The sequence below is a fragment of the Shewanella sp. SM29 genome, assembly GCF_025654245.1.
Classification (GTDB): Bacteria; Pseudomonadota; Gammaproteobacteria; order Enterobacterales; family Shewanellaceae; genus Shewanella; species Shewanella oncorhynchi.
Genome location: NZ_JAKKRN010000006.1, coordinates 1 through 57,671, shown reverse-complemented (window position 1 = coordinate 57,671; position 57,671 = coordinate 1). Strand labels below are relative to the sequence as shown.

The 57,671-nt window shown below is 45.7% G+C and carries 47 protein-coding genes and 2 rRNA genes (1 of these 49 running past the window's edge); 31 read left to right on the top strand and 18 right to left on the bottom strand.

All coding sequences use genetic code 11. From position 1 onward, the window contains the following. The 4 genes in view from L5L77_RS05820 to L5L77_RS05805 are tightly spaced (at most 1 nt apart) and all read left to right on the top strand, a layout consistent with a single transcriptional unit that may run on beyond the window. Nucleotides 1–1,102, top strand: the 3' portion of a protein-coding gene (locus L5L77_RS05820; RefSeq protein WP_263222287.1) for a metal transporter. 122 nt of this gene lie to the left of the window's left edge; only the last 1,102 of its 1,224 coding nucleotides appear in the window; its start codon lies off the left edge, out of view; it ends in the stop codon at nucleotides 1,100–1,102. Continuing rightward, nucleotides 1,099–2,127 carry a membrane fusion-like protein gene (locus L5L77_RS05815; protein WP_263222284.1) on the top strand — a complete coding sequence of 343 codons (1,029 nt, stop codon included), beginning with the start codon at nucleotides 1,099–1,101 and terminating at the stop codon, nucleotides 2,125–2,127. Before L5L77_RS05820 ends, L5L77_RS05815 begins: the two co-directional genes overlap by 4 nt. A 1-nt stretch (nucleotide 2,128) precedes the next feature. Continuing rightward, a complete protein-coding gene (locus L5L77_RS05810) occupies nucleotides 2,129–5,182 on the top strand; it encodes an efflux RND transporter permease subunit (RefSeq protein ID WP_263222281.1) in 3,054 nt (1,017 codons plus the stop codon). Beyond that, nucleotides 5,179–5,484, top strand: a complete 306-nt coding sequence (locus L5L77_RS05805; RefSeq protein WP_006079422.1) for a DUF3240 family protein — start codon at nucleotides 5,179–5,181, stop codon at nucleotides 5,482–5,484. The genes L5L77_RS05810 and L5L77_RS05805 overlap by 4 nt, the downstream gene beginning before the upstream one ends. Nucleotides 5,485–5,557: 73 nt before the next feature. Here the strand turns inward: L5L77_RS05805 and L5L77_RS05800 are convergent, their stop codons facing one another. The 3 genes from L5L77_RS05800 to L5L77_RS05790 all read right to left on the bottom strand — a co-directional run bounded on the left by L5L77_RS05800 (nucleotide 5,558) and on the right by L5L77_RS05790 (nucleotide 9,174). Then, a complete protein-coding gene (locus L5L77_RS05800) occupies nucleotides 5,558–6,193 on the bottom strand; it encodes a paraquat-inducible protein A (protein ID WP_263162606.1) in 636 nt (211 codons plus the stop codon). 113 nt (nucleotides 6,194–6,306) lie between these two features. Continuing rightward, nucleotides 6,307–7,497, bottom strand: coding sequence for an HD-GYP domain-containing protein (locus L5L77_RS05795; protein ID WP_263162609.1), 1,191 nt, complete (start codon nucleotides 7,495–7,497; stop codon nucleotides 6,307–6,309). A gap of 306 nt (nucleotides 7,498–7,803) precedes the next feature. Next, a complete protein-coding gene (locus L5L77_RS05790; RefSeq protein WP_263162612.1) occupies nucleotides 7,804–9,174 on the bottom strand; it encodes an ATP-binding cassette domain-containing protein in 1,371 nt (456 codons plus the stop codon). 515 nt (nucleotides 9,175–9,689) lie between these two features. Between L5L77_RS05790 and L5L77_RS05785 the strand changes: the two genes are divergently transcribed. Beyond that, nucleotides 9,690–11,048 carry an isochorismate synthase MenF gene (locus L5L77_RS05785; protein ID WP_263162614.1) on the top strand — a complete coding sequence of 453 codons (1,359 nt, stop codon included), beginning with the start codon at nucleotides 9,690–9,692 and terminating at the stop codon, nucleotides 11,046–11,048. 21 nt (nucleotides 11,049–11,069) lie between these two features. Here L5L77_RS05785 and L5L77_RS05780 read toward each other — a convergent pair whose 3' ends face one another. Continuing rightward, nucleotides 11,070–11,807 (bottom strand): substrate-binding periplasmic protein, encoded by a 738-nt coding sequence (locus L5L77_RS05780; RefSeq protein WP_263222280.1) that lies wholly within the window; start codon nucleotides 11,805–11,807, stop codon nucleotides 11,070–11,072. Between the two features lie 218 nt (nucleotides 11,808–12,025). Here L5L77_RS05780 and L5L77_RS05775 point away from each other — a divergent pair, with 218 nt between their 5' ends. Together L5L77_RS05775 and L5L77_RS05770 are read left to right on the top strand one after the other, a co-directional pair. After that, nucleotides 12,026–12,685, top strand: a complete 660-nt coding sequence (locus L5L77_RS05775) for a 7-cyano-7-deazaguanine/7-aminomethyl-7-deazaguanine transporter (RefSeq protein WP_219251451.1) — start codon at nucleotides 12,026–12,028, stop codon at nucleotides 12,683–12,685. 100 nt (nucleotides 12,686–12,785) lie between these two features. Further along, nucleotides 12,786–13,244, top strand: coding sequence for a GNAT family N-acetyltransferase (locus L5L77_RS05770; protein WP_219251452.1), 459 nt, complete (start codon nucleotides 12,786–12,788; stop codon nucleotides 13,242–13,244). Nucleotides 13,245–13,582: 338 nt separating this feature from the next. Here the strand turns inward: L5L77_RS05770 and L5L77_RS05765 are convergent, their stop codons facing one another. Next, nucleotides 13,583–15,736, bottom strand: a complete 2,154-nt coding sequence (locus tag L5L77_RS05765) for a cache domain-containing protein (RefSeq protein ID WP_263222278.1) — start codon at nucleotides 15,734–15,736, stop codon at nucleotides 13,583–13,585. A 1-nt stretch (nucleotide 15,737) separates the two neighbouring features. Next, nucleotides 15,738–17,120: a sigma-54-dependent transcriptional regulator gene (locus L5L77_RS05760; protein ID WP_263222276.1), complete on the bottom strand. Its 1,383-nt coding sequence runs from the start codon at nucleotides 17,118–17,120 to the stop codon at nucleotides 15,738–15,740. A gap of 284 nt (nucleotides 17,121–17,404) precedes the next feature. On the opposite strand from L5L77_RS05760, the gene L5L77_RS05755 reads away from it, so the two are divergent. The 8 genes from L5L77_RS05755 to mutM all read left to right on the top strand — a co-directional run bounded on the left by L5L77_RS05755 (nucleotide 17,405) and on the right by mutM (nucleotide 24,466). After that, nucleotides 17,405–18,229, top strand: coding sequence for a substrate-binding domain-containing protein (locus L5L77_RS05755; protein ID WP_263222273.1), 825 nt, complete (start codon nucleotides 17,405–17,407; stop codon nucleotides 18,227–18,229). Beyond that, nucleotides 18,226–18,933, top strand: a complete 708-nt coding sequence (locus L5L77_RS05750; RefSeq protein ID WP_105250740.1) for an ABC transporter permease — start codon at nucleotides 18,226–18,228, stop codon at nucleotides 18,931–18,933. The genes L5L77_RS05755 and L5L77_RS05750 overlap by 4 nt, the downstream gene beginning before the upstream one ends. A 3-nt stretch (nucleotides 18,934–18,936) precedes the next feature. Further along, a complete protein-coding gene (locus tag L5L77_RS05745; protein ID WP_263186442.1) occupies nucleotides 18,937–19,647 on the top strand; it encodes an energy-coupling factor ABC transporter ATP-binding protein in 711 nt (236 codons plus the stop codon). Then, the gene (mobA, locus tag L5L77_RS05740; RefSeq protein WP_113940167.1) at nucleotides 19,631–20,221 is read left to right on the top strand and encodes a molybdenum cofactor guanylyltransferase MobA; all 591 of its coding nucleotides are present in this window, start codon (nucleotides 19,631–19,633) and stop codon (nucleotides 20,219–20,221) included. Before L5L77_RS05745 ends, mobA begins: the two co-directional genes overlap by 17 nt. A gap of 36 nt (nucleotides 20,222–20,257) precedes the next feature. Further along, a complete protein-coding gene (locus L5L77_RS05735; protein WP_263186443.1) occupies nucleotides 20,258–22,069 on the top strand; it encodes a bifunctional molybdopterin-guanine dinucleotide biosynthesis adaptor protein MobB/molybdopterin molybdotransferase MoeA in 1,812 nt (603 codons plus the stop codon). Between the two features lie 16 nt (nucleotides 22,070–22,085). Then, complete coding sequence (moaA, locus tag L5L77_RS05730) at nucleotides 22,086–23,069, top strand: GTP 3',8-cyclase MoaA (protein WP_263192735.1); 984 nt, start codon at nucleotides 22,086–22,088, stop codon at nucleotides 23,067–23,069. A 90-nt stretch (nucleotides 23,070–23,159) separates the two neighbouring features. Continuing rightward, nucleotides 23,160–23,615, top strand: coding sequence for a hypothetical protein (locus L5L77_RS05725; RefSeq protein WP_263192734.1), 456 nt, complete (start codon nucleotides 23,160–23,162; stop codon nucleotides 23,613–23,615). Nucleotides 23,616–23,650: 35 nt separating this feature from the next. Continuing rightward, nucleotides 23,651–24,466, top strand: coding sequence for a bifunctional DNA-formamidopyrimidine glycosylase/DNA-(apurinic or apyrimidinic site) lyase (gene mutM / locus L5L77_RS05720; protein WP_263192732.1), 816 nt, complete (start codon nucleotides 23,651–23,653; stop codon nucleotides 24,464–24,466). 72 nt (nucleotides 24,467–24,538) lie between these two features. On the opposite strand, the gene L5L77_RS05715 is transcribed toward mutM, so the two are convergent. After that, on the bottom strand, nucleotides 24,539–26,014 hold the full coding sequence (locus tag L5L77_RS05715) for a capsule assembly Wzi family protein (RefSeq protein WP_263192730.1): 1,476 nt from the start codon (nucleotides 26,012–26,014) through the stop codon (nucleotides 24,539–24,541). A 90-nt stretch (nucleotides 26,015–26,104) separates the two neighbouring features. Beyond that, nucleotides 26,105–26,596, bottom strand: a complete 492-nt coding sequence (coaD, locus tag L5L77_RS05710; RefSeq protein WP_105250747.1) for a pantetheine-phosphate adenylyltransferase — start codon at nucleotides 26,594–26,596, stop codon at nucleotides 26,105–26,107. A 282-nt stretch (nucleotides 26,597–26,878) separates the two neighbouring features. On the opposite strand from coaD, the gene L5L77_RS05705 reads away from it, so the two are divergent. After that, the gene (locus L5L77_RS05705) at nucleotides 26,879–27,949 is read left to right on the top strand and encodes a glycosyltransferase (protein ID WP_263186444.1); all 1,071 of its coding nucleotides are present in this window, start codon (nucleotides 26,879–26,881) and stop codon (nucleotides 27,947–27,949) included. A gap of 356 nt (nucleotides 27,950–28,305) precedes the next feature. Then, the gene (locus L5L77_RS05700; protein WP_263186445.1) at nucleotides 28,306–29,478 is read left to right on the top strand and encodes a glycosyltransferase family 4 protein; all 1,173 of its coding nucleotides are present in this window, start codon (nucleotides 28,306–28,308) and stop codon (nucleotides 29,476–29,478) included. Nucleotides 29,479–29,526: 48 nt separating this feature from the next. Here L5L77_RS05700 and L5L77_RS05695 read toward each other — a convergent pair whose 3' ends face one another. From L5L77_RS05695 to L5L77_RS05685, 3 genes are all read right to left on the bottom strand, one after another. Further along, the gene (locus L5L77_RS05695; protein WP_411569158.1) at nucleotides 29,527–30,609 is read right to left on the bottom strand and encodes a CDP-glycerol--glycerophosphate glycerophosphotransferase; all 1,083 of its coding nucleotides are present in this window, start codon (nucleotides 30,607–30,609) and stop codon (nucleotides 29,527–29,529) included. 24 nt (nucleotides 30,610–30,633) lie between these two features. Next, nucleotides 30,634–31,719 carry a glycosyltransferase gene (locus tag L5L77_RS05690; RefSeq protein WP_263186447.1) on the bottom strand — a complete coding sequence of 362 codons (1,086 nt, stop codon included), beginning with the start codon at nucleotides 31,717–31,719 and terminating at the stop codon, nucleotides 30,634–30,636. A 90-nt stretch (nucleotides 31,720–31,809) separates the two neighbouring features. Beyond that, nucleotides 31,810–32,853, bottom strand: a complete 1,044-nt coding sequence (locus L5L77_RS05685; protein ID WP_263186448.1) for a glycosyltransferase family 9 protein — start codon at nucleotides 32,851–32,853, stop codon at nucleotides 31,810–31,812. A gap of 98 nt (nucleotides 32,854–32,951) precedes the next feature. Between L5L77_RS05685 and L5L77_RS05680 the strand changes: the two genes are divergently transcribed. Continuing rightward, nucleotides 32,952–33,707 carry a 3-deoxy-D-manno-octulosonic acid kinase gene (locus L5L77_RS05680; protein WP_168826112.1) on the top strand — a complete coding sequence of 252 codons (756 nt, stop codon included), beginning with the start codon at nucleotides 32,952–32,954 and terminating at the stop codon, nucleotides 33,705–33,707. A 26-nt stretch (nucleotides 33,708–33,733) separates the two neighbouring features. Here the strand turns inward: L5L77_RS05680 and waaA are convergent, their stop codons facing one another. Beyond that, a complete protein-coding gene (waaA, locus tag L5L77_RS05675) occupies nucleotides 33,734–34,999 on the bottom strand; it encodes a lipid IV(A) 3-deoxy-D-manno-octulosonic acid transferase (protein ID WP_263186449.1) in 1,266 nt (421 codons plus the stop codon). A gap of 200 nt (nucleotides 35,000–35,199) precedes the next feature. On the opposite strand from waaA, the gene L5L77_RS05670 reads away from it, so the two are divergent. From L5L77_RS05670 to glpG, 5 genes are all read left to right on the top strand, one after another. Further along, nucleotides 35,200–35,847 carry a TetR/AcrR family transcriptional regulator gene (locus L5L77_RS05670; protein WP_263186450.1) on the top strand — a complete coding sequence of 216 codons (648 nt, stop codon included), beginning with the start codon at nucleotides 35,200–35,202 and terminating at the stop codon, nucleotides 35,845–35,847. Nucleotides 35,848–36,133: 286 nt separating this feature from the next. Beyond that, complete coding sequence (locus tag L5L77_RS05665) at nucleotides 36,134–37,327, top strand: glycine C-acetyltransferase (RefSeq protein WP_105250756.1); 1,194 nt, start codon at nucleotides 36,134–36,136, stop codon at nucleotides 37,325–37,327. Between the two features lie 11 nt (nucleotides 37,328–37,338). Beyond that, nucleotides 37,339–38,364: an L-threonine 3-dehydrogenase gene (gene tdh, locus L5L77_RS05660; protein WP_012090660.1), complete on the top strand. Its 1,026-nt coding sequence runs from the start codon at nucleotides 37,339–37,341 to the stop codon at nucleotides 38,362–38,364. Between the two features lie 101 nt (nucleotides 38,365–38,465). Further along, a complete protein-coding gene (glpE, locus tag L5L77_RS05655) occupies nucleotides 38,466–38,771 on the top strand; it encodes a thiosulfate sulfurtransferase GlpE (protein ID WP_006084745.1) in 306 nt (101 codons plus the stop codon). Beyond that, a complete protein-coding gene (gene glpG / locus L5L77_RS05650) occupies nucleotides 38,768–39,613 on the top strand; it encodes a rhomboid family intramembrane serine protease GlpG (protein ID WP_263186451.1) in 846 nt (281 codons plus the stop codon). The genes glpE and glpG overlap by 4 nt, the downstream gene beginning before the upstream one ends. 75 nt (nucleotides 39,614–39,688) lie before the next feature. On the opposite strand, the gene elbB is transcribed toward glpG, so the two are convergent. Then, nucleotides 39,689–40,351: an isoprenoid biosynthesis glyoxalase ElbB gene (elbB, locus tag L5L77_RS05645; protein ID WP_113940152.1), complete on the bottom strand. Its 663-nt coding sequence runs from the start codon at nucleotides 40,349–40,351 to the stop codon at nucleotides 39,689–39,691. Nucleotides 40,352–40,738: 387 nt separating this feature from the next. Between elbB and polA the strand changes: the two genes are divergently transcribed. Beyond that, nucleotides 40,739–43,507 carry a DNA polymerase I gene (gene polA, locus L5L77_RS05640; protein ID WP_263186452.1) on the top strand — a complete coding sequence of 923 codons (2,769 nt, stop codon included), beginning with the start codon at nucleotides 40,739–40,741 and terminating at the stop codon, nucleotides 43,505–43,507. 1,022 nt (nucleotides 43,508–44,529) lie between these two features. Here polA and yihA read toward each other — a convergent pair. After that, nucleotides 44,530–45,189 (bottom strand): ribosome biogenesis GTP-binding protein YihA/YsxC, encoded by a 660-nt coding sequence (gene yihA / locus L5L77_RS05635; RefSeq protein WP_006079362.1) that lies wholly within the window; start codon nucleotides 45,187–45,189, stop codon nucleotides 44,530–44,532. A 167-nt stretch (nucleotides 45,190–45,356) separates the two neighbouring features. On the opposite strand from yihA, the gene L5L77_RS05630 reads away from it, so the two are divergent. The 5 genes from L5L77_RS05630 (at nucleotide 45,357) to hemN (ending at nucleotide 50,265) form a co-directional block, all read left to right on the top strand. After that, nucleotides 45,357–45,980: a c-type cytochrome gene (locus tag L5L77_RS05630; protein ID WP_105250761.1), complete on the top strand. Its 624-nt coding sequence runs from the start codon at nucleotides 45,357–45,359 to the stop codon at nucleotides 45,978–45,980. Between the two features lie 816 nt (nucleotides 45,981–46,796). Next, complete coding sequence (locus L5L77_RS05625; protein ID WP_105250762.1) at nucleotides 46,797–47,435, top strand: class I SAM-dependent methyltransferase; 639 nt, start codon at nucleotides 46,797–46,799, stop codon at nucleotides 47,433–47,435. 90 nt (nucleotides 47,436–47,525) lie between these two features. After that, a complete protein-coding gene (gene yihI / locus L5L77_RS05620) occupies nucleotides 47,526–48,086 on the top strand; it encodes a Der GTPase-activating protein YihI (protein WP_105250763.1) in 561 nt (186 codons plus the stop codon). 73 nt (nucleotides 48,087–48,159) lie between these two features. Next, nucleotides 48,160–48,627, top strand: coding sequence for a DUF2489 domain-containing protein (locus L5L77_RS05615; RefSeq protein WP_212599427.1), 468 nt, complete (start codon nucleotides 48,160–48,162; stop codon nucleotides 48,625–48,627). A gap of 261 nt (nucleotides 48,628–48,888) precedes the next feature. Continuing rightward, complete coding sequence (hemN, locus tag L5L77_RS05610; protein WP_263182235.1) at nucleotides 48,889–50,265, top strand: oxygen-independent coproporphyrinogen III oxidase; 1,377 nt, start codon at nucleotides 48,889–48,891, stop codon at nucleotides 50,263–50,265. Between the two features lie 96 nt (nucleotides 50,266–50,361). On the opposite strand, the gene add is transcribed toward hemN, so the two are convergent. Further along, complete coding sequence (gene add, locus L5L77_RS05605) at nucleotides 50,362–51,357, bottom strand: adenosine deaminase (RefSeq protein ID WP_219235140.1); 996 nt, start codon at nucleotides 51,355–51,357, stop codon at nucleotides 50,362–50,364. Nucleotides 51,358–51,567: 210 nt separating this feature from the next. Between add and L5L77_RS05600 the strand changes: the two genes are divergently transcribed. Together L5L77_RS05600 and L5L77_RS05595 are read left to right on the top strand one after the other, a co-directional pair. After that, entirely contained in the window at nucleotides 51,568–53,379 is a 1,812-nt protein-coding gene (locus tag L5L77_RS05600; RefSeq protein ID WP_263186453.1) for a DUF885 domain-containing protein, read from the top strand. A gap of 95 nt (nucleotides 53,380–53,474) precedes the next feature. Further along, a complete protein-coding gene (locus tag L5L77_RS05595) occupies nucleotides 53,475–54,458 on the top strand; it encodes an alpha/beta fold hydrolase (protein WP_198573810.1) in 984 nt (327 codons plus the stop codon). On the opposite strand, the gene L5L77_RS05590 is transcribed toward L5L77_RS05595, so the two are convergent. The 3 genes from L5L77_RS05590 to L5L77_RS05580 form a co-directional block, all read right to left on the bottom strand. Then, a complete protein-coding gene (locus L5L77_RS05590) occupies nucleotides 54,415–56,865 on the bottom strand; it encodes a GGDEF domain-containing phosphodiesterase (protein ID WP_263141238.1) in 2,451 nt (816 codons plus the stop codon). The two genes, L5L77_RS05595 and L5L77_RS05590, sit on opposite strands and share 44 nt — an antisense overlap. Before the next feature lie 299 nt (nucleotides 56,866–57,164). Continuing rightward, nucleotides 57,165–57,280: ribosomal RNA gene (gene rrf, locus L5L77_RS05585) — 5S ribosomal RNA — on the bottom strand. Between the two features lie 188 nt (nucleotides 57,281–57,468). Continuing rightward, nucleotides 57,469–57,671: ribosomal RNA gene (locus tag L5L77_RS05580) — 23S ribosomal RNA — on the bottom strand; the annotation flags it as partial.

The following is a 57,671-nucleotide window of genomic DNA, read 5'->3' as shown; positions in this document are numbered from 1 at the left end:
ACATTCTCTATCTCAATCGGGCGGCCAGTTACCGCAATCACAAATAAGCTTAAGCAGCTCATCTTGGCTCAATGGCCTGCCGAGCATTAGCCTGAGTCACTTAGGTAGCCTAGATAATGGTAACAGCTACGAGCAGGAACTCTCACTCAATTTGCCAATAAAATCCCCTGCTATGCACAGCAGCGATAAGCAAATTAAGCAACTCACCCAAGGCATTCAGGTGCAACAAGTCGCGCTGCAAGGCCTGTATTTATCGGGATTATTGCGACAAAGCCTGTGGGAACATCGTCTTGCCGCAGTGAAACTGGCCCACTTAGATCGCAAGAGCCAATTACTCGACAAGCTTCATAGTCAGCAAAAGCAACTCACAGATGCGGGCGAACTGCCGATTGCCCACATACTCTTGTTAGAGCGCGAACTGGTAGATATTGCACTGGAGCGGGTCGACCTTAACCAGCAACAGGCCGAGGCGCGTGCCCTCTATCAACAACTCACCGGACAAGAGCAAATACCGCAGAACATAGCCGAAACCGCGCGGCCACTTTCTGCCAACAACCAACCCAATGACATGCTCGCGCAGCATCCATTATGGCAACTATTGAGCCTGCAGAAGCAGCAACAGCTGTTGATCATCCAGAGTCAGCAAGCAGGGAATAACGATCCTTGGGCAGTCTCACTCACGGCCAAAAATACCGCCGATAATCAAGTCGATGATCAACAGCTTGGCATCGCCGTTTCTGTGCCACTGACCTTAGGTTCAGCCCTATCGCAAACCGAATTATCCCAATGGCAACAAGCCAATACCGAGCACACGCTCAACCTCGACCGTACCTATATCGAGCTGACAACTCAGCTTAAAAAGCTAGAGCAACAGCAACAAAATCTGCTCGACCAACAGACATTGCTAACCCAAGCTCTGCACCTTAGCCGCACCATCACAGAGGAGTTGGCCAAGGTTAAAGACCAAAACCAAGTTAGCTACGAAGTCTGGCTGCGCCGCTATATGGATGCCCTCGATACCGAATCCCGCTTGGCATTGAACCAAGTCGCGCAGCAACAACTGCACTCCCAACAACTGCAAGCCGTAGGAATTTCATTATGATGGCCAAGTACAGCGCATGCCTTTTCTGTCTATCCGCCAGTGTTGCCACTTTAGTGCAGGCTGAATCCCTAACCATTAGTTCCCTCGGTAATCTAGACCTGAGCTACGTGCAACCACAGAAAGTCGCCAGCTATGAGGGCAGCCCGTTGCCCGCGCAGGTTGAAATCCTCCCAGGTAACGATTATTGGATCAGCACGCCGGAGAATATCCAGCAGATAAGCTTCCTCGTCGGCCAAGGCCAGCTGGTTACTAAGGGCCAAGCGATAGTCAAACTGACTGGGCCGGAAGTGTTCCACTACCTCACCCAAGTCGAAGCCGCCAGCAGCTTATACCAACTGGCAAAGAGCCGTTATGAGCGCAATAAACCCTTAGTAAACAATGGCAGTATCAGCGCCGAAAAGTGGCGTGAGATCAGCCAAGACTACTTCAGCACTCACCTCGAATACGAGCACATGCAGCATTTTATGGAGATAGTCAAAAGCACAGATGCCGCCACAGACTCCCTAGTGGTCGGCACGCCAGTGGCGGGGATCGTTAAACTCAATCAAGTGAATGGGCCTTATATGGCGGGTTCACAGTTATTTTCACTGGTGCCCAACGACAGCATTCGCGTCAAGGTCAGCGTGCCTATGAGTCAGTCGCACTCACTTTCGGCGGTGAATATCAATCAGTGTCATATCGCCATTGAGTCCGTGTCGGCCATAGCCGAAGGTGCCTTTGTGACCGCTTGGTCATCACCCGTACCGCAGGAGTGTAACTTACTGTTAGGACAACAGATCACTGTGATACCCGAGTATCAAAAGGCGGTGTATTTATTGCCTAAAAATAGCGTATTCAGTTGGGAGCAAGACAGCCAAGTCTTCACTAAAACTGCAGACACGCTCACCTCGATTACAATCGATATTCTTGGCTCAACCCCAGAGCAATATATCGTTGAAAGCGATCAAGATCTGAGCCAAATCCAAGTGTTATCCCAGTCAGTTGCTGCAGTCAAAGGCATAATGCTTGGCTTAGGAGGCGAATAAGATGTTGACCTCAGTCATCCGCTTTTCGCTTACGCAGCGCTTATTTGTGCTGATTGTGGCGCTGATCATCATGTTAGCGGGAGCGCGAGCCTGGTTTTCCATTCCCTTGGATGCCTTTCCCGATATTTCGCCCACCCAAGTGAAGATTATCCTCAAGGCGCCCGGCATGACGCCGGAGGAAATCGAAGCGCAAATTACCGTGCCGATTGAAACCGAACTGTTAGGCATTCCCCATCAATCGATTCTGCGCTCTACCACTAAATACGCCATCAGCGATATCACCCTAGATTTCGACGAAGGCACAGATATCTATTGGGCGCGCCAGCAAGTGAGCGAACGCATCGCCGCCGTGTGGGACAGTTTCCCTGAAGGTGTGACCGGCGGCGTAGCGCCAATGAGTACGCCACTCAGTGAAATATTTATGTTTTCACTCGAAAATCCCAATCTTTCGCTGATGGAAAGACGCCAATTACTCGAATGGGAAATCCGCCCGCTGCTGCGTACCGTTGCGGGTGTCGCCGATGTGAATATCCTCGGAGGCTATGCCAAAAGCTTTAGTGTGACCCCTAAACCTGCGGCGATGGCAGCTGCGGGCGTGAGCTTTGCGGCGCTGCAACAGGCGATCGTTGAGAATAATCACAACGAAGGTGCGGGCAAGCTCACCATTGGCACAGATACCATCATAGTGCGCGCCGAAGGTCGCATCGATGACATCGACGAGCTCAAACAATTGGTGATCAAGGCCGATGATGCCAGAGTGTATCGACTGCAGGATTTGGCCGATATTCAAATTGGTCACTTAGCCCGTTATGGCGCAGTCACTAAAGACGGTAACGAAACCGCCGAAGCCTTAATCATCGCCCTCAAAGACGCCAATACCGCACAAGTGGTCAAAAACATTAAGGAAAAGCTCGAGCAAATCAGCCTAACCTTGCCAGAAGGCAGCCAGATAAATACCTTTTACGACCGCGCTAATCTGATCAATACCGCGATAGAGACTATCTCCAATGCCTTGTTCGAAGCCGTAGTGCTAGTGATCATCTTGCTGGCGCTATTTTTAGGTAACGTGCGCGCCGCATTGGTCGTGTCACTCTCGCTGCCTCTTGCCGCGTTGATGACGTTTTTGATGATGGATTACTTTAATCTTTCCGCAAACTTAATGAGCCTAGGCGGGCTAGTTATCGCCATCGGCATGTTGGTGGATTCATCTGTGGTCGTAGTCGAAAACATGGTGAACCTCATCGCCACTAAGCAGAGATTACCGCGGCTGCATTTGATTTTTCGCGCGACCAAGGACGTTGCCATTCCCGTGGTGTCGGGCACTGTGATCGTCATGATAGTGTTCTCGCCCTTGCTGACCTTGAGCGGGCTTGAAGGCAAACTCTTCACCCCAGTTGCGGTCACTATCGTGTTTGCCATGCTGTCGGCGCTGGTGTTGTCCTTAACTGTTATTCCGGTTATCGCCTCTTACCTCGTCAACGAAAAAGCCGCCAAGGAACCTAAGGCGATTGAAAAGCTTAAACAGCTTTATCTGGGCAGCCTCAAGGGCACGTTTATCCATCAAAAACGCTTTATAGTGATCGCCTTTAGCTTGCTTATCGTCAGCTTAGGCTTGTTCGGGTTAGTGGGAAAAACCTTTATGCCGACCTTAGATGAGGGCGACATTATTCTGCAGCTGGAGAAGTCTCCATCGATTTCACTCGAGGCTTCGATTGCCATCGACAAGCAAATTCAGCAAACCTTGCTGGCTAAAGTTCCTGAAATCAAACAGATGGTGGCGCGTACTGGCGCGGATGAAATCGGCTTAGATCCCATGGGACTCAATGAAACCGATGTGTTCTTAGAACTTTTGCCCCGCAGCGAATGGCGCTTTGCCAATAAAGAAGCGCTTATCGATGCGATCCGCACTGTGTTATTGGACTATCCCGGCGTTAATTTTAACTTCACTCAACCGATACAAATGCGCGTATCAGAAATGCTCACCGGCAGCATTGGCGACGTAGCGATCAAGGTCTTTGGTAACGATATCGACACCTTAGGTCAGCTCACGAGCCAAATCCAACAGCTGGTTAATGCCACCAGCGGCAGCGTCGATGTGAAAATGGCGATGATCGAAGGCAGTCCTTTTATCAACCTCACCTTAGATAACGAGCTCGCCCGAGGCTTTGGCATGAGCACCATGGAGTTTGCTCGCTACCTGAAAAGCCAGCTCGAAGGCGTGATCGTGACCGAAGTGCTGCAAGGTAAGAAGCGCACACCCGTGCTGATTGCTAACAATCAGAGCCACTTAAGCAGCATTAATGAGCTTAAAAATCAGTTACTGGTGATGCCAGATCACTCCTTAAAACGCCTAAGTGATGTCGCCACCTTAAGCTATAAGCAAGGCCCCATCCTTATCGAGCGTGAGCAAGGGAATCGCTTTTCAGTGATAACCACCAACGTGCAGGGTCGCGATATCGTGAGTTTTGTAGAAGAGCTCAACGCTAAAATTGCGCAGGAAATCAAACTTCCGAGCGGTTATAGCGTGAGTTTTGGTGGCGAGTTTGAAAACCAACAGCGAGCCACCAGCAATTTACTACTAGTGATACCCATTGCTATCGCACTGATCACTTTGATTTTATTCACGACATTTGGCTCGCTTGCCAAAGCGGGCTTAATCCTCGCTAACGTTCCCTTCGCTATGATGGGCGGCATAGTTAGCCTGTATTTGTCAGGAGAATATTTATCAGTGCCCGCCTCGGTTGGCTTTATCGCCCTACTCGGCGTCGCTGTGCTCAATGGCGTGGTGATGGTCAGCTATTACGAACAAACCAAGCACATGTTCAGCAACCTGCGCGAACGGGTAGAACAAGGTGCGGCGCGGCGTTTACGCCCTATTTTGATGACGGCGACTACGGCGATGTTTGGTCTTATGCCACTGGTGTTTGCCTCGGGCCCTGGGGCTGAAATTCAAAAACCTTTAGCGATTGTGGTGATTGGCGGTCTGCTCACTTCAACCATTACCACACTGTATTTACTGCCAATTCTGTATTTTTGGCTGGAGAAACGTAAATGAGCACAGAACAACTGTTAGTACTGATCGCCCAAAATGATATTAAGGACGACATAGTCGATACCTTGATAGAGTTGGAGTTTCTGTCGGGTTTTAGCCTAGGGAATATTTGTGGTTTTAGCCGTGAACACAGCCATTTTAATATCAAGGAACAAGTGGAAGGTTATCGGGAGTTTTGTAAATTCGAAATCATGCACCCCGCTGCGCAACAAGCGGCGCTGCTCGCGGCGCTGGCGTTGGTCTGCAAACATAATCCCTGTCGCTATTGGATTATGCCCATCTATCAAAATGGTACTCTGTCTTAATCTAGATTGATGTTGATCTCACTGAGCAAGGCATACTCACTTTGTCACTAAAGTCAGTATGCCTTTAAAATAGCTAAAGAATTGGCGTTGGGCGACGCACTAAAAACCCACTCAGGATCGATAAAATGCAGTAAGCGGTAAAGAAATAAAAACCGTTTTCAAATTGCGCCTGAGTTTTTAACATTTCCCCCATGCCGCCAGAAGCATTTCCCGCCATAAACGTAATGATCAGCGCCACCACAAACACATCGACCATCGACCACTTGGCGAGCGCATTAACGAGGGCATTAATCCGCAGTTTCAGCCCAATCGAGCTAACACATTGCTGTGCCAACATTAAGCTCAACTTCAAGGCTGGCACCACCACGCTGAATAACATGACTAATCCCGCGACGAGTCCATTACCAGAGTGATAAAGCTCGGTCACTGTTCCCCAAATACTACGAGTCTTCTGCAACACTTGGACTTCACCTTTAAGGCTATTAAACCCAAGCAAACCACTGACCATGCTTAACATACCGCGGGCACTGCCACGCCCAGAGTCCTCATCAAAGCTTTGGGCAACTTGCTCTATGCCTTGTTCCGCCAGCTTGGCCTTATCGATACTGCCGCTGATACTCAAAATAGGTTGAGTCACCCCAGGGATTAACAAAGCCAAGGATAAGATAATGATAAAAATAGGAAATAGAGATTTCATAGCACTGTTCATAGCATTGCTCGACCAGAGAAATACTTTCAGTTTACGGTTTTTAGCTCAGGCTCTGCAATCATTCACACCAGCCATCGACTCAGATGACCGGCATTTAAGGTAGGATTTGAGGATTAATAGAAAGGAGTCGGATCGATATCTAATGTACTCGGTGACACACCGCGTTCAATATAAAGTTCAGATTTTAATAAATCCACCATAGCGACATCAGTGTAACGTTTTACTTTTAAAGAATAAAAACACTTTACGATTGGATGTAGCGCATCCCTATCTTTCGAGGCCCAAACAATACCAACACGACCATCCGACAATTCAACTAAGGAACCCACAGGGTAAACACCAATACAACGAATAAACTCATAGACCAATTCTTGATCCAAATGGAATGGCGTCAGACTGAGTAAAATTTTAAAGGCCGCGGCAGGGCTCATAGCCTCTTTATAACATCGCGTCGCTGTTAAAGCATCGAAGATATCGACTATACAACTCATACGGCCATGGCGGGGGATTTCATCACCCTTCAAACCCCTTGGATAACCTCTGCCATCTAATTTTTCATGGTGCATTAAGCAGATATCTTTACTGATCTGCGACAGACCAGTAGTTTCGTTCATAATTTCAAGCGCATACACTTGATGCAGCTTCATATGTTCGAACTCTTCCGGCGTCAGTTTGCCCGGCTTGTGCAGCACTTTATTGTCGACTTTAATCTTGCCAATATCATGCAAAATACCCCCGACCGCCATTTCCCGTAGCATGACACGATCTAGCTTTAAGTATTTACCAAAGGTAACCAGTAGAAAGGCGACATTCACTGAATGTTCAAGTAGATAGGCATCTTTTGAACGGAGTGCAGACATACATTTAAGCGCATCAGCATCCAACATCACTGACTCTATCATGGTATCGGCTAACGCTTCGAAGGGGGCAACTTCGATGGCTTTACCTTCGAAGGTCTCAGATAAGACTTTACGAATGAGGTCTTTCGCCTCGGTAAGCATGACTTTAGCTTGAGCTTGTTGCTTATCGCGGCTAATGAGTGCTTTTTTATTGTCGGTTTGATTATCGTTAGTGATTTTTTTCTTTAACCCACAATGTTCAGCCGAACGCTCGGCGTCTACCCAAACAAATTTAATACCGCTTTTGGCCAGTTTTAAAATCGCATCCTTGTGTTTAATTTGTCCTGCATTTGCAATAGCAAGTTGACCTTTATCATTTTTGTCTATGGCACTGACAAACATACCTAATGTCAATTGCGACACAGGTAATTTGATAAGTTCAACTGATTCTGCCGACTCACTCATATCTACAACCCCAAGGATGATGTGCCTGAATAAAATATCAACTTAACCATACGACATTAAAGCGACTTACGCTCAAATGTTCTGTTGTTATTTTTGATTATTATAGAACAGACGTGAGGGGCATTCTAAGACGAGGATTAGAAAATCACCATAGACTTTCTTGGTAAATAAAGGGGCTTAAACAAGATACGATGAAATCAGAGCTTAAGGTGTAGATTAGACCCATTTCAATCTCTCATTATTTCAACAAATGCCTAAGGGCTAGGCATTCAAAACCTGCGCCCCTCACGCGCGAAAAGCTCACAACTACCCCACATAACGCTCAGCCATTTCAGTTGACTCTTCCACCAATAAACCATTACGTAAACTCAGTTGCCGTGACACTGCACTGTGTTCAATGCTTCTGTGAGTACTGAGCAAAATAGCGCAACCTTGGGAGCTTAACCGCTTTAGCAAGTACCACACTTTGCCATAGTAATGCTTATCCATCCCCGCCAATGGATCGTCCAAAAGCAGCACCTTAGGGCGTAGACAGGCGAGTGACGCTAAGGCAATCAAGTGCTGTTGGCCGTAGGATAATTTGTGGGGCGACAGATGGGCTAAGCTAAATAAATCCAACTCGTCCAACATTTGCACCGCTCGCTCTTTGGGGAGTTCAAAGCGCCTAAGGCTAAACTGCATTTCGGCTAGCACGTTAGACTCGAATAATTGTCGACTCGGCCTTTGCATCAACAGTCCCAATTCAGTGCCATAAATCCCCAATTTAGGCCTTCGCCCTAGCACTTTAAGGGGAAGACGCTGCCTTAAACTGTGCACGCCCGCTATGGTTTTCAATAGACTCGTTTTACCAGAGCCGTTGTCGCCCACTAAGGTCACTATCTCCCCCGCCTGTAATTGGAATCCTTGCGGACACGCAAATAACATGGGACAAGCATCGAACCCAAAATCAAAGGCTTCGGCGCTGACCAAGACTTTGCCTAAATGCTCAAATTTAGCTTGATGTCGCCACGCAGGCGCTTCAATTTGTGGCGCATCGCTCACTGTATAGATGCCTTCGGACAACTTGCCAGCCTCTAACTGCCAATAATGCTGAATAATCTCGGCGAATGCCGAGGCGTTATGCTCAACTAATACTAGCGCCATACCATCTTGGATAAGATTACGAAGCACGACCAGCAGCTCACTCACACCGTGATCATCGAGTTGTGCCCAAGGTTCATCGAGCAGCAGTAAATGCGGCTCTGACACTAGTTGGGCGGCGATCATTAAGCGATATTTTTGACCGAGGGAAAGCGTGCTGACTTGGGTATCGAGGCGCAGATACAAGCCCACGCGCCGCAGTGCTAATTGCACTTTAGGTAGCATTTGCTCGGCGGGAATACCGAGGGTTTCTAAGGCGAAAGCCACCTCGGCACCAACGGTTTGCCTTAGTAGCTGAGTTTGTGGGTCTTGCATTACCAGACCCGTAACCAATTGAGGATAACGCCAGATATCACCTTCATGCGGGCGATTTAACACGCCCGCCAGTAGATTTAGCAGACTCGATTTTCCTGATCCCGTAGGACCGCTCACGCAATGGCATTGGCCGGTACCAATCGCCAAGTTAATTTCCTGCAATACCGTCGGTAACTGGCTGCCATAGTTGAAGCTAACGCCTTCGAGATCTAAGAGTTTCATGCTATATCTGCCTATAAAGATCTAACGAACAGCCTATGACAAGGCTTCACCCTAGTCGTCTTTTCATTCCCACGGCGAGTCATACGTTAATAGACATCTAACTTGTCACGTAGAAAATTTAAGATGTGCCAGCTATTGTGGACCGCGATTATTCTGTCTCAACCGAAAAACGTTTAAAAACCAACCTAGATCGACTAATTACGACAAAGGGAAAGTACATTTAACGACTAAGAGACAAAATGTCCACCGAGGGTGACTTGCCCGACAAAAAGACCCACTCAAGTCACATTTTTTATCAGCGTAAAATGAGACTATGGCGAAAGTCACACGATAGGGCCTTACATCTTGACACACTCGACCGTGGCCTTTAATTTGAGCGAAAGATTCTTATTTACAGACTAAAATCACTACAGGTAAATGGCTTGTAAAAGAGGATATTAACCTGAGTCGAATTTACTGACGCTGACAGAGTGACCTTCAGCTTTCGCCTTCATCCGTTATCTTTGGAGTTCTATTTGCCCGTTCATGCCCTGTCTGAAGACCTTAAGTCTCTCATCGACAAACTCATTCAATTAAAGCAAGTTCCACCGACGGAACCGATAGTGCAGTTGTCACTAAACACTGTCGCTATGCCTTTAATTTCATGGTTGGCATCGCAGACGCAATTTCCGCGCATCTACTGGCATGGGCGCGACAGAATCGAAGAAGTCGCGGCGATAGGGGCGTGCAAAGACTTTAGATTTGAAACCGGAATCAATGATCAGCAACTGGCCATGGCCTACCAAGAGCAGCGAGCCTTATCGACGAATCAGAATATTCGCTACTATGGCGGTGTTGCCTTCGATCGCACTATAGAGTCTTGGCCTGAGTTCGGTAATAGCCGCTTTATCCTGCCGCGCATTGAATTTAGACGCAGTGGGAACAAATTTAGCCTATTAGTGAATCTTAATTTTGCTGATAATGATCACCATAGCGAGATAGATAAGGCCATCGGCGCTATCGAAGCCGTCATGCCTGCTAAGCCACTCTCGCCACCTAAAAAGATCGTTCCACTTGGGCGCAGTGACAAACCTGATTTTGAACGTTGGAAGACATTAGTCGAGCAAGTGGTAGATCCTAAGTTCAATCAAGATACCCCAAAAGTCGTGTTATCCCGCTTAACGCAACTTGAAGTCAACGAACCTATCGATCCTTGGATGGTGTTGGCTTGCTGGCAGGGCCGTAATCCCAATAGTTTCCAGTTTGGCTTTCAATTTAGCCCAGATCGCACTTTTATCTCTTGCTCACCAGAGCGTTTATTCCGCCGCCGTCAGCAGGAGCTATTTACCGAGGCACTTGCTGGTACAACGGTACGCGGTCTCAATCAAGAAGAAGATGTTGCGCTGGCGAACGCTTTATTAGAAGACAACAAAAATAGCGTTGAAAACCAACTTGTTCGCAGTCACATAGTGAATATGCTCACGCCGCTGAGCAATTATGTTGGCGCCGATGAATTAGCGACTATTTTTAAACTGAACCATATTCAACATTTACACCGTGCAATTCGAGCCGAATTAAAGCCGGGCGTAAATGATTTTCAACTGTTGCAAGCCCTGCATCCTACTCCTGCAGTTGGCGGCTTGCCGCGGTATTCAGCGCTAAACTTTATTCGTCAACGTGAAGGTTATATTCGTGGTTGGTACGCCGGTGCCTGCGGCTATTTCAATAAATATGAGAGTGAGTTTTCGGTAGCGATCCGCAGTGCGCTGATCGAACCAGGTCGGATTAACCTATTTGCGGGGGCGGGAATTATTGCAGGTTCTGAGCCCGAAGCTGAGTGGCAAGAGCTTGAAAATAAACTCGCAACCATAATGTCGATTTTATTCGAAATGTAATAAGCCTAGTAAACATTAAGACTATTCAGCGCCGTCAGCCCTTCGTTTTTCAATCGTTTCAAGGTAAAGCCTGTCCTGTTCACCCGAATCGATTAAGCGCTTATGTGCAAGGTCAAAATGTTGTTTCAACATCTGGCCTTTCTCGGTGTTAGCGAAAACAAAATAGGTTTCGGCCTTGAGTACACCTTGAATAATCACAAAATTTTGTGGCGCCTTTAATTTAGGAACAAACGTAAGTAAATTAGGTTTGTAATCTAGCACGGCATCTATACGTCCAGCATTTAAGCTATTGAGCATAGTCAACATATCGCTACTTTCTTCGTAATACATAGGCACAGGTGTCAGCATATTGTATCTGTAGGCCAGCATGGCCTGAACCTTCTTGTGGGATAGGCTTTCAATACCGGTCCAGCCTGCTGCTGCCTCGGCAGTAACAGCCACATCGATAGAGTCCACTTCAACCATATTCTCTGTTAATAGCCCCTTTTTAATATCACCCTTGTAAACGCTGAGCGTGATATCGGTACGATTGTGCTCAACAAGATATAAACTGCGGGCAAAAGGCATAAACTGCACATTGAGTTGCCATTCTGGCTCAGGGAAAATCCGCTGAAGTAACTCGAAGTAGTAACCCGTTTTATCACGATTGGCAAATCCCTCCCAAGTTGACGTTGCGACATTGACCACTATCGGCTGAGCGGCGGAAACAGATACAGGTAACACAGCTAAAAATAAGCAAAAAGTAGCAAAAAGTAGCAAAAAATCGTCTCATGGCTATCCTCCTTCGACGTATTCAAAGTGTAGAAGAGTTTTCATTCTATGTGCACATTTAAACAGCAGACTTGCATCTTAAAACTCGACCACTATAATGGCGACCCGATTTCAGCACGCTGTCATCGGCAATAAAGTCGTAAACATAATAAATTGAATATTAGCGGGTTCCCTCACCCCGCCCTACACAACTAAAAAGGCCACATATGTTAATGTTAACCACAGCGCAGCTTCGCCGCGCTTTATTCCTATTAGTAGGATTCCACATACTGATTATTTGCGTCAGCAACTACTTAGTACAATTGCCATTTCAACTGTTTGGCTACCACACAACTTGGGGGGCATTCAGCTTTCCGTTCGTGTACTTAGCCACAGATCTCACTGTCCGTATTTTTGGCCAACAAGCCGCACGCAGCATCATACTCAAAGCTATGATTCCCGCTTTGATGATTTCCTACGTGATGGGAGTGATGTTCCATCAAGGCAGCTTTCAAGGTACTGATTCACTTGCACAGTGGAATACCTTTGTGTTCCGAATTGCCTTTGCCAGCTTCGCGGCTTATTTGATTGGTCAGTTGATGGATATTAAGGTTTTTGCCCGTATTCGAGCCAGTCGCTCTTGGTGGGTCGCCCCAGCCGCCTCAACCTTAGTCGGAAATCTGGTCGATACTTTAGTCTTTTTCAGTATCGCCTTTTACGCCTCTTCCGATAGCTTTATGGCAGCCAATTGGCCCGAAATCGCTACAGTCGATTACGGCTTTAAGCTAATCGTGAGCTTAGGCCTTTTCCTACCGGCATACGGTGTTTTGCTAAAAGTCTTACAGGACAAGATTTTGCGAGCCAATCCGCAAGAATCAATTTCCTGATCAACCCAACTGGCCAGACCTGTTATAATTTAACCAGTTAATAGCTCAGCCCTGCTCCTGTTAACGCGCGAGTGGGGCTTATTTTTTATGAGAGTAAACTATGTATTCTATTGAAATTAAAGCAGAGTCAAGTTTGACTCCCGAGTTAGCCGTTCAGCTTATCCAACTTAGCCAACAAATCCCAGAGCTCGATCACCCACTCACAAACGAAGTGTTGGACCAGCGCTTACAGGGCAAGACATGTTTGATCTTAGTCGCATATGTAGAAGGTGAATTGGCAGGGTTTAAACTGGGTTATGAGCAAGAAGAGGCTATATTTTATAGCTGGTTAGGTGGCGTTGCATCCGACTTTAGACGTTTAGGCTTAGCGCAGAGTCTACTCGAATATCAAGAAACTTGGGCACGCCGCCATGGCTATAATCATATTCAGGTGAAAACGATGAATCGTTTTCCTGCGATGCTTAATTTATTGATCAGTAATCAATATTTAATTACTGAACTAACAGCCGATCCTAAAAGCTTAGTCGATCATAAACTGTATCTGTGCAAGTCGATCTAAACCGTTAATGGATGAGGGCAAAACGATATTTGTAAAGATGTGCACTTTTTGCAATAAATAGCTTGCAAACACAATTGAGAATGATTATCGTTAACGTGCATTCCAAAACTCATCTTTAACAACGATGACTGGTAATCGACGTTGTTATGGATCTCCTGAGTTTGCAAGCACGACATTGCTCACACACACTCTTTGTGGCCGGACTCATCATCCGGCTTTTTTTTGCCTAAAAATCAGTGATGCAAAGCCACATAATACAAAGCTAGCAATCGCTCGACATATTTTAATTCAAACCTAATCAGCCAAATACAACACAATGTCTATCTAACGGGATAAGACTAATCTGCAGACATATCGCTGTAGTTACCCGCAAAGTGTAAGCCATCGTAGGGATTATTTTGCTGATCTTCCTTCGCTTCATGATACAAACCTATGGTAAATAAAGACCCTTTACCCAAAGTTGAACTCACTTCTATCATGCCACCAATCCGCTTGATAATGCCGTAACTGAGCGAAAGACCTAAACCAGTGCCATCCTTACGTGTGGTATAAAAAGGGTCGAAAATCCGTCCAAGCTGCTCTGGCGCTATCCCTGAGCCTTCATCTTCCACTTCGATTTTGACGCCAATCGGCATATCTTGTTGCACCCAGTCATAGGTTCGCACCCAAATACGTCCTTTACCGTCCATCGCATGCGCCGCATTCACGACAAGATTAATCAAGACTTGCAGCAACTGCGGACGATTAACCTGTACTGGACAACTGGCGTTTAACTCAGTGATCAACACGACTTCTTGTTTTTGAATCGAATGTCGCACCAACACCAACATTTCTTCGATAATAGGAGTCATCGGATGCATTTCTAGTGGTGCGTTGAATTCGCCTGGTCGGCTGTATTGCAACAGGCTACGGATGATAGTGCTGATCCGCCCAACCTGTTGAATGACTAGATCAATTTCTTCTTTCACTACTTCTGCATTATCGCCAAGCTCGTAGCGCAGTAATTCCATATTGCCGAGGATAACGGCCGTCGGATTATTGATTTCATGGGCGATACCTGCGGTCAATTCGCCAAGAGCTGTGAGCTTCTCGTTAGTGACGAGCTGTTGACGCGTTTCGTTTAGTAATGCCACGTTACGTTGCAGCTCTAAGGTTTTATCCTGCAGGCTACGAGTACGCTCTTCAACCTTCATTTCAAGCTGTTCTGCCGCCGCTTGAATTTGGGCATTTCGACGCTGTAGCAAGTCAAGCATACTGTCAAATTGCTCGGCTAAGTTCGATAACTCATTATCCCTATCTAATCCTAAGGCGCCGATACGAATATTGCGCCCCGACTGCACTGCTTGTACAACATGGTGAATACGTTCAATGGGCTGCAATAAACTATAGGCGCCGCGATAAACCAGCAGGCCAGAGACCAACAGCACTAACATTAGAATCGTGCCTAGCTCTATGATATTGAGTAAATAATTATGGATAAATGGCGATTCAGAAAAGCCGGTATAGATCATACCGACACGTTGGCCGCGAACATCTTCCAAGGGGGCATAAGCGGAAATAAACCAATCGTTAAATACGAAAGCGCGATCGACCCACTGCTCGCCTTGAGTTAACACTTTGTCTTTCACTTCCTCCGACACTAAACTGCCAAGCGCGCGGCCCAGCGTCTCATTGCCTGTGGGATAAAAATGCAGCGGCACGTTGGTGGAAATACGGATGTTATCTAGGAAGATGGTCACAGTACCGATGGAACGCTCGGGCAAGGTGCCTTTGTCGTATACCAGATCACGAATGTGGTCGACAATTCGAGTATCGCGATTAAACAAGATCCCACCATCGAGATACCAAGCCACTTTGCCTTCCATATCAGGGACGGGCAATAGGCTACGGCTCAATAAACCACGTTCTTCAACGGTTTTAACGGGGCTCTGCGCCCGCAAGGTTGCAACTATCGGAATGCTCGCAGTGATAGCCAATTCGGGGTCGATACGTGCTAAACGCTCGGGCGGCAGCACCATCAAGCCGGAGTAAGGTAATAAACCGTCTAACTTAGGAAGGATTTGGCGTAAATCGGGGTCTGCGGCCGCTTCGGCAACACTGACTAAACGCAGATAATCGAGATTTAGCTGTTTTTTCTGTTCAAGGAGAAAAGCATCAATACTGGCTCGGTAGCTGACTTCGCCACTTAATTCTTTACCACTGAAAAGTGGCCTAAAGTCATTTTGAAAAGTCCAAGAGGTCACCACACGTTCAAGTTGTTTTTCTTGGCGTACTTGCACTTGCTGCAAAGTGTTTTCGGCAACAGATAAGTCAGCTTTAACCTTCATAAACAGCTGCTTACCTGTATAACTGATGTTCCAGTAAATAGTGATAAACACTAAACTCACCAGTGTCAGTAGAATGGGCAGTAACGTCAGGATTAATATGCGATAGCGCACCTTGGCCTGCATTTGCTGCCAACTGACACCAAAAAAGTGAGTGAAGAATGACACTCTATGACTCCTGTTCGCCACTAAAATCAAACCACTCTTTATACTTGCGATCTAAGGTTTTGCGCGATACGCCTAAATCCCTCGCCGCGGCAGACTTATTGCCAGAATGTAAGTCCACAACACTGGTCACATGGTGTTTTTCCACGTCTTTCAATGGCCAATCCAATGGATAACCCGATGTGGATAAAGACTCACTCTTCAGCTGTTGCTTCCAATATTCCGCTGGCGGTTTGCCCAGCAAAATACAACGCTCAATCATGTTGCGCAGTTCACGAATGTTACCAGGCCACTCGTGTTGCTGTAGTTTCACCATATCTTCATGGCTCCATACGACTTCTCTTACCCCTAATTCAGCGGCAAGTTGGCGAGTGAAATGATGGGTTAACTCCACGACATCTTCGGGTCTATCACGTAATGGCGGGATTAAAATATCGAGCACATTCAGCCGATAATATAAGTCTCGACGGAAATTCCCTGCATCCACTTCATCAATCAGAGTACGGTTAGTGGCCGCGATCACTCGCACATCAATGTTAACTTCTTTCTCGCTGCCTACAGGACGAATCGCTTTTTGCTCTAACACTCGAAGTAAAGCCGTTTGCATTTTCAGTGGCATTTCGCCAATTTCATCGAGAAAAATCGTCCCGCCAGAAGCAAAACTGAATAAACCTTCACGATTGCCTTTCGCACCCGTAAAGGCACCGGCGGTATGGCCAAACAATTCACTTTCGAGCAGTTCAGGGGCGATAGAGCCACAGTTAACTGGGACAAAAGGTCCCTGACGTCCACTAAGCAAATGCAATTGCCGTGCGACTAATTCCTTACCCGTGCCCGACTCACCTTGGATCAAGACGACGGCATTGGTCGGCGCCACACGTTCGATGATATGTTTCACCGACTTCATGGCTTCACTGCTGCCAATAATGGTCGATGAATAACCGATTGAAACCTCACGACGCAGCATCAAGTTTTCACGTTTAAGCAAGCGACGTTCGATACAGCGATCGACCGCTGTCATCATCTGTTCGAGGTGGAAAGGTTTCATGATGAAGTCAGAAGCACCCGCGCGTAGCGCAGTAATCGCGACTTCCATGTCAGCATAGCCAGTCATAAATATGATGTCCGAACGACGCCCCTGCTCATCCAACGCTTCATGCCATTCGATACCCGAACGACCAGGTAGACGAATGTCAACGATAAGCAAATCGAAATGGCAACGGCTACGCAGCTGCTCCGCATCTTCGATACTGCCCGCCGTTTCGACTAAGGCAAATTTCTTCGAGAGTGCCTTATTTAAAAAACTCCGCATTCCGGGTTCATCATCAACAATCAGTACCGATACTGCCGATGGAAGATGCTTGAGGTTATTATCTATCTGGCTCATATTGTCTGCTTCTGGACATTTTGACTCATTTGCGACCAATTCTAGCACTGAAAATAGATGAATAGGTCACTATGAACCATCAGAAGTTTGTCCTGAGACAATTTGTCTGTGGAGTATTTGTTAGGCTTGGGATCAAGCTCACAAATTAGGTTAAGCTGTGAAGAAAATAACCGCATTCTCAGCTTGGCATCTAATTTGCTTTCAACCGAACGTATTACAATTTTCGAGACCTTCCACTCAGTAGGCATTTGAGTTGGAATCCTATTTTCCGCCAAGGAGTACCCATGCTAAACATGAAATCTCATATGAAGTCATTACTGGGACTGGTTGTTGCAGCCAGTATGTTCACTGTTTTACCCGCTCACTCGACTGAAATTATCAAGTTAGCCACCACCACCAGCACAGAAAACTCAGGCCTATTGAAAGAACTGTTACCTAAGTTCGAAAGTGCATCAGGCTACAAGGTTCAAGTCATCGCCACTGGTACAGGTAAAGCCCTGAAACTAGGTGAGCAAGGTGACGTGGATTTAGTCATGACTCACGCGCCTAGCGCCGAAGCTAAATTCGTCGCCGATGGTTTTGGTGTTGAGCCCCGCGGCATTATGGAAAATGATTTCGTAGTACTTGGCCCTAAAAACGACCCAGCCAAAATCCGTGACAGCAAAACGGCCGAAGAAGCTTTCGTTAAAATGGCAAAATCAGGCGTACCTTTTATCTCTCGTGGTGACAATTCAGGCACTCACATCAAAGAGTTAGAAGTATGGAAAGCGGCAAATGTTACTCCTAACTTCAAAGGTTATACTTCAGTCGGTCAAGGCATGGGTAAAACCCTGCTGATGGCAAACGAAATGCAGGGTTACACTCTGTCTGACCGTGGTACTTTCGTGGCTTATAAAACTAAGCTCGATCTTGCCGTTGATTTCGATGGTGGTAAAACCTTAGCCAACCCATACCAAGTTATTCTCATCAACCCTACTAAATACCCAGATCTGAACCACAAAGGCGCTAAAGCATTCAGCGACTGGTTGATCAGCAAAGAAGGTCAAAGCATGATCAACAGCTTCAAAGTTGAAGGCGAGCAATTGTTCAAGGCAACTTATAGCGAATGAACGACGGCTGGCTAGCACTATTACAGCAGGCGTTAAGCCTGCTGTTTTCTTTAGACCCTGACGTTTGGTCCATCATTTCGATCTCGTTTTCGGTTTCTTTCGCGGCACTGCTGATCACGCTTGTTCCTTCCATGGTGCTCGGCTTTGTATTGGCGTTTGCGCCATTTCGCGGCAAATGGATAGTCACTAACTTAGTTCAAACTCTGCAATCAATCCCCACAGTGGTTATCGGTCTACTCGTGTATTTACTGCTAACACGCAACGGTCCTCTGGGCGATCTAAAATGGTTATTTACCCAAGAAGGAATGATTCTCGGGCAAATGTTCATCTGTGCCCCCGTACTAATTGCAATGAGCCAAGCCGCATTCACTAGCGTTGATCGCAGAGCTTGGGAAACCTCACGCACCTTAGGCGCCTCTTGGTGCCGTGCAGTGTGGACAGTCTGCCGAGAACTGCGCATGCCCTTACTGCTTGCGATTGTCGCAGCGTTTAGTCGCATTCTGACCGAAGTCGGCTGCTCTATGATGGTCGGCGGCAATATTTTAAACGTGACCCGTAATATTCCTACCGCAATCGCACTTGAAACTAGCAAAGGTGACTTCGCCCAAGCTATCGCCCTCGGGCTAGTGCTGCTAATCTTGGCCTTGATCCTCAACTTTGCCTTAGGTAGTTTACGCGGCAAAGCCATGCCAAGGAGCCATTAAGCAATGACTAAGGTCAAACTGATCGCCCGTGACGTAGAAATGTCCTTTGGCGCGCGCCTGTTATTCAAAGCCGACGTATTATCGCTCTGCCAAGGAGATGTGATTTATCTGCAAGGCGACAATGGCACAGGCAAATCAACCTTGATGAAAATTCTGGCGGGCTTAATGCCACCAACCAAAGGCCATATTGAGGCTGTCGGTTTTGCCAAAAATGCTTGGTGGCGACGCAATCCATTGTTAGGTAAGGCTGTTTATCTGCACCAACATCCTTATTTGTTCGACGGCACAGTAGAATATAATCTCACCTATGGTCTGAATTTCAGCTCAGAAACAAAAGCCAAAGCGAAACAGCGGATTACTCAAGCGATTGAGATGGCGCAGCTAGGGTCGCTGCTGCACGAAAGGGCCAGTAATCTCTCTGGCGGCGAAAGACAGCGCCTCGCGATTGCGCGCGCTTGGATCCTACAACCTAAACTATTAATGCTCGATGAACCCACCTCCAATATGGACAAGGATTCCCAAGAGCTAGTATTAAAAATGATCCAACAACTCAAACACGAAGGCACAGGAATGTTACTGAGTAGCCATCAGAATTGCGCGCTAACCACCATCTGCGAACAACAGTGGCACATAGAAGGTGAGCGCGTGATGACCTCTTATCAACAGCCTGAATCTTTGCCAGCACAGGAGCCTTTGTATGTCATCGCAAATTGATGCCGTTATTCTCGCCGGTGGTATGGCCCGTCGCATGGGTGGCGACGATAAAGGTCTTGTCGAATTAAACGGCGAAGCCATGATTAAGCACACAATAGATAGAATAAAACCTCAGGTTAAGGAGATCCTGATCAACGCAAATCGTAACCAAACACGTTATGCTGAGTTCGGTTTTAAGGTAATAAGTGACGAGCATAGTGGTTTCCTCGGACCTTTAGCGGGTATGATCACCGCTATGGGCCAAACAGATGCAGACTACTTATTAGTAGTGCCCTGCGACTGCCCACTCCTGCCACTTGACCTTGTTCCGCGTATGTTGGCAGCAATTGAAGCAGAAAAAGCCGAGATTGCTGTCGCCAGTGACGGTGAGTATGAACAACCCGTTGTTTTACTCTTAAAACCTAGCTTACGTGACTCGATGAAAGCGTTTCTTGAGGCGGGAGAGCGTAAAGTGGACTTTTGGTATATCAAACATCACTTCGTCGTAGCGTCATTCGCCGACCAGCCCAATGCTTTTGTGAATGTAAATACGCCAGAACAAAAACAACGACTAGCGATAGAAATCACCCAATAGCTAAAAAGGCTCCAATAACCCAAATTAGAGGTGCAAATGAGTAACCCCTTCGTCAATCCGCTCGCTATTCCCGTTCTCGGATTTTGTGCCTACAGTGGCACGGGGAAAACCACCTTACTCAAGCAATTGATCCCCGAATTAAATCAACGTGGCCTGCGCTTAGCCGTAATCAAACATGCCCACCATAATTTCGACGTAGATATTCCCGGCAAAGACAGTTACGAAATGCGTAAAGCGGGCGCACGACAAATGCTGGTCGCTTCCCATGTACGCTGGGCGCTGATGACAGAAGACGCGCGCGATGGCGATCCTGAGTTAGTCCATTTACTCAAGCAAATCGAAGCCGACAAAGTCGATATCGTCCTAGTCGAGGGCTTTAAAAAGCTCGCATTACCTAAAATTGAATTGCACCGCGCCGCCCACGGCAAACCTTTTATCTACACCCAAGATGAGAATATCCTCGCCATCGCCTGTTGCGACGACACTCAGTTGCCAAACGACGCAATTCCAAATGAGCTGCGCCGACTCGATCTCAACAATGTCAGCCAGATTGCCGATTTTGTGATGGAGTACACCCAAAACTGGGAAGCGCCACTCCAATACCCCATTTCGGCAGTGGATGCTTGCACCATAGGCGACAATAAAAACCTCAGCGTCAGCCAAGGTTTAGCGCAGATTTTATCCCATGTATCACCCGTGGCTGAAGTCGAAGAGATTGACTTAGACGCTTTAGATAACCGCGTACTGGCCAGCGACAGCATTTCTCCCGTCGACGTGCCACAACAAACCAATTCGGCAATGGATGGCTACGCCTTTGTCTATCAAGACCCAATGCCTGCCACCTTAAAATTGGTGGGAGAGGTTCTTGCCGGTCATCAATATTCGGGCACGCTTATGGTCGGCGAAACCGTGCGTATCATGACGGGCGCAACAGTGCCCGCGGGTGCCGATACAGTGCAGCCCCGAGAGCTTGCCAAGGAAGTCGATGGCATTGTCAGCTTTGAAGGCCGCATTCTTTCTGGCCAACACGTTCGCCTCGCTGGAGAAGATATTGCTCAAGGCCAAGTCGCACTTGCAAAAGCCACTCGCCTAAGCGCCGCCGAACAAGGTTTACTGGCCTCACTCGGGCTCAATCACGTGAGTGTATATCGCCGCCCAACTGTTGCAGTATTCTCTACCGGCGATGAAGTGAGCCAGCCCGGCGAAGTGCTCAAAGCTAACTGCATTTATGACTCAAACCGCTTTACCATCAAAGCGATGGCAAAACGTCTCGGTTGTGACGTTATCGATTTAGGCATTATCGAAGATTCTGAAGCCGCCCTTGAAGCAACTCTCGCTAAAGCCGCCAACCTTGCCGATGTCGTCATTAGCTCGGGTGGCGTGTCTGTCGGCGATGCGGACTACATTAAAACCGTGCTTGCACGCCTCGGCAAAATTGATTTCTGGCGCATTAACATGCGTCCGGGTCGGCCACTCGCCTTTGGTAAAATCGGTGATAGCTTATTCTTCGGACTACCTGGCAACCCTGTGGCAGTCATGGTGTCTTTCCTGCAATTTGTGCAGCCCGCTTTACGAAAATTAGCAGGTGAAGTGAACTGGCAAGCGCAGCTATTCCCTGCAATAAGTGATGAAACTCTACGAAGCCGTCAAGGCCGCACCGAATTTATTCGCGGGATTTATCAGCTTGGTAAAGATGGACGCCTACACGTGAGTAGTACGGGCAACCAAGGTTCCGGAATGTTAAGTTCAATGGTTAAAGGGAATTGCCTCATCATCATAGGGGATGATGCAGAAGCCGTGAATGCAGGTGAAACAGTATTTATTCAACCCTTTGCGGATCTGCTTTAGGATCCAGTGAGTTTTTATGAGTCTAATTGTGGATTCCTTTGGCCGTAAGGTCGAATATTTACGGCTCTCGGTCACCGACCGCTGCGACTTTCGCTGTGTTTATTGCATGACGGAAGATCCCTGTTTTCTGCCAAAGGACCACGTACTCCACCTCGAAGAATTAGCTTGGATTGCCCAAGCCTTTACCGAGCTTGGTGTGACTAAAATTCGCCTGACCGGCGGTGAGCCCTTAGTTCGCACTGATTGCGACCAGCTAGTGGGTCTGCTTGGTAAACTGCCTGGGCTGACGGATTTATCCATGACAACTAATGGTTCAAGGCTGACAAAATTCGCTAAACCCATGTTTGATGCAGGATTAAAGCGCCTCAATATCAGCCTAGATACCTTAAACCCCACACTGTTTACTCAGCTAACGCGTAACGGCAAATTAGACAGAGTCATCGATGGTATTGATGCGGCTATTGCGGCGGGATTTGAACGTATCAAGATTAATGCGGTGATTTTAAAACAGCAGAACGATAATGAAGTTATTGATTTAGTTAATTTCTGCCGTGGCCGTAACTTAGACATCGCCTTTATCGAAGAAATGCCGCTTGGCGAAATGGATGAGCGGAAACGCGCCCGTCATTGCAGCAGCGATGAAGTAAAAGCCATCATCAATAGTCACTATCCGCTACAGCTTTCCAACAAACGTACCGGCGGCCCAGCACGTTATTACACTATGGCTGACAGCCCAATCCATATCGGCTTTATCTCGCCCCACAGCCACAACTTCTGCCACGAATGTAATCGCGTGCGCGTCACAGTCGAAGGCCAATTATTGCTGTGTTTAGGCAATGAACATGCCGTTGATCTCAAAAGCATAGTCCGGGAATTTCCGGCTGATATTGAAAGATTAAAAGTCGCTATTCTCGCGGGAATTAATCTCAAGCCTAAGCAACACGACTTTGGCAATAATGAGGTACAAATCCTACGCTTTATGAACGCCACTGGCGGTTAAGCATCACCACTCCATCGCTTAAGGGCTAGCATCTCAATTTGGCCGTGATAAACTCGAAGCATCACCCCATACTTAGCGTTACACATTTCTATGGCATTAACTCGTAAGCAATGGAATAACATCATCATAGTCGCCTGCGCCTTTATGGTCGCCGTGCTGACTTTTATGGATAACAAAACCAATAATGTTCCGAGTGATGCTCAGCGACTGTTTGACGATAATGCACCGCTTTCACAACTGCAACTCGACGGGTTATGGCTGCACAAGCAAGCATCACAATGGGAGTGCGACACTACAGTCCTCAACTGTGATGAGTGGGCAAAGGCGTGGCAAACCATACGGGTATCCCCCTTAACCGCCACGCCAGAAACCACAGATAATCCACAAGAATTAGTCATCCAGATTGCAGATATCCGCGATGCTCAACTGTGGACCTATTTTCCCAATGAAGGCGCCTTAAAGTCTCCCGCAGGTAATTGGTATTTAGTACCACCGAGTTTACGAGCTAAACTGCAACCGATCCTCGATGCGAAACCAGCAGCTTAATACCGCCCCATTTTACTTAAGATAAGAAAGAATCCATGCCGGAATTACCAGAAGTTGAAGTCACCCGTCAGGGTATTGCCCCCTACCTTGTCGAGCAAACCGTAGTTGATCTTGTGATCCGCAATGGCTCGTTGCGCTGGCCTGTGCCTGACATAGCCAAACAGATTATCGGCCAAGTTATACGCCAAGTGCGACGCCGTGCTAAGTATCTGTTAATCGACACTGACGCGGGCACCAGCATAGTGCATTTGGGTATGTCAGGGAGTTTACGGATTTTGCCCCACGACACGCCAGTGGAAAAGCATGACCATATCGACTTAGTGCTCGCCAACGGCCGCATTTTACGTTTTAACGATCCGAGACGATTCGGTGCTTGGCTATGGTGTGAACTCCCAGAAGAAGCGCATCCATTACTCGCCAAACTGGGGCCAGAGCCACTGACTAATGCTTTTAATGTCAAACAATTAGCAGCAGCTTTAACGGGCAAGAAAAAAGCGATCAAACTCTGCCTGATGGATAATCATATCGTAGTGGGTGTAGGCAATATTTACGCCAATGAAGCCTTGTTTGCGGCGGGCATTCATCCAGAGGCCGAAGCAGGTAAAATCGATATCGAGCGTTTGACCGTTTTAGTTGCAGAAGTGAAGCAAATCTTAGCCCACGCCATTAAACAGGGTGGCACCACGCTGAAAGACTTCACCAATGCCGATGGCAAGCCGGGCTACTTCGCCCAAAAACTGCATGTCTATGGTCGCGGCGGTGAAACCTGCACAAGCTGCGGTAACTTGCTGAGTGAAATCCGTTTAGGCCAGCGCACCACAGTATTTTGTGGCATTTGCCAAACACGCTAATATTGCGTTATTTATAAGCCAAAATGCCAAGCAAGTGCTTGGCATTTTTCGTTATTCAATCAATTATATCTGTCAAAAACGATACTCAAAACTGCTAAATAGCGTGGCATTGGTATCATTTTCTTGAACTTCAAACTCCGATCTCGATACTGTTCCACCTAAGCTCCACATACCTTTCCACACAGGCATACGGTAAGAAAGCTCCAGCATCAATAAATCTTCTTTTGGCGGTTGTGGTGCCCAAGTGTTCGCTACATTGGAGCCATCTTTATTCAGCTTCGCATAACGCAGCAACGAGGTAAAACCACGGCTGTTATTAAACTGGCCAACTAATCCAACCACAAACACTTGTGCATCACTATCATAGGTAGAACCCAAAGCACGACCATAGTAGCGAGCACCACTCAGATAGACAGGATCCTCATAGAAACAATTGGCACTATCACCATCGCATTTTACATAGGTGTCCGAATATTCCATGAACAACTTAAACTGCTTACCCGATGTGCCAAAATGGGTATCAATACCCCAAAGTGAGCCGCAGTCACTACCATTTTCACAACTATGTTCGAGATATAATCCAACGGGGATATCCTGCAAAGTATCGGCATAACGCATATCAATACTTTGAGTTCTGTGGCCTGCATCGCGGCGCTCATTCGGCGCACAATCATTTGTACCATCGATACAAACAGCATTACTCGCAACCGAATCCCACCAAGAGTCAAAGTTACAATCTTGGCCCTCACCACAAAATAAGGTCGACCAAGACAATCCCACTTCTAACTGTTTAATCGGTCTTGCACTTAAGCGCATATCCCACTCCGCCGTCTTAGGCACAGCACGATCCACTTCAGTTAAGCTAAATCCGGTTTTAAAGGTCCAAGGGCCAATCCAAGATAACCAAGGTGTTTCAAAAGCCGCGGCATTGTTACGGCTCAAGGTTAACGATGACATAGGGCGGGCGTTATTAGAACGATGTAGAGCCGAGTCAAACCCCGGTCCCCACCACTGCTCAACCGCGCCTAAGGTTGCGATCCAATTGCCAAAAATGATGGCAAAATAAGACTCATCAAGGCGGAAATTTTTATTATCTTGCGGATCATAGGTTTCTGCCACAGTCGCCTTATAAGCAACACGCGATCCTAAATACTCGTAGGAGCCCAGCACTTCACCTTTCTCGCGATAGTCAGAACCATAATGTTGAAAGCGAGCAGGATCAGATGCTGCCGATACTTTTATCCGTGCATTACCACGATTATCGACAGCATTTTGATAATAAAAATTAACCCGTGCAAAGGCTTGTACTAAAGAAGGAGAAAGCAGCTCAGGCTCAATTTTCGCTAAATCACCACCAATGCCTGACCACATCAATGGATAAGTATTCACTGGCACAGTGATAACACCCGCATCAGCAAGTGCTTGAATGTCAGCTCTAAGATATATATCAGAGGCATCGACCCAAGGTGCAGCAGCAAGCATTGAAGAAAAAAATAGGCCAGAGGCAATGCTAGTAGCAAGGATCGTGGGGGAAAAAAAAGCCTTCATAACATCCTTTTAAGTATCATCACAAGGCAACAATGCCTCAAAGTTAACACAAAACTCCTACGTAAAAACTATCTAGTTCGCAGGTAAAATCTAAGGTTTAACCAACTTAAGCTTTGCCGCCAATGCAGCCGTTACTTCAGGGTGAACAAACTGGCTCACATCGCCACCATGCAAAGCGACTTCCTTTACTAAGGTTGAAGAGATAAAAGAATTCTCCTCAGCGGGCGTTAAAAACACGCTTTCCAGATCAGGGCTCAATCTGCGATTCATATTTGCTAATTGGAATTCATATTCAAAGTCGGATACCGCGCGTAAGCCACGCACAAGTACACTTGCCTTTTGCTCCTTGGCAAAATCCACTAGCAACCCCGAAAACCCCACCACCTCGACATTATCCAAATGAGCAGTTACCCGATTGACCAATTCAACTCGCTCTTCAAGGGTGAATCTAGGCTGCTTGGAAGGATTAGCCGCAATGCCAATCACCACATGTTTAAACAGTTTAGCCGCACGCTCAATCAAGTCGGCATGACCATTGGTGATAGGATCAAATGTCCCTGGGTAAATTGCTCTAGTATGCACTTTGCTGACTCAACTCACATGGATGCCAAAAATCATTGCTCGCCAGTCTACTCGTTTTAGCCAAGCGAGTGAATAATCGCAGCAAAAACGACTTTAAATACCGATAAAAAGCTTCAAAATAAGCAAGAACGCTATTGATTAAGCCCATGTAAAGGCACGAACAGGTATAATGTTGCACGAAATTAAAACCGACCACATACAATGTTGCTCCCCTATTTAACGATATACACTGAGCAGTGTTAGGTTTAAAAACGACGTTTGAAGACACGCAGAAGAGCATATATGAAGAAAATCGCGATTTTTTGCCATAACTTTTTCTCCAACGGCACAGTGAAAGTCGCCTTGTCGCAGGCAGAAGTGTTACAGGAAGCAGGACAAGATGTGCATTTGTTTGTGTTTCACAGGGAAGGCGATTTTATACCTCCGCAAAATGTGACCATTCATTATCTGTTTGAAGCGGGTCAAAAACCTTCGCTACAGGAGCAGATACAACAACTCAAAGCTAAAGTGAGCGCCGCCGAAAAAACGGGCAAGTTTTCACTCTTTCTAAGTAATTCAACTGACTGCGATGTTGTTGTTTCCGGCTGTCATTTCGATCCTTGCTACTACTTCTGTCATTGTGCGTTAAAACAAGAGTTATTGATGGAGTTAAAACGCGGTCCAGTACACTTCTGGCGCAGATGGAAAAAAGCCAAGGCCCTGATCGGCAAAAAAATCATCACAGTCTCAAATGGTATTGCCGACGAACTCAGAACCACTTCTTGGTTAAAACCCCAGAGCGTGCAAACCATCTACAACCCTTTTCGCTTAGAAGAAATAAAAATTAAGACTCAAGAAGTCATCGCCGAAATTCCCAATGAGCCTTATATGATCCATGTGGGTAGAGTCACTCGTCAAAAGCGCCATGACATTCTCTTCAAAGCATTGAGGGATATGCCGACAGCACCTAAACTCGTGCTTCTCTGTAATCGACCAAATAAAGCGCGTAAATTAGCCAAAAAATACGGTGTTGAGCACCGAATTATCACGCCCGGTTTTCAACATAATCCCTATGCTTGGATTGCCAACGCAGAATTAATGCTACTGAGCTCAGATTTTGAAGGCTTACCAACGGTAGTCATTGAGTCATTGGCCTGTGGCACCCCCGTCGTAAGCACTGACTGCCCTCACGGCCCGAATGAAATCCTTACCGGACATTTAGCTAAATATTTGGTTCCCGTTCGCCAACCTGCATTGTTGGCACAAAAGGCTCTGGAATGTCTGGCATCGCCTCCATCGCTTGAAGACCTTGCTATTCTTAAAGCCGTAGATAGTCAAAATATTGCAAAGCAATATTTGAACTTAGCCGAATAAATATCTTTATACGGTAAAAAGTAGAAACTCTATTGAATATAAGTAGAGTTTCTACTTAACCTCCAACACCTGTTACACTCTGATACAGTATGACAGCTCATTTGAATTAGCCCCTGAAAACACAATGCATTAACAAATGCATCAAACAAAGAGTGATAACACACAGAAATACAATACATTTAGCCTGTATAATTACTATTATTGAACATCGATAAAACAGTTTATTATAAGGTTAACCATTCTGTATTTATGAATAAATAAATTCATTGATAGTCTATTTGAAAAATATCAAAATACTTCCCATCAAATAATTCTGCCTAAGTAGAATTAGCAATAAATGATTTTTTGGGGTAGTAATGAGTAAGCTTAAAGTGGCTTTATTAGTTGATGAGTACTTTGGTGGTACAGGCACAGTGTATGGTGGATACGGTTTTCTAGCACGCCACTTAATCGCCAAACACTTACCCAACGAAAATATTGAAGTAGAAGTGCTCATTAAGAAAGACTGCAGCAAACAAAGATTAATACCTCGTCGTTATATGATCGATGGTATTAAAGTTTATCGCTTAGCTGCTAAGTTTATGGATTTCCTTAACATTAGGTTTCTGAAAAAGAAGAATTACGATATATTTCTGTCAATAGAAATGACAACCCACTCATATCGCATTCTAAAAACCATCCCCAATATTGATAAAAAACTCCTATTTTGGGTTCAAGATCCAAGACCTGATTATGAATGGGATGAAATTAATACCGTAAAACTTTTCCCTGAGAAAAGTTATTGGGACAGTAATATTTATCAGTTTGTTCATGACCTTTGGGCGGCAGGGAAAGTCTCATTTATTTCTCAGGCACGCTTTTTAGATCGTAAAGCCAGAGATCTCTACAATCTCGATGATAAAACAGAAATCAAATATTTACCCAATCCTATCGAGATCGATCATAATTTCGATGTAGAAGCACACCCGAAGAAAAATCACATTATCTTTCTGGGACGAATTGAGTCAGTCAAACGTGGTTGGTTGTTTTGCGAGATAGCTAAACTGATGCCTGAATATGAATTTTTCATGCTAGGTCAGTCATTTAGGCAGTCAAAGAAAAATCAGTCCATCATGAATGACTACCTAAATATTCCCAACCTACATTTTGTAGGGCATGTAGAAGGCGATCGAAAAAACCAGCTAATCAAAGATGCTAAAATTTTAGTCAACACTTCAATTCACGAAGCTCTACCTATTTCTTTTTTAGAAGCGTTATCTTATGGCACCCTTCTCGTCAGTTGCCGTGACCCCGACGAGCTGACGAGTCAATTTGGCGTATTTACAGGTACAGTGCTCGGAGATGGTTTTGATAAAGTCGATTTATTTGTCAATGGTATACGCCATCTAATGGAAAACGAACAACTAAGACAAGAACTCGCGGTTAAGGCAGTTAACTACATCAAAGCCAACCACAGTATTGAAGATTTCCAGAAAAATATGCAAGAAATCATCTTTAAACTGGTTGAAGAAATGAAACTGCAAGGCTAACAAAATGGGCCGATATTGAAATATCGGCCCATAAGTAACGACAACTAGCTAAAACAACTTCCAATAACCTAGCTTGCGCCGCATCTTAAAATGGCGCAACAAGTTCAATGGTTTAGGTTTTAGCCAATCAGTGCCTTTATCAATCAAAGCATCTGTTGCGGCTAAAACTCGCTGGCTAGATTGACCATCGCCCGTAGGGTGAATTTGATTGCAATAATCATGGATGTGCGCCATCAAATCATCAGGACGACTCAGTGCTCGCGTTAATGCAGATTCAATATCCTCAACCCGACTGATATCGATTAAATGATCTTTCGGTGACTGATTTTTAAAGGTCACCACTGGTTTTCGCTGCATTAAAAACATCAACAGAATCGATGAAGTGTCACACAACATCACATCCCCCACCTGCAGCAAAGGGATCACATTATCAGTTTCAACAAACTGTAAATTCTCGTTTTCTAAAGCCTTGTACTGCTCAACAATCTTAGGATTCATCTTTGGATGAAATTGCACTAACCAGCGCCATTGGCTCTTTTGCGACAGGGCTTTAATCTGCTCAAATACTACAGGTGCGCAGGTCAAACTTGGGGAAAATGTTGAGCAAAAGAGTGCTACTGGCCTTGGGTCATCAGCTTTGATATAGGGATTATCTTTATTCTCAAGAAATAGGGGGTCGAGCGCAGGCCATCCCGTTTCAACTACAGTAAAAGTACCAAACTTTTTCTCTAGTTTCAGAAAGGGCAGAGTCGTCGCAGGGCCTTGGGTACAATACAAATCAAAACAATCTCTGATTTCGAAGTGATCTTCTCGGCCCTTATGATTCATTTTACCCGCATTAAATCCATGGAATACGCCCACTTTAACCCCAGGAATAAAACGAGGGACAACGTTCCCAGGGACGAATACCGCATCTGGTTTCCACGCTTTCACAGCATCGATGCTCTGCAAGCGCAGTTCATCGGTTTTTAAAAACTTAGGATCGACCTCATTTCCCTCTAAGAACCAGCTAACCTCATCACCTCTTTCCAAAATGACTTGTTGAAGTGGCCTTAACATCGCATAGGAATAGTTTTGCGCTATGTAAAATAAATAACGTCTTTTGGCTTGTTTGGCTTCTTCCACAAGCATGCTCCTAAAACACAAACGAATAAATTATTTTGCCAACGCTAAATATTGTTCGGCAATTAAGGTCGCATCGACTTTGGCCAAAATCTCAACCTGCTCGAGGGATGGCGGCAAGCTAACAACCTCGTCTATCATTTTAGCTAACGCTTTGGGATCACGACGCGGCACGAGATAAGGCACTAAATTCCCCGTTAAAATCTCACTGGGTCCATGTGGGCAATCAGTGCTCACAACAGGAGTCCCACAAGCTAAAGATTCAATCAAGACTGTCGGTAAACCTTCAAAATCAGAGCTGAGCACTAATGCCTTAGCCTGCTTAATCCATGGAAAAGGATTACTTTGAAAACCGGGAATAATTAATCGCTTTTCAATACCAAACTTTTTCGCTGCTTTTATCGCTTTTTTGTGGTTATGACACAAGAGCACGACAGGAAGTTGATTTTGCGTGAGCTTGAGGGCTTCAAACAACACATCATGGCGCTTTTGCTTAGCAAAACGACCGACATGAATAAGATAATCTCCCTGAGGGATTTGCGGATTATCTTGCTGTGATTGAGATGTGATTTCGTTAAATTCAAATGGATTATAGATAGTCTGCATCGATGCTGGATGCAAACGACCTTTATCTTTAATCTCCTTTGCTATGCCATTTGAGACAGTAATCAAATGCTGGCCATTGAGCGATTTTTTGGATTTTAGCTTCTTGAAATAAGCAAACGGTCCCAGTTTAAATTGGCGGCTCAACTCTTCTTCTACAGAAGAATGGACTATGACATAAAGCGGTGAAACACCAGTTTTGGTCATCATTAAATTGGTTTTATCTAAATTTGATAAAAACAAATCAAACTTGCCCACTTGAGATTCAATTTCCGCGATTTTTGCGCTGAGTTTGTTAACCGAAGCATTCAATCGCCCAAAATGGTCGAAATCTTTATCCTTAGGGGCAAAACATTGATGAATGGGTAAGTCATCTGGGATTTCATAATAGCGATTATCTTCCATAACTAAAAAATGCGGCTCATGCCCTAAGCGAATAAATTGCTTGGCTAAGGTAATCATGACCTTTTCGGCTCCGCCACCCGCTAAACTGTCAATGGCAATGGCTATCCGCATGATTTATCTCCTAAACGATATTCTGAATACAAACCGCTAACGCAGCGATACATCAAGAGTGCTGAACAAGAATGCTGATACTAACAAGCCTTAACTGAGTGTCTGCTGAACCACCAGATCAAACTTCTCAATCACAGCTTCAACACTGATCAAAGACATCAAATGCTCGCCTTTGGCGCGAGTTCCCCACTTAATTTGTCCACTATGTTGCGATCTCATGGCCTTATCATAGGCACTCACCACATATTGCTGCGATAGGTAAGGACCTGTGCGCCCAGGATTGGAATGGGCATATAAACCGATCACCGGAGTACCTTGGGTCACCGCCATATGCGCAGGGCCAGTATCCGGAGCTAACACTAAGCTTGCGCGTTTTAGCAGGGCCAATAATTGCGTCAGACTGGTTTTGCCCACTAAATTATCGATTTTAGAGGGACAAGCCTGCAAAATTTGCTCTGCTAAATCCTTCTCAAGTTGAGTTGGGCCACCGCAAAGCATGACTCTAAATCCTTTCGCAATCGCATGGCTCGCAACGGCGGCATAGCGCTCTGGTAACCAGTTACGTTCAGCCTTACTGGCTGCAGCGCAAATGATAAAGACTTTTTCATTGTCTTTAATCTGCGTCTGGGCAAATTCAGTATCCGCAATTGGCACAGGAATATGCCATTGAGGAGTGAGATCGTTAACGCCAATCACCTTAGCGAATCCCATAAATCCTTCGAGCACATGGGGATTTGCCAAGGGCTCCACCCTGTGATTTGTCACTAGCCACTGACCTTCTTTAGCGCGGGCACCATCAAAGCCTATGCGCACCTTTGCCGAAATGGCTAATGAAGCCAAGGTTGCACGTAGCGCAACTTGCATATGCAGCAGCACGTCAAAACGTCGGCCTTTTAAGGCCTTACGCAAATTAAAATAACTGCGCCATCCTTGAGATTTATCGAAAATAACAAACTCAATGCCGGGTAAATGCTTCAACAATTGATATTCGAGTTTACCGATCACCCATGTGATTTTGAGCTCGGGATATTGTCGCTGAATCGCCTGCACCATAGCCACGGCATGACAGACGTCACCGATAGCGGATAAGCGAAGCAAACAAAGAGAATTCATGGTATTGGGATTTAAACTCATTGGGATTGAAGCTAAAAGCTCTTAAGGTTATTTGGCGCAAGCTAAGGATCTTAATGTAGAATGGCCCTAGGTGCCACGCTTAAGTCAACAAATCTCCGATGAATGCTCAGATACAGCTCATAAAAACCGCCCAAGGTCACATGGCAGTTTGCCAAGATACGCCAACAGATATCGATCCCGCGTGGTTCTCGGTGGATTTTTGGCGGGCTAAAAATGCTGTCGTAGGTTCATCCAAAGGCCGCTACACCACTTGGTTTGTGGCATTTGAGCACAGTCATTGGGTATTGCGTCATTATTGGCGTGGCGGCTTAATGGAGAAATTCAGCAAAGATGCTTACGTTTATACTGGCCTCGAAAATACCCGCGCCATGGGTGAGTTACGCTTATTAGACATTTTGTATCGCGAAGATTTTGCTGTACCTAAACCGATTGCCGCCAACATAGTGCGCGATGGATTATTTTACCGCGCCGATATCATTATCGAACGGGTCGAAGGCGCCGAAGATTTAGTCGCTAAACTCGGCAAAGGGGTCATGAGCACTGAGCAATGGCAAGCATTGGGAGCAACTATCGCCCAATTCCACCAGCGTGGTGTGTACCACGCCGACCTTAATGCCAAGAATATTCTGTTCCAGCCCGCGCAAACTGAACCCTTAACGCCAGAACGGTTTTATCTTATCGATTTCGACCGCGGCGAGTTAAAAACACCGAGCCCGCAATGGCAGCAATCGAATCTAGATAGACTTTTACGTTCCTTCAATAAAGAACAAGGCAAGTTACCAAACCTTGCCTTCACCGCTGATAACTGGTCATCACTGATGCAGGGCTATCAAGCGGCGATGCAAAGCGCCTGAACCACTAAAAAAATTATCCAGTTGAATTAAGCGGTTATTAAAGATTGCGCGAGAAGAAATTGTCGTTGCAAGGCACCACGATTAGCCTCAACCACAGCCAATCCCGCGTTCACCGCCTGCAGGCGTAACTCAGGTTTAGCAAAATACTCAATCAAGTTAGCGGCAAGTTCATCCGCCGAAGCGACAACCCTTAACCCACCAGCATCCGCCAACATCTGCGTAATTTGGGCAAAGTCCCAATGGTTCGGCCCCACCATAACAGGCACGCCCATAGCAACAGGCTCCAAGGGATTATGGCCACCATTATTGATCAGCGTGCCACCGACAAAGGCCTGATCCGCCGCGCCATAAAAGGTCAGAAGTTCACCCATGGTATCGCCTACCAGCACTTGAGTCGTGGCCGTCACATTTTTATTGTCACTACGACGAGCCCATTCAAAACCTTGGCCCGCGACAACATCGGCGACGGCATTAAACTGCTCTGGATGACGCGGCGCTATGATCAGCAAGGCATCGGGCCACTGAGCCAATAATTGTCTATGGGCTATGAGCATGGCGGCAAATTCCCCAGGATGCACACTACCCGCCACCCAAATAGGCGAAACTTCTCGTCCCCAAGCCTGACGCAGCTGCTTGGCATGGGCCAAACGTTCTGGCGTAATACTGAGATCAAACTTCAAGCTACCGCATACTGTCACTCTGTCCTGCGATACACCTAACTCGATAAAACGCTGGGCTTCCACTTGAGTCTGCACCGCAATAACATCGAGTCGTTGCAACATAGGCCGACTGAGTTTAGAACGCTTAGCATATTGCGCCGCCGACTTGGCCGATAGGCGAGCATTGGCCAACATCAAGCGCACACCTCGCTTGGCTGCTAAGGCAACTAAGTTAGGCCACAGCTCGGTTTCCATAATGATGCAGGATTTAGGTGACACTTGGCGCAAGAAACGCCCCACACACCAAGGTAAGTCAAAGGGCAAATAGCAATGCTGCACTGAGTCACCGAGGGCTTTTTTCACTTCGGCGGAGCCCGTTGGGCTAGTTGTAGTAACCGTCATACTCAGCTCGGGATGGGATTGCTGAATCAAGCGGATCAATGGGATTGCTGCGAGCGTTTCGCCCATAGACACAGAATGGATCAATAAATCTGTCGATTTGAGTCGAGTTAAGCCAAAACGCTCCCCCCACCGCCCACGGTAATCCGGACTCTTGATGGCTCGAAAGGCTAAATACCCTATCAGCAAGGGGGATAATAAATATAAGATCGCGGAATAAAGAAAACGATTCATTAAAAACATACTTATGGGTTTTGCCTGATGAATGGCGGCAATGTTAGCATAATAGCCATCGTATTGAATTTTTGTTCGTTCAGCGAAAATACGAGGATGTATAGAAACTTAAATTAGGGATAATTTACCAGCAGTTTGGCGGTCGTTGGTTAGCTTTCTTTGATCTATGATGTAGCGTTCACTAGCAATTTGGATAACTTATGAAAACCCGCGACAAAATAATCTATGCCAGCTTAGAACTATTCAATGAGCACGGTGAAAGAAGCATCACGACTAATCATATTGCCGCTCATTTAAATATGAGTCCCGGGAATCTTTATTATCACTTCCGCAATAAAGAAGACATTATCCGCTCTATTTTCAGCTTGTATGAAAACCACCTCGAATCCGGTTTTCAACCCTATGAAGATAGGCAAGTCGACGTCGAACTGTTAATTGGCTACTTCGATGCCATGTTTTACACCCTTTGGCAGTTCCGTTTCATGTATGCCAATCTCGCCGATATTCTCGCCCGTGATGAAGAGTTGAAACAGCGTTATCTACACGCCCAACAACAGGTATTAACGCGCTCGAGCCATGTACTGCATAAACTCAAACAAGATGGTTTTTTAAGTGTCGATACCGACAAAATCACCCAACTGGCGGATACCATTAAGATGATCGTCAGCTTTTGGATTGGCTACCAACTCACTCAGTCCAGCACGTCGACCATCACTAAAGCCACTCTCTATGAAGGCGTGTTAAGGGTGTTGATGATTTTCAAAGCCTATGCAACCCCGACTTCCGTTGCGACTTTTACTCGCCTAGAGCAACATTACCACGCGCTAGCGAGTCAAGAATCCCTATAACATCATCCCAAACGCCTATGTTGGGAACTCGCATTCGGAACTAAACTCAAAGCAATTATAGTACTGAGTGCGAACCCGTTTTCGCTCTACAACGCTTAAAAGAATACTCAGTCAAACAGTGGCAAACTTATGTTGCACATTAGTTTTTATAATGTAAAAACCACTTTAGCCCTAAACTAGTTTATCTTGCGAACCTGCATGAAAAAAAGGCTGTAGGCCGATTAGGTTTAGAGTTAGAATGCCGCCACTCCCAAAATCAGAATAAAGTTAACTAAGGAGATATCAGGTGGCCTCTACCTCATTCTACGCACAGATTAATCAACAGCTTGCAGACATCAAAGCCGAAGGCTTATATAAAAGCGAGCGTGTTATTGCCTCACCACAACAGACTGCCATTCAAGTTAATCACCAAGAAGTTGTTAACTTTTGTGCTAACAATTACTTAGGCCTAGCCAATCATCCCGAACTGATTAAAGCCGCCCAACAGGGTTTAGACAGCCACGGCTTTGGTATGGCATCAGTACGTTTTATTTGCGGTACCCAAGACATACATAAAAAGCTAGAAGCTAGCCTGAGCGAATTCCTCGGCACTGAAGACACCATTCTGTACTCTTCTTGTTTCGATGCAAACGCTGGTCTGTTCGAAACCTTGTTAGATGCAGAAGACGCCATCATCTCCGATGCGCTCAACCATGCTTCTATCATCGACGGTGTACGTTTATGTAAAGCGAAGCGTTTCCGTTATGCCAACAACGACATGGCCGATTTAGAAACTCAGCTGATCGCCGCGAAAGAAGCTGGCGCACGTAACATCTTGATCGCCACCGACGGCGTATTCTCGATGGACGGCGTGATTGCTAACCTGCAAGGCGTATGTGATTTAGCCGATAAATACGGCGCACTAGTGATGGTCGATGACTCTCACGCGGTAGGTTTTATCGGCGCAAACGGCCGTGGCACCCACGAATATTGCAATGTGATGGACAGAGTCGACATCATCACAGGCACCTTAGGCAAAGCCTTAGGCGGCGCATCGGGCGGTTTCACTTCGGGTAAAAAAGAAGTCATCGACTGGTTACGCCAGCGTTCACGTCCTTACCTGTTCTCTAACTCATTAGCACCATCAATCGTGACGGCATCTATCCATGTGTTAGAAATGCTCAAATCAGGCCAAGCCCTGCGCGAAGCCGTATGGGAAAACAGCCGTTATTTCCGTGAGCAAATGTCAGCAGCTGGCTTTACCTTAGGCGGCGCAGACCACGCGATTATCCCAGTGATGATTGGTGATGCTAAACTGGCGGGCGACTTTGCTAACCGCTTATTAGCAGAACATATTTATGTTATTGGCTTCTCGTTCCCTGTGGTTCCTAAGGGACAAGCCCGTATCCGTACGCAAATGTCAGCGGCACATACTCGTGAGCAACTCGACAAAGCGATCACCGCCTTTACCCGTATTGCCAAAGAAATGGGCATTATTTAGGACTTAAGACAATGAAAGCACTAAGCAAGTTAAAAGCCGAAAAAGGTATTTGGTTAGTCGATGCGCCTAAGCCAGTGATGGGCCACAACGATCTGCTGATCAAAATTAAAAAAACGGCGATTTGTGGCACCGACATGCACATCTACAACTGGGACGAATGGTCACAAAAAACCATTCCAGTCCCTATGGTTGTTGGTCATGAATATGTAGGTGAAGTGGTTGATATCGGCCAAGAAGTTCGTGGTTTTAAGATTGGAGACCGCGTGTCTGGCGAAGGTCATATTACCTGTGGCCACTGCCGTAACTGCCGCGCAGGCCGCACCCATTTATGCCGTAACACCTCTGGCGTGGGTGTCAATCGTGAAGGTTCATTTGCAGAATACTTAGTTATCCCCGCCTTTAACGCCTTTAAAATCCCTGATGATATCAGCGATGATTTAGCCTCAATCTTTGACCCGTTTGGTAACGCTGTGCACACAGCATTATCCTTCGATTTAGTCGGTGAAGACGTGTTGATCACCGGCGCAGGTCCCATCGGCATAATGGCGGCCGCAGTATGTCGTCACGTAGGTGCTCGCCATGTGGTGATCACCGACGTCAACGAATACCGCTTAGAACTGGCCCGTAAAATGGGCGCCACGCGCGCTGTGAACGTGTCAAAAGAAAACCTAAAAGACGTGATGAAAGAACTGGGCATGACCGAAGGTTTCGACGTTGGATTAGAAATGTCTGGCGTACCATCGGCCTTCCACGCCATGTTAGATACCATGAACCACGGCGGCAAAGTCGCTATGCTCGGTATTCCAAGTGGTGAAATGGCCATCGACTGGAGCAAAGTGATCTTCAAAGGTTTGGTCATTAAAGGCATCTACGGCCGTGAAATGTTCGAAACTTGGTACAAGATGGCCAGTCTTATCCAATCAGGCTTAGATATTTCACCTATCATCACTCACCACTTCAAGATTGATGATTTCCAACAAGGTTTCGACGCTATGGGCTCGGGCCAATCGGGTAAAGTGATCCTCAGCTGGGATTAATCCTGCAGAGCATTACCTAGATAGGGGCTGTACACTCGCAGCCCCTTGTTGCACACTTATCCCATCTTGATTTCCATCTCTTAGCTTTGTCAGGTTTTATTATGTCTTCCTTTAAACACTTAAGCGTTAATCAATTGCTGCAAATGACCGAAGCACAGCCAGTGCAAATCGTCGATATCCGCGATGGCAATAGCTTCACCAACGGCCATATTGCAGGTGCAACTAACCTGAATAACGAAAACCTAGCGCAATTTATTAGCCAAGCCGATATGGATAGCCCACTCGTGGTGGTTTGTTACCACGGCATGAGCAGCCAAAATGCGGCGCAATATTTATGCGAACAAGGTTTTGATGACGTTTACAGCCTAGACGGCGGCTATAGCGCCTGGCATGAGGCGAATGCATGATAGAAATTGGCAGACTCCCCAACAGCAGAGCCGCGCAGGCATTTGTCGATTACCTCAAAGGGGAAGACATTGACTGCCAAATTGAGCCGCTGGTTCAGGGTGTTGCCATTCTGGTTATCCATGACAAAGATGTAGAGCAAGCACGCAAAGAGTTTGCCCACTTTATTGCTCACCCTTACGACAATAAATATCTGCAAGCCTCGTGGGAACACGGCGATACCCAAACCAAACTCGATTATGGTGCCCCTTCGCTGCAGTTGTTCACCCAATTCATTACCGGCGCAGGCCCAGTCACGTTGATCGTTTTTGCGGTTTGCGTACTCATTTTTGCGGCGATGAACTTAGGATTCGCCAACCAAACCTACGAAGCACTGTCCTATTTTGGGGCAGTACCTCATTCAGAGTTCAGCCAATTCTGGCGTGTTTTTACCCCGAGCCTGCTGCATTTTTCCGCCATGCACGTCATCTTTAACTTACTGTGGTGGTGGTATTTAGGTGGCAAAATCGAAACCCGTATCGGCACGGCTCCCCTGCTGATTTTACTGTTAGTGGCGGGCACACTGCCAAACGTCATCCAATACTATATCAGTGGACCTAACTTCGGCGGCTTGTCCGGCGTAGTGTACGCCGTCGTCGGTTACACTTGGATCATGGGTATACGTAAACCCGCAGTTGGAATAGATTTCCCACCATCATATATGGGCTTTATGATGATATGGTTGGCATTGGGATTCACAGACATTCTAGGGGTTTCGGTTGCTAATGGTGCCCACATTGGCGGCTTACTCATAGGTTTAGCCCAAGGTTTATTTGATAGCCGCAAATCCTCGAGCTCAATCTAATATTGTGAACCAAGATAAATCCTGAAATTTATCTTGGTTCAATGACTCGCTTCACTCCTCTACAAACCGCTCAAACTAACTCTGATCAGTCATTTCTAGTAGCTTAACGACTAGCTTCTCGATGCCTGAATGCGCCTCAGCAATATTACCAGCCAACATATAAGCGGGAGTGCTGACAATGCGATTCGCTTCATCCACGACTATCTCATGTACTGTCGCAACTTGATGCTCACCGCCCATCAAATTAAACGCTGCGACAGTATCGCTATCATTACCGATAGTGCCTTTTACACCCTGGGGATATAAACGCGGGATCATCATAGGAGCAATACAGATAAAACCAACGGGCTTTTTCGCCAGAATGAACTCATTGATAAAATCAGTCACCAGCGGTTCCACTTCACACTCACTGCCATTCGTCGCAAAGTTACACAGATTTTTCGCCGCACCAAAGCCACCGGGAATGATCAAGGCATCAAATTCGGCGATATCTAATTCTGTGGTCGCTTTGACTTCGCCACGGGCGATACGTGCCGACTCCACCAGCACGTTACGACTTGCAGCAGCATCGACCTCACCAGTGAGATGATCTACTACATGCATCTGTTTGATATCTGGTGCAAAACACTGGTAGTGAGCCCCTGATCGGGATAAGCATAAAAGCGTTAAAACCGATTCATGTATCTCAGTTCCATCGAAAACACCACATCCACTCAGTAACACTGCGACTTTTTTCATTAAAAATATCCTTCTTATGTCATTAAGTTTTAACAAACCATAAACAAACTAGTTGATCTGATTAAAAATCGTGCTAACTTAATTCGTCGAATCTGACGAGTGCCGAAAATTAAGCCAATCCTTAGATGTATTTTACGGAGTCAATAAAAAATCCACAAATTGGGAAGATTTTTTAAGAAACAGTATTGAACTCACACAAATCTTTTATAAATATAAAAAACAACAACTTAAAAAAATCGCACTAAGCCGTAATCATCGCCATTATTCTCAGTTGACTTTTTCACTCACAGACTTATCCACAGGCTGGGAGTCATTTTGCCATGGCTGAAATAGTGCTTCTGTGGCATGCTTAGCGCCATCTAAGTCATCGATAAACGAAAAATACCTATGCCAACCGTCGCTAAAAACCCACTTGTGCTTGTGGATGGATCTTCTTATTTGTATCGCGCTTATTATGCGCCTCCTCACCTGACAAACTCAAAGGGCGAAGCAACGGGTGCCGTTTATGGCGTAGTGAATATGTTGCGCAGCTTGTTGACCCGTTATCAACCAAGCCATATCGCAGTCGTGTTCGATGCCAAGGGAAAAACCTTCCGCAATGACATGTACAGCGAATACAAAGCACAGCGCCCACCTATGCCTGATGATCTACGTTCGCAAATCGAACCCTTGCATCGCATTATTCGCGCACTAGGTTTACCACTGATTTCGATTTCCGGCGTCGAAGCCGATGACGTGATCGGTACTATTGCCCGCCAAGCCAGCTTAGAAAACCGTGCCGTGCTTATCAGCACAGGCGATAAAGACATGGCCCAGTTAGTGGATGAGAACGTTACGCTCATCAACACCATGACAGACACCATAATGGGCCCAGAAGAAGTCGTCACCAAATTTGGTGTCGGTCCAGACCGTATCATAGATTTACTCGCGCTGATGGGCGACAAGGCCGACAACATTCCAGGCTTACCCGGCGTAGGTGAGAAAACGGCGCTCGCTATGCTCACGGGAGCCGGCAGTGTGAGTAACTTATTAGCGGAACCCGAAAAAGTCGCCGAGCTCGGCTTTAGAGGTTCTAAAACCATGGCGGCGAAAATCATTGAAAATGCCGACATGCTCAAGCTTTCTTACGAACTCGCCACCATCAAAACCGATGTCGAACTTGAGCAAGATTGGCACGAACTCACTCTCATGCCAGCAGACAAAGATGAACTGATCAAATGCTACGGCGAGATGGAGTTTAAACGTTGGTTAGCTGAAGTCTTAGATAATAAAATGACGGCAAATACCTCAATTGATGCGGCATCCACAGAAACGCAAGAAGACTCATCTCCAGTCGAAGCGATTGAAACACAGTACGACTGCATTCTCACCGAAGCCGAATTAGACACTTGGATTGCTAAGCTTAAACAAGCCGACTTAATGGCAATCGATACTGAGACCACCAGCTTAGATTACATGGTGGCCGAATTAGTCGGGATTTCCTTCGCCGTTGAGACAGGAAAAGCCGCTTATCTTCCTTTGACCCACGATTACGTTGGTGCACCGACTCAAATCGATAAAACGGTCGCGTTAGAAAAACTGCGTCCGCTGCTTGAGGATCCAAAGATCAAGAAAGTCGGTCAAAATCTTAAGTACGACATCAGTATCTTAGCCAATGCAGGGATCAAACTACAGGGCGTCGCTTTCGACACTATGCTCGAATCCTATGTTTTCAACTCAGTGGCTTCGCGCCATGATATGGATGGTTTAGCGCTCAAGTACTTAGGCCATAAGAATATCAGCTTTGAAGAAATCGCCGGTAAAGGTGCAAAACAGCTGACCTTCAACCAAATTCCACTGGAAACGGCTGCGCCTTATGCGGCCGAAGATGCCGACATCACACTGCGTTTACACCAACATTTATGGCCAAGACTCGAGAAAGAAGCCGAACTTGCCGCCATGTTTACCGGAGTCGAATTACCGCTAATCCAAGTATTGTCGGACATTGAACGTCAAGGGGTATTAATCGACAGTATGTTACTTGGCCAACAGAGCGATGAACTGGCGCGTAAAATCGATACCTTAGAAGAAAAAGCCTACGACATTGCTGGTGAAAAATTCAATCTTGGTTCACCTAAGCAGCTGCAAGTATTGTTTTATGAAAAGCTAGGTTATCCGATCACCAAAAAGACCCCAAAGGGTGCGCCATCGACCGCGGAAGAAGTATTAGTCGAATTAGCCTTAGATTTCCCACTGCCAAAAGTGATCCTCGAGCATCGAAGCCTATCTAAGTTAAAGAGTACTTACACCGATAAGCTGCCACTGATGGTCAACGCCAAAACGGGTCGCGTACACACTAGCTATCATCAAGCTAATGCGGCAACAGGTCGCTTATCGTCAAGCGAACCTAACCTGCAAAATATTCCGATTCGCACCGAAGAAGGTCGCCGTATTCGCCAAGCCTTTATCGCCCCAGCAGGCCGTAAAATTTTGGCCGCCGACTACTCGCAAATCGAACTACGGATCATGGCCCATTTATCCCAAGATGCAGGCTTACTCAAAGCCTTCGCCGAGGGCAAAGACATTCATAGAGCCACTGCTGCAGAAGTATTTGGTACCGACTTTGATGAAGTAACCACAGAACAACGCCGCCGTGCCAAAGCGGTTAACTTCGGCTTAATTTATGGCATGTCAGCCTTTGGTTTGGCGCGTCAGCTTGATATCCCACGCCATGAAGCACAAACCTATATCGATACCTACTTTGCCCGTTATCCTGGCGTATTACGTTATATGGAAGAAACGCGCGCGGGTGCTGCTGACTTAGGTTATGTGTCGACTCTGTTTGGTCGTCGCCTCTACTTGCCCGAAATCCGTGATCGTAATGCGATGCGCCGCCAAGGTGCTGAACGTGCTGCGATTAACGCGCCAATGCAAGGTACGGCTGCTGACATCATCAAAAAGGCCATGATCAATATTGCCCAGTGGGGCAAAACAGAAACCCAAGGCGAAATCACTATGATCATGCAGGTTCACGATGAATTAGTGTTTGAAGTCGATGCGGATAAAGCAGAGGCACTTAAAAAGACAATCTGCACCTTGATGGCGCAAGCAGCTAATCTCGATGTTGAACTGCTTGCCGAAGCAGGCATTGGTGATAACTGGGATGAAGCCCACTAATCTCAGTAATATCCAGAAGAACACTATCAATATGATTTAACTGAAAATAAAGCTAATCTGACTTCAATATTTTGAGCTCAGATTAGCTCTCTCCAGTCTTAATCGCCTCTAAGAACATCAATACAGAGTCCTTTTCATCACTCAGCATAAATAACCCTTTCACAATACAAATAAGCTCGTTAAGTTAGACAAACTTCATCGGCAGAAAATGATTCACTCACAGCCAAACAATCTTTACCTGATACATTTGGCAGTAGAGTTCATCGATACACTGCCACAGCAGATGGATATTAAAAGGTGTGATTTACTCGAATTGAAACTGCATTCAAGTCAGCCATATATGCTCAAGAATGCCATAACAGTTGTTCTCTCACGCGTACACCAAAATCTTAGGTCAGGATTAGAGTAAAAAATCAAATCTCAAATATTGATCACTTTTGTATATAAATTTCGAGTTTTCTCTTTAAATCAGCCAATTAACCATTTTCACTGAAATTTTAGGATCAGTTTGAGATGCTTTTTCACTCACAACCTGAGATCAAGCGCACATAATTACCTCTTTTTTGAAAAAACTGTTTTCCATTTAAAGATAAATAGAGTAATATTCTCTGCGTAGGGTACAGAGGTTAAGATGTTCTATCTTTCAGACCTTTATTTCACTTATAGTGATGAGCCAAATTCTGGCGCCTCAGCAACTTGTTTGCTGAGGCTTTTTTTTGCTCTTTTTTCAGACTTTAAGTAAATTTTAGAGTATTTACTTTAATAAGGAGTGAATTGGCTGTATGCTAGTTTCATTGAGAACCATTGAAGCTAATTTGATGGTGCTTGAGTCTTGTTGAATTTAGCTTCTCCCCAAAAGAGCTAATATTTTTGGCCGATGATAATATCATCGGCTATTTTTTTGCCTGAGATTAACGAATAACCGATGGGAATGAGACTGAACAAAAGAGAAAAAATTGCAGTAAAAACAAAGAGGAGGTATACACAGTCAAATTCTACCATGTACACCAAAACAGGCGATATTATTCAGCGTTATTCGCTGCATCTAACTCATCAGTCAGCCACTGTGGATGACACCATTCATTAAGAATTGCCAACACTTTAGGCTTACCGGTACCTTTGAGTGATGAGAAGGGTTCAACTTGCACCCAGTCGCCAAACTCACTTAGTGCAAGACGCACTTCATTTACGGTTTTCATCTTAGCGCTTTGAGCTAATTTGTCTGACTTCGTTAGCAAAGCTAATACCGGAATTTCACTAGCAACTGCCCATTCAATCATCTGCATATCGAGATCTTTTAATGGATGACGAATATCCATCAAGACAACCACGCCACTTAAACAAGCGCGTTTTTGCAAATATTCACCCAATGCTTGCTGCCATTTATTTTTCAACGCAAGTGGGACTTGCGCAAAGCCATAACCAGGCAAGTCAACTAAACGACGCTGAGCATCTAACTCAAATACGTTAATTAGTTGAGTACGGCCCGGTGTTTTACTGGTTCTTGCTAAACTTTTTTGCTCAGTTAATGCATTGAGTGCACTAGACTTTCCAGCATTAGAGCGGCCAGCAAATGCAATCTCAACTCCAACATCGCCGGGCAGATATTGATCCAAATGTGCAATGTCAGGTGCACTGATTAAAAACTTTGCCCTACGAAAATCTATACGAGATTCAGTCACTATTTACTCCGAAATTTTTCTACGCAATACCATAATTTATGAAGAATTACTTACTTTCCCACGTTTTCGTGTAAAATATTACTCCGATCACATTAATCATATTTTACCACGCTTGCGGGTCACCCTAGTAAGCTCAGGATAATAATTTAACCAGAAGTTGGAACGCCATGAAAAAGCTAGCTCTTGCGCTGTCTGTTGTAATTGCCGCCATATCTTCACCTGCGATTGCTGAAGGTAATGCTGAAGCGGGAAAAACGAAAATCATTGTCTGTTCGGCCTGTCACGGTATGGACGGTAACAGTATGATCGATATGTACCCCAAAATTGCGGGACAACACGCCACTTACCTCCAAAAGCAACTACATGATTTCCGTAGCGCAGCACAAACTGGCGGTAAAGATGGGCGTATGGATCCTATCATGAGTGGCATGGCAATGCCTCTAAGCGATCAGGATATTCTCGACATTAGCGCATATTTTTCTAGCCAAGCAATCCAAGTGGCTGAAGCAAAAGATGTTCCTGAGTTAGGTGCTAAACTTTACAAGGGTGGTGATGTTTCTCGTGGCATTACCGCTTGTATGGCATGTCATGGCCCAGATGGTAAAGGCGCTGAGCTTGCAGGTTTTCCAACGTTGGCAGGCCAACACGCAAACTACATCAAGATCCAGCTGACAAAATTCCGTGAAGCTGGCCGCCATAATGACTTGAATGGCATGATGCAAGATGTGGCTAAAAAACTAAATGATAGCGATATCGACGCGCTATCAAAGTATCTTTCTAGCCTGAAGTAATCTTCGCGAGTGAAAAGAAGGGTGTATTGTCACCCTTTTTTTACACCACAAAGTTGACGTGGACGTAAACTGCAAAGATTCGTGCTTGACATAGATCACAGATTTCGGTTTAATAAGCCCCGTACCGAGATAAACCCATCTGTTTGTACAAAAAGATTAATAATAACTTACAGGTTTCGGTATAATTAACGTTTAAGATATAAGAATAAAGATACTCAATAACAATAATATACTTAAGACCACTCTCTAATAATAACAAGAGTCGTGATTTCCACTTGAAATCCAGGTCAGCACAATTTTGTAAGGGATGGCCGATAACGCCAATTTGCTTCTAGCAAAACACCTTACGCTAAGGGTAACTTGCCCCATCAGGACATAGTTTACATGATGTAAACTGTAGCAAAGGAAGCGATAAGCTTAGGATGCACTGGCTGGATGCTTGTTATCACAGGAAGGTACTTAAGTAACATGGATGGTTAACTCGACGTCAATGATGACGATGCTTTAAAAGATGTGTTGCGAGACCATCTACGGAAACTGTAGTCAGGATGGCGACAGAAAAAAATAAAGTGTCTGGAAGACCATTAACAAAAATAATGCAGGGAAAGCAGTAAAAAAAAGAAGGATACCGACCGGGAAAGTCGCATAGCAAGTATGGATACTTGGAATCAGGATAAGGTGCTAAAGCACCCTTTGTAAGGCGGCAGTTTAACTGCCGCCTTTTTTCTTTTGTAACACCCCATTAGTGTCTAAAATGTGCACTCAACCAATATAATTGGTACAATCAAAGCCTTAATAACCACTTCAGCAGACTCAATGCCCAGATGCCCTCTTTGTCATAACAGTCAGACACGACTCCTTCATCAAGATAAAAAGCGGAGTTTTTATGTTTGCAAGACATGTGAGTTAACCTTTGCGGATGCGAATAGCCATTTACCCCCCGCGGCAGAGAAGCAAAGATACGGTCGTTCACGCATAGCGTCGAAGCAAAAACAGTTATCGCAATTTATTTTGCCGCTGTTAGCGCAATTAGAGCAGCAACAAGCGGGCAGTTTATTAGGATTGAATTTTGGTCGCATACTCGATGATGAGAGCCTGACGACCATAGAAAATGCGGGCCACAAGTTAAATCAATATGATCCCTTTTTTGCCCCGAATCATGATGTGTTAAAGCTAGAGTATGATTTTATCTGCTGTTATCGGGTGTTTGAGCATTTTCAAAACCCTATAAAAGAGTGGACTTTGCTCTCTCGGCTACTGCATTCTGGTGGTTGGTTAGCGATAAGCACACCATTACTGACTGAATTAGATGGTTTTGCTAAGTGGCATTATAAGAACAACCTCACCCATGTGAGCTTTTATCAGCGACAAACCTTCGAGTACCTCGCAAACAATAGCGATTTTGAACTATTATTTGCCGCAAAGGACCTCGTTTTGATGCAAAAAACATCATAATCTGGTATAACACTCGGCCTAATTTCGCACCTTGTAGACAAGCTCACCCTTAGTCTGCAAGGCCATACGTTGTAAATAATTGAGAAGACCATGTCTCGTAGCAAGAAAACACGCAAGGGCGGCGAGAACAGCCCTAAGTTACAGCCAAGAGTGAAGAAGCAAGATCGCGCTGTAGCGACTGGCAAACGTAAAGATTCTGGCAATAAATCAGGTAGTCGTCATAACGAAAGCTTAATTTTAGCGCAAGCGCCGCAACAGCAGGCCGCTAAGAAAAAAGACCCGCGTCATGGCAGTAAAAAGCCTGTGGCTTTAGCAATTCCTGCGGCAGTGGTAACAGATAAAGCCGCTCAGCCAAAAGTGAAACAAGCTAAGCTGACTGACGAGCAAAAACTGCTGAAATTGGAAGAAGATCCAAGACTAAATCAGCTGTTAGATATGCTTGAAGAAGGCCGCGACCTCAACGAGGTTGACCAAAAGTGGTTAGATCAACAGCTAAATAAGATTGAAGCTCTGATGATTAAACTGGGCATTAGCGACGATATGGATGATGACACACCTTCATCACCTGCTAAGTCTTTGTCTGACGATGAGTTGTTCGACAAGTTCGAATCAGGCGCTGACTTACTAAAAGATTATCAAGACAAGTTCTAACCTCTCAGTGCTAAGGCATAGGGAACTCAGTTTTTAGCTGTGGCTCCTTATGCCATTCATATAAGGAGTCTCTGTGTCTACGACTATCATTATTCTCGGTTTTATCATCATAGTAGCGCTAAGTAGCTACGCCACCTTCTTAATCCTAAAACTCAAGCAGCAAAAAAAGCGTCAGCAGGCTGAACAAGCCGAGCGTGAAGTGACTGCGAACGCAAAACGTGCCCAAGTTTTAGATGATATCCGCTATATCGCCACCGCCATGATTGAAGACCGCTGTGAGATCTCTGAAGGCGTGGTCAGGATTGGGCGATTATTTGAAATCCTGTCATTAAGTGAGCGTGTGGCTCCCGATTACCCTTCATTATTCAAACACTTTGAGTTAATTAAAAATCATCCCATCATGGATGCTCGTCAAGCCTTGCCTAAGCAAGAAAGAATGAAGTTAGACTTGATCAGAATGAAGTCCGAAGCCGCATTAGAGCAAGGCATCAGTGATGATGCGAAAAAACTGGCGGATTACCAAGCCAAAGCGATGCATTAAACCAGCCCATTGCTATACCTCAAGACCACTTATATTGTGGTTTTGAGGTTATCTCGATAAAACCTGCACCAATCTTACCCTCCTTACTCCCGTGAGCCTGCGCACAAAATCGCCAAATATCGACAGACAAGCGTACTTTTTTGATAGATATTGCGTAACTTCTAAAAAGACAGACGTCATTTTTACAACCTAGATCAAGGTTATTTACTTAAGAACCTTGCATACTTCGCTTGTTGCTAATTTACCCACGGAGGACACGCCTTGAAGCAGCCCACTCAGATTAGCTGGGATCAGTCGATGATCGAAAAATATAACTACAGCGGTCCCCGTTATACCTCTTACCCAACGGCATTAGAGTTCGATGACACATTCACCGAACAAAACCTGCTGACGGCCATTGAAAATAGCAAAAGCGATAAACTGTCGCTGTATATTCATATCCCGTTCTGCGCCAAGCTTTGTTATTACTGCGGCTGTAATAAAGTCATCACCCGCCACCAACACAAAGCCGATCAGTACATTGAATATTTAAGCCAAGAAATTATTAAACGTGCCCCCCTGTTCAAACATTACAGTGTGACCCAAATGCATTGGGGCGGCGGTACACCCACTTTCTTAAATCCAGAGCAAATTTTAAAGCTGACATCATTGATTAAAGCCAACTTTAACTTTGCGGATGAAGGTGAGTTTTCAATTGAAGTCGATCCTCGCGAGATAGAACTGTCAATGCTCGACACGTTGAAAGAAGCGGGCTTTAACCGGATCTCCATCGGCGTACAAGATTTCAATAAAGAAGTGCAAATTGCCGTTAATCGCGAACAAGACGAGCAATTTATCTTCGACTTAATGGCCAAAGCGAAAGCCATGGGTTTTGTGTCGACCAACATAGATTTAATCTATGGTTTGCCACACCAAACGCCAGAAACCTTTGCCGTCACTATGCAGCGCGTTTTAGATTTATCGCCTGACCGTCTGTCGGTATTTAACTATGCTCACTTACCTGCGCGCTTTGCCGCTCAACGTAAGATCAAAGACGAGCATTTACCTTCGCCAAAACAAAAACTCGAAATGCTGCACCAAACTATCGAGACCTTAACTGGCGCAGGCTACCAATATATCGGTATGGACCACTTTGCTAAACCCGATGACGAGTTAGCCAAGTTACAGCGCGAAGGCAGACTGCACCGCAACTTCCAAGGTTATACAACCCAAGAAGAATGTGATTTGTTAGGTCTTGGCGTATCGTCCATCAGTCAGATTGGCGATTGCTATGCGCAAAACCAGAAAGATATCCGCCCTTACTATGAGGCCATAGATAAGGAAGGCCATGCTTTGTGGAAAGGTTGCAGCCTAAACCGTGACGATGAAATCCGCCGTGTAGTGATTAAACAGCTGATTTGCCACTTCGAACTGGATATGGCGAAAATTGATGAGAAACTGGGGATTAACTTCGAAACCTATTTCGCGGAAGATCTTAAGTTAATGCAGACATTTATCGATGATAAGTTAGTTGAAATCGTCGACAGACAGATCACTATCAGCCCTACTGGCCGTTTATTGATCCGCAATATCTGTATGTGCTTCGATCTTTACTATCGTCAAAAAGCGCGTCAGCAACAGTTCTCACGCGTGATCTAAACGCTTATTGCTGCACTCGCAAACGCTCACAAAAAATCCGACTCTAGAGTCGGATTTTTTATTCATTGCAATTTTTAGTAACGACTCAGAATCGACTTATGCCTTAGCGGCATAAAGTGCTTTGCGCTCACTGTCCGATAAAAATGCCATTTCAACGCCGTTACGTTGCACCTGCGCTAACTCAGCATCGGTTAACTTGAGTTCAGATTTGGCGATACGATACTCATGCTTAATATCGATAGCGCTCACACCGGGATCATCGGTATTTAGGCTTATCAACACGCCTGCATCCATAAAGGTTCTGAATGGATGCTCAGCGTAAGAAGCCACAGTAGAAGTATGCAAGTTACTGGTTGGGCAAGATTCGATGCCAATACGGTGCTTAGCAAGATATTCCATCAGCTTAGGATCGTGAATCGCGTTCACCCCATGACCAATTCGAGTTGCGCCAAGTTCTTGAATCGCTTGCCACATACTTTGTGAACCCGCAGCTTCACCGGCGTGAGCCGTAATCGCAAGGCCAGCATCACGAACACGTTTAAAGTGATCGTTAAATAACTCGCCAGGGAAGCCTAATTCATCACCGGCTAAGTCCATAGCCACGAGATGTTGTTTATGGGCGAGTAAGCCTTCAAGTTCTTGAGTACAAGCAGCTTGACCAAATGAACGTGACATAATGCCAATCAAATTGATCTTCACGTTATAGTCTTTTAAGCCCGCTTTAACGCCGTCAACTACCGCCTCAACTACGCCTTCAATCGGTAACTTATGGTTCATCGCCATATAGTAAGGACTAAAACGTAACTCAGCGTAATCTAAGCCAGATAACGCCGCATCGGCAACGTTTTCATAGGCGACGCGTTTAACTGCATCCAAATCTGCGAGTACGGCAACCATCCAATCGAGCTTCTTTAAGAAGGCGACTAAGCTAGTTTCTTTCCCCTGAATTTGCACAAAAGGTGCGAGCGTCTCTAAAGAATCGGCAGGTAGCGCAATGCCGTGTTGGTGTCCTAGTTCCCAAATGGTATTTACCCGCACATTACCGTCTAGGTGACGATGCAGATCCACCAATGGAATGGATGTATCAATCATATTTAACCCCTATTTGAACTACCCAGCCAATGCTTTTGTTATTTGGTCGCGGGCGGACACTAAGTTTAACACGCATTTTCGGGGGCATTTATGCGCTAAACGCATTTAAATTCACATTCAGTCACAATTCTGCTTAATATCCATACAAGGAACGGCCGCATTCATCAGGCATAATGACTTCAATAACAACGAAAATATCAGAGATCTAACATGCATAAACTCTTAACCCCCAGTTTATTGATATGCGCATTAGGCGCCTGCAGTGCCACTCAAACCACAAAAAATATTCAAACCCCATCGTCACAGACAATATCAGCAGCACAGTCGCAAGTTGAGCCAATCGCTCCCGCGCTGCAAGCGATTATCGACCAAAGCTGGCAATTACAGCTCAGTGCGAATCCTGAAATGGCTTACAGCATGGACGATGCCAGTGCCGCAGGAAAATTAACGGATCTCTCGCCAGCCGCGCTCGCTAAGCTTAATCAAGGTCAAATCGCAGTACTAGCGCAGCTCAAAGCACTCGACCGCAGCAGTTTGAGTAAAGAAGATAAGATTAACGCTCAAATACTGGAAGATCAGATCCAAAACGATATCGACCTATATCGTTTCAAGGATTATTACCTGCCCATTACGGCGGAAAGCGGCTTCCACGCTTATATCACGTCAATCGCACAGGGAAGATTCAACACCCTTGAGGATTACCGCAACTATATCGCCAAACTCAATGCACTCCCGACCTATTTCGCCCAGCAAACCCACTGGCTAAAACAAGGATTAGCCGAGGGAATAACGCCGCCAAAAGTGACACTCAATGGCTTTGAAGACAGTATCAGCGCTTATATCGTCCCTGTTGAAAAGAGCAGTTATTTCAAACCTTTTACGCAATATCCCAACTATTTCAGTGAGGCACAAAAAACTCAGCTAACCCAAGAAGGTCGCGCTTTAGTCGAGCAAAAAGTCCTACCGCTATATCAAAACTTCTATGATTTCATGACTAAAGAGTACATTCCCAATGCACGGGAAAATATCGCAGCCAGTAGCTTACCTAACGGTGCTGAGTTTTATGAGAATCGGGTACGTTACTATACGACCTTGAATATGACGTCGACGCAAGTGCATGAACTGGGCTTAAAAGAAGTACAACGTATCCGCCAAGAAATGGAGCAAATCATCAAGTCCGTTGGCTTTAAAGGCAGCTTTGCCGACTTCTTACATTTCCTGCGGACCGATCCCCAGTTCTACACCACCAGTGCCGATCAGTTACTCAAAGAAGCGGCATTTATTGCCAAAAAAGCCGATGCCATGCTGCCTAAGTACTTCGGCAAACTCCCACGCCAGCCCTATGGTATAGCACCAGTGCCCGCCGAAATTGCACCGAAATACACCACAGGGCGATATTCAGGATCGAACAGCGATGATGAACCCGGTTACTACTGGGTCAACACTTATGCATTGGATAAGCGCCCACTCTACGAGCTAGAAGCCTTAACCTTGCACGAAGCCGTACCCGGTCATCATCTGCAAATTTCACTCAACTCTGAGCTAACCTCACTCCCAGATTTCCGTCGTTATGGCTATATCTCTGCCTTTGGTGAAGGATGGGGGCTATATTGCGAATATTTAGGTTTAGAAGCGGGTTTCTACCAAGATCCATACAGTAACTTTGGCCGCCTAACCTATGAAATGTGGCGGGCGGCGCGTTTAGTCGTAGACACAGGCATGCATGCCCAAGGGTGGAGTCGTCAACAAGCCATCGACTTTATGGCCAGCAATACCGCACTATCACTGCACAATGTCACTACCGAAATTGACCGCTATATTTCGTGGCCAGGACAAGCCTTGTCCTACAAAATTGGTGAGTTAACAATCAAACGATTACGTGCCAAGGCAGAACAGGAACTCGGCGACAAATTTGATATTCGTGCCTTCCACGATGCTGTGCTCGAAAATGGCTCTGTGCCTATGTCGATCCTCGAACAGCAAATCAATGATTTTATTGAAGCGAAAAAGGCGACACGCTAAGTTAATGAAATTCATGGGAGTCGGTATTTTCAGACTCCCATGGTTGTCTGTTACACTCTAACAAACCATTCAAGCCAAATGATTTGCGACTGAGTATGAGCCAAGCCAAAGCGACATTTTCGACTGAACACGATTTAAATACCTCAGAGCAGCAAGCCTTCTGGCAAAGCGTTGTTCAAGACACGCTAGCCTCTGCCGACGGCGTCACGCTGGCCTATATGATGGTCAAACATCCCCAAGCGCATACCGCAATCGTTCTCAGCAGTGGCCGAGTCGAGTCCTATTTAAAGTATCAAGAATTGGTCTTCGACTTATACCAACAAGGTTACTCTGTTTATGCCATAGATCACCGTGGCCAAGGGCTATCGGATCGTATGACAATCAATCCACACATGGGCCATGTGCGAAGATTCAATGATTATATTGATGATTTTGCACTATTTATGCAGAAGATAGTGTTACCACAAAACGACAAACAACTCATGCTACTTGGCCATTCAATGGGTGGCGCGATTGGCACTTTGTATCTCAAACAGCATCCCGATATTTTTACCGCCGCGGCATTTTCCGCACCCATGTATGGCATTAAATTACCTATGCCAAAAGCGTTCGTACGCTGGTTAGCCAGTAAACTCGATACCACACTCAATGGCGGCGAGCCTAATTATGTACTTGCAGGACAAAACTATAAACCTGTTCCATTCAAAGGGAATGAGCTAACTCACAGCCAAAGCCGATACCAAGCCTACCGAGAATTGTATGATGCTGCTCCTAAGTTACAACTCGGTTCACCCACTAACCGTTGGTTGACTGAATCTTTAGATGCGGCAGATACTTGCGTACTGGCAACGGCACAAATTCGCACTCCGATACTGATACTGCAAGCGAGTGAAGATAAGATTGTTGATAATGCGGCCCAGAATCTCGCCGTGAGTACCCATTGCCAATTGAAAGTAATCGCTGGGGCTGCCCATGAGATTTTTATGGAAAAAGACGCCTGCCGAAACCAAGCCTTAAACTATGCTCTCGACTTCTTTAAACGCTACGCAATAAAGGACGAGGACAAACAAGCTGGATAAAGTCCGCTTGGTTTAAAGCTCGACTGAATAAATAGCCCTGATAGCCATCACAGCCTAGTTCAACAAAAGCTTGATATTGTTGGGATGATTCGACACCTTTGGCGACAACGCTCAAATTGAATTGCCGCGCAGAGGTAATAAGTACATTCACTTTTGTTGGCATTGTGGTTAATGAATCGATACAACTCATATCCAATTTAACCGCAACTAATGGCTGATTAGCTAAGCAGCTCAAGGCACTCAAACCCGAACCGAAATGATCGAGGATGATGCCTACACCTGCTTCAACTAACTTAGAGACACGCTCATCGACAAACTGTGGTTGCATTAACAATGCGGCCTCATTGAGCTCAATACCCAGTTGATTAGCCACAATACCATGCTCCTTAACTAACCCAACGAATGCATCAACAAAATCAGCCTGACCAAATGAGAATGCACTGATATTGAGAGTCAAAGGAGGCAAACTCCTTCCTTGAGCCCGCGATTTCTGAATAAACAGACACACCCGCTTTGCCACCCAAAGATCAAGCTCAGCAATAATTCCCCCTTGTTCTGCTAACGCCACAAATTCAGCTGGCGGAATAAACTCTCCATCAGCACGATACCAACGCGTGAGCACTTCAGCCGAGACAAGTTCACTGGTCGCATTGATCACAGGCTGGAACATTAACGTTAAGCTATCTTGTTGTAATGCGGTTTGTAATTCCTGTTGCAACAGCTCATCACGGCTCTGGCGAAAGTCCATTTCAGCATGGTAAAAAGCGCACCCAGCTTGACCTGCTTGCTTAGCGCTTAACGTTGCCAACTCGGCACGACGCATGACTAAAGCAGGATCTAAGGTTTCTATACTATCGAGTAAACAGATCCCCACACACGCGCTCAGCTCAAAGTGATGATGACCGTAATGGAATGGTCGAGCAATCACTTGCCTTAACTCACTCGCAAGGGCTAAAGCACGACGAGCAGCGGCTGACGCATCTGCCGCTAAATCTTTAGCAAGCAAAACGAAATTACCAGACTCTAATCGACCGACCGTTATATTTTCAGTGAAATAACTCGATAAACGGGCCGCGATTTGCGTTAACAAGCGCTCTAATTCATGGGAATGTAAAGTGGCGACCAATCCTAAGCGATCCACCTCAACGAGCAGCAATGCCCCCCATTGCCCCGAACTATTACCTTGGGTTAAAAATTGAGATAAACGCACCATAAAGACATCGGGCAACATCTTGCGACCGACAACAGATTGATCTACAAGCTCAGTAATTGCAGCATGGTTCTTCGCGCTTTCTGACACATCCATATGAATGCCTATCATGCGAGTCGGGCGCCCTTGGGGATCCCAATCAACTAACATACCGCGGTCTAATACCCACACATAATGGCCATCTCTATGGCGTAAGCGGTGAACACTTTCAAATTCTTTACTCTTTCCGCTAACGTATTCCTGCAAAGCATCTAACACAATCTGCTTATCATCGGGATGTAGCCGCGTCTCCCATGTCTGGAATACTCCAGCCAATTCATCAGGCTCATAACCAATCATCTCTTTCCAGCGATCAGAAAGAAAAACCTCCCCAGTACTAATATCCCAATCCCAAATACCGTTACGCGAACCTTCCACAGCAAATAACCAACGCAATTCACTGTCATTGAGCTGTTTAACTGCCCGACTTAAACGCTCATGTGCCTGCTGCAAACTGGCTTGCAAAGATAAAACTTCAGATGAACTCCAAGGTATCGATGTCGAAAAGGAAGAAGTCCCTACCTGTTTAGCGGCCTCGCTTAATATTTGGAATGGACGGATCAATAGGAAATAGAGAATGAAGGTAAAACCAATGAGTAATAATCCACCCAGCCCCCAAACCCGCATAAAACGTTGTTGTAACTTAGCGGAAGCTTCGGCAACTAAAGGCGCTAAATCGGCTTCAAGATAAATCAAATCAACAGCCCCACCATACTGGGGAAGAACGGGATAATATGCTTGAATAGTTAAACGGTCGAGATTAACGAGGATCTGCGGAAGAAAAGCTTGAACCACAGAGCGGTGAAGGTCTACATCATAACCATCGATGACTTGAGTCGCATTGCTATCACGCCACACAGTATGATTAGCAAAACGAATACGGCTTTCAGCATCAACCAAGATATACACCATAGTGCCCATATCCAGCGCAGCTAAGGAAACCTCCTGCTCAATCCGCTCTACATCCTGTAAAGCTTGCGCCGATTGAACCACATTCTGCATGCGGAACAACTGTTGATTTATCAAAGCCGATTGTCGCTGCGCAAGTTCAGCCCTAACTTGGTCACTTTCGAACAGGTACTCGCCTATGACCAACACTAAATATAGGGTCAGCATACAAAGAGGAAGCAGTACCGCGAGCGAAAGCTTACGAAGCATAGGCAACAGATGGCCGTTAACAAAAAAATTAATATTTTTGTATGCTAACGGGAAACGAACCACTAAGCAAAAGGACTTATCAAACTAAGCGAGATCTTCATGTAAATAATCAACTTAGAGTATAAAAGTCTGAAATAAAGGAAGGAAAAAATGTAAAGAACTAGCAGAAGAACCAAAACTAAAATGAATAGAATAATGCTATATAGCATTGGTCTTTAAATGACGATTTTACAAATTGCAGACGCAAAAAAGCCAGCTTATTCAGCTGGCTTGGTTACATCTCAATGAGATAATTAGGCGCTTGGCGATGACCTACTCTCACATGGGGAGACCCCACACTACCATCGGCGCGTTTGCGTTTCACTTCTGAGTTCGGGATGGGATCAGGTGGTTCCACAAGGCTATTGTCACCAAGCAAATTCTGTTTATTACCGTGTCCATCGCTGGCTCACGCTAATAATAATTCGGAAAGCTGATTTGCTTTGTTTGAGTTCAACAAGTACAAGGATGTACTTGATGTCATAAATGCAGGAGCATTTTATGACCACTTCATCAAGTGTCGATATTCTGTCTAAGGCTGTGTATAAAACCCATCTGGGTTGTATGGTTAAGCCTCTCGAGTCATTAGTACATGTTAGCTCAACGCCTCACAACGCTTACACACCATGCCTATCAACGTCCTAGTCTCGAACGGCTCTTTAGAGGAATTAAATTCCTAGGGATGACTCATCTTAGGGCTCGCTTCCCGCTTAGATGCTTTCAGCGGTTATCGATTCCGAACGTAGCTACCGGGCTAGCTACCGGGC

What these genes read in the sequence shown, in the direction of transcription:
- L5L77_RS05760 (WP_263222276.1), bottom strand. Translation starts at nt 17,120, where the DNA reads ATGAGCCAGATAGATAATAACCTCAAGCATCTTCCATCGGCAGTATCG.
- L5L77_RS05600 (WP_263186453.1), top strand. Translation starts at nt 51,568, where the DNA reads ATGCATAAACTCTTAACCCCCAGTTTATTGATATGCGCATTAGGCGCC.
- L5L77_RS05755 (WP_263222273.1), top strand. Translation starts at nt 17,405, where the DNA reads ATGCTAAACATGAAATCTCATATGAAGTCATTACTGGGACTGGTTGTT.
- tdh (WP_012090660.1), top strand. Translation starts at nt 37,339, where the DNA reads ATGAAAGCACTAAGCAAGTTAAAAGCCGAAAAAGGTATTTGGTTAGTC.
- glpE (WP_006084745.1), top strand. Translation starts at nt 38,466, where the DNA reads ATGTCTTCCTTTAAACACTTAAGCGTTAATCAATTGCTGCAAATGACC.
- L5L77_RS05790 (WP_263162612.1), bottom strand. Translation starts at nt 9,174, where the DNA reads ATGAAACTCTTAGATCTCGAAGGCGTTAGCTTCAACTATGGCAGCCAG.
- L5L77_RS05685 (WP_263186448.1), bottom strand. Translation starts at nt 32,853, where the DNA reads ATGAGTTTAAATCCCAATACCATGAATTCTCTTTGTTTGCTTCGCTTA.
- L5L77_RS05695 (WP_411569158.1), bottom strand. Translation starts at nt 30,609, where the DNA reads ATGCTTGTGGAAGAAGCCAAACAAGCCAAAAGACGTTATTTATTTTAC.
- L5L77_RS05800 (WP_263162606.1), bottom strand. Translation starts at nt 6,193, where the DNA reads ATGAACAGTGCTATGAAATCTCTATTTCCTATTTTTATCATTATCTTA.
- L5L77_RS05625 (WP_105250762.1), top strand. Translation starts at nt 46,797, where the DNA reads ATGCCCAGATGCCCTCTTTGTCATAACAGTCAGACACGACTCCTTCAT.
- moaA (WP_263192735.1), top strand. Translation starts at nt 22,086, where the DNA reads ATGAGTCTAATTGTGGATTCCTTTGGCCGTAAGGTCGAATATTTACGG.
- L5L77_RS05590 (WP_263141238.1), bottom strand. Translation starts at nt 56,865, where the DNA reads ATGCTTCGTAAGCTTTCGCTCGCGGTACTGCTTCCTCTTTGTATGCTG.
- L5L77_RS05705 (WP_263186444.1), top strand. Translation starts at nt 26,879, where the DNA reads ATGAAGAAAATCGCGATTTTTTGCCATAACTTTTTCTCCAACGGCACA.
- L5L77_RS05630 (WP_105250761.1), top strand. Translation starts at nt 45,357, where the DNA reads ATGAAAAAGCTAGCTCTTGCGCTGTCTGTTGTAATTGCCGCCATATCT.
- yihI (WP_105250763.1), top strand. Translation starts at nt 47,526, where the DNA reads ATGTCTCGTAGCAAGAAAACACGCAAGGGCGGCGAGAACAGCCCTAAG.
- L5L77_RS05750 (WP_105250740.1), top strand. Translation starts at nt 18,226, where the DNA reads ATGAACGACGGCTGGCTAGCACTATTACAGCAGGCGTTAAGCCTGCTG.
- L5L77_RS05595 (WP_198573810.1), top strand. Translation starts at nt 53,475, where the DNA reads ATGAGCCAAGCCAAAGCGACATTTTCGACTGAACACGATTTAAATACC.
- L5L77_RS05745 (WP_263186442.1), top strand. Translation starts at nt 18,937, where the DNA reads ATGACTAAGGTCAAACTGATCGCCCGTGACGTAGAAATGTCCTTTGGC.
- L5L77_RS05690 (WP_263186447.1), bottom strand. Translation starts at nt 31,719, where the DNA reads ATGCGGATAGCCATTGCCATTGACAGTTTAGCGGGTGGCGGAGCCGAA.
- add (WP_219235140.1), bottom strand. Translation starts at nt 51,357, where the DNA reads ATGATTGATACATCCATTCCATTGGTGGATCTGCATCGTCACCTAGAC.
- L5L77_RS05680 (WP_168826112.1), top strand. Translation starts at nt 32,952, where the DNA reads ATGAATGCTCAGATACAGCTCATAAAAACCGCCCAAGGTCACATGGCA.
- mobA (WP_113940167.1), top strand. Translation starts at nt 19,631, where the DNA reads ATGTCATCGCAAATTGATGCCGTTATTCTCGCCGGTGGTATGGCCCGT.
- L5L77_RS05670 (WP_263186450.1), top strand. Translation starts at nt 35,200, where the DNA reads ATGAAAACCCGCGACAAAATAATCTATGCCAGCTTAGAACTATTCAAT.
- L5L77_RS05700 (WP_263186445.1), top strand. Translation starts at nt 28,306, where the DNA reads ATGAGTAAGCTTAAAGTGGCTTTATTAGTTGATGAGTACTTTGGTGGT.
- L5L77_RS05770 (WP_219251452.1), top strand. Translation starts at nt 12,786, where the DNA reads ATGTATTCTATTGAAATTAAAGCAGAGTCAAGTTTGACTCCCGAGTTA.
- L5L77_RS05815 (WP_263222284.1), top strand. Translation starts at nt 1,099, where the DNA reads ATGATGGCCAAGTACAGCGCATGCCTTTTCTGTCTATCCGCCAGTGTT.
- L5L77_RS05810 (WP_263222281.1), top strand. Translation starts at nt 2,129, where the DNA reads ATGTTGACCTCAGTCATCCGCTTTTCGCTTACGCAGCGCTTATTTGTG.
- waaA (WP_263186449.1), bottom strand. Translation starts at nt 34,999, where the DNA reads ATGAATCGTTTTCTTTATTCCGCGATCTTATATTTATTATCCCCCTTG.
- L5L77_RS05715 (WP_263192730.1), bottom strand. Translation starts at nt 26,014, where the DNA reads ATGAAGGCTTTTTTTTCCCCCACGATCCTTGCTACTAGCATTGCCTCT.
- mutM (WP_263192732.1), top strand. Translation starts at nt 23,651, where the DNA reads ATGCCGGAATTACCAGAAGTTGAAGTCACCCGTCAGGGTATTGCCCCC.
- L5L77_RS05775 (WP_219251451.1), top strand. Translation starts at nt 12,026, where the DNA reads ATGTTAATGTTAACCACAGCGCAGCTTCGCCGCGCTTTATTCCTATTA.
- elbB (WP_113940152.1), bottom strand. Translation starts at nt 40,351, where the DNA reads ATGAAAAAAGTCGCAGTGTTACTGAGTGGATGTGGTGTTTTCGATGGA.
- L5L77_RS05725 (WP_263192734.1), top strand. Translation starts at nt 23,160, where the DNA reads ATGGCATTAACTCGTAAGCAATGGAATAACATCATCATAGTCGCCTGC.
- L5L77_RS05735 (WP_263186443.1), top strand. Translation starts at nt 20,258, where the DNA reads ATGAGTAACCCCTTCGTCAATCCGCTCGCTATTCCCGTTCTCGGATTT.
- L5L77_RS05805 (WP_006079422.1), top strand. Translation starts at nt 5,179, where the DNA reads ATGAGCACAGAACAACTGTTAGTACTGATCGCCCAAAATGATATTAAG.
- L5L77_RS05795 (WP_263162609.1), bottom strand. Translation starts at nt 7,497, where the DNA reads ATGAGTGAGTCGGCAGAATCAGTTGAACTTATCAAATTACCTGTGTCG.
- polA (WP_263186452.1), top strand. Translation starts at nt 40,739, where the DNA reads ATGCCAACCGTCGCTAAAAACCCACTTGTGCTTGTGGATGGATCTTCT.
- glpG (WP_263186451.1), top strand. Translation starts at nt 38,768, where the DNA reads ATGATAGAAATTGGCAGACTCCCCAACAGCAGAGCCGCGCAGGCATTT.